The sequence below is a fragment of the Streptomyces sp. NPDC093984 genome (assembly GCF_044764595.1).
GTDB lineage: Bacteria > Actinomycetota > Actinomycetes > Streptomycetales > Streptomycetaceae > Streptomyces > Streptomyces cynarae.
In genome coordinates this window covers 56,059-110,451 of the sequence record NZ_JBIWIM010000007.1, presented here as the reverse complement: position 1 = coordinate 110,451, position 54,393 = coordinate 56,059, and the positions used below count along the sequence as shown (strand labels likewise).

Sequence of the window (54,393 nt, the reverse complement as noted above, 5' to 3'; positions counted from 1 at the left end):
TGGACCAGGCCGCTGAGGGTGGAGCCGTGGCTGGTGCGGGCGAGGTAGAAGTCGACGGTGCGCCTCAAGATGTCCTCGTCCAGCCGGTGGCCCAGACGGCGGAAGAGGGCCCGCAGGCTCCGAGGGTGCGAACAGGTAGCCGAGCATGAGCACGTCGGCCTGCTTGGACGCCCGGTAGCCGTTGCCCAGCGTGCACAGGGACTCCCGCAGGCGTTCCCCGGCGGGGTCGTAGCCCTCGTACTGCCAGGTCCAGCCCGTCACTGCGACGCTCCTCCCGCCGGCGGCCCGATCGGCGGTTTCCTCCCGGGTCAGGCCGAGTTCCTCGCGCCGGAGGGCGATTCGGCGTCCGAGGTCACCGGTCGGGTGGCCTCCCGCCGCGTTCGGCGATGTTCGTGCGGTCGCGGTCGGTCACCTTCTCTCGGAGGTCGCGCGGTCGGTCCGGGGCGAGTCGTGCCGTGAGCGCTCGCCGGACGACAGGCGGGAGTCGTCGAACCGGGAGGTGAGCTGGTCGATCACCGTGACCACGCCGTCGATCTGCCGGGTCACGGAGACGGCGATCTCCGTCTCGCTCTTGCGTTCCAACTGGCCGGTGAGGGTGACCACGCCTTCGACCACGTAGACGTCGATGGTCATGGGTGGCAGCCGCAGTGTGCGAACCAGCACTTCCTCGATCACTTCGTCGCGGATCTCGGTGTCGGGCCGCAGGAAGACCTGGAGGAGGTCGCGGCGGGTGACGATGCCGACGAGCCGGTCTTCTTCGTCCAGTACGGGCAGCCGCTCCACGTGACGCTGCACCATGGTCCGCGCGGCTTCGGCGATGGTCTCCTCGGCGTGGACGGTGACGGGTGGGGTGGTCATGAGCTGCCCCGCGGTGAAGGCCCTGGACTTGGCGGCCTGCCTGCAGGCCCCGCGCGTCCGCCCGGCGAACCGGAAGCGATGCCTGGTCCCGTCCGTCGCGAGGGCTTCCGACTGCCGGGTCACCAGGTCGGTTTCGGAGATGACGCCGATGACCTTGTCGTCGTCGTCCACGACGGGCAGTCCGCTGATGTGGCGGTCCGCGAGGAGCCGCGCCACCTCCTTGAACGGAGTGCGGTATTCGGCGCGGACGACGTCCGTGGTCATCACGGAGCCGACCTTGTTGTGTTTCATGTCCGTTCCCTCCTCAGCGGAGCCGGCGCAGATAGGGATGCTGAGGCGGGCGGGGCAGCAGGCGCACGCGCGGTGTCGTACTCCGCCAGGCCCAGCACCCGGCCCTTGGCCTCGGCAAGCAGCGCCCGGTAGCCGGGGTGCGGCGCCGCACACGCACGGTCGGCGGCCGCGGCGCCCGAAGTCGGGCTCGCCGCGAAGAACCGCAGCCGGAGGTTCTCCGGGGACATCTCTTCGTAGAAGCCCCGCAACCGCTCGTGATCGTCCGGCTCCACGGGGCGGACACAGACGGTGGTGCCGTCCGCGAGCAGGGCATGGAGCTGCGGGCGGCCGAGTGTGTCGTCCGTCATCGCGGCTTCCTCCCGCCTTTCGATATTTCGAGCATCCGCGGCTCTGCCGGCGATCACATGGGCTGTACGGGGGTGGAACGAGGGCCGGTCGGCCCTGAAATCGAATCAGCTCTCCCCGCGGTCTCTCGTCGGGCGAGGTGGCGGCGCGGCAGGCCCGGTACGGTGCCAACGAGCTGCCGATCAGCCGAGCTGACGGGCCGCCTTGCGCATCGCAGCCCTGATCAGTTCCACCCCACCCAGGCCTGCGGCTTCCTCATCGTCCAGGTTCACCTGGTACGAACCGCCGTAGCCGGCGGCGCCGTCGGGACAGGCACGGCGCAGCAACGGGACGAGGGCCTCGGCCATGGCGATGCAGCGCGGGTCCTTCGCGTAGGAAGCCATCCGCGCATCGCAGAGCTGCGCCCGTGCATCCGTCCGTCGTACGGGAGGCTGCTCACTCAAAGAGGGACACTCCGACGGTGTCTCCCGAGCCTCACGGGTTCGAGGAGGTCGACCACGCAGAGCCCGGTTTCGCCGTTGACGAGTTGGAGGGCGACTTCGGCCCGGGCCGCGAGGTCGAGCGGGTCGAGGTCTTCGGCGTAGGCGGCGTGCACGATGCGTTCCAGGCCCGCACCGACCAGCGGCGCAGCGGTACGCAGCGAGGCCTCCAAGGCCACGCCCTGGGTGGCGCCGCCGTGCAGGATGATGTCCCGCTGAGCACGTGCGGGAAGACGGCCGTCAGTACGGGGTGGACAGGCCGGTGCCCGAGCCGAGTTCGAGGCACGTCCCTTGGCGTATCGGGCCGCCGCGGGTGAGGGCGTCGCGTAGGGGGTCGTCGCGGCCGGTAGCGCGGGTGGTGTCCCAGTCGGCGGCGAGCTGGTCGAACAGGTCGGCGATGAAGTGCGCTGCTTCGGCGGTCCACGGCCGCTGGCCGGTGGCCAGGTCGTGGGCGAAGGCGCGGAACGTGTCGGTGGTGCCGGGCGGCGGAACCGGTTTGCCGTCCGGGCTGGGCAGGGCGCGCGGCAAGGTGGCAGTCACAGCAGTAGCCCGCCATGGGCGCGTTTCGCGTGGATCGGTCCGGGGCGGAAACGGGCCCTCCACCAGGGGCGGAGGACCGTGCTCGGTCGCGGTGCCCGCTGTGCGCGTCCCGTCCTTGGTGTCCGTGGCGCCGGCGCCGGCCACGCGGAAATTCACCCGGCGCGGGTGGTTTCATGCCCCCGGAAGGCTCGCTGACCGTCGAAGACGCCCTACTCGCCCGGGCATACCCCGACGATGCCGTCACCGCGACCCTGGGCGGCGACTTCCGCCGTATCGCCGCGCTGGTGTGGCAGTAGCTCTGAATGGGCCCGGGCCGCCTCGCCGCGCCTGTCTCGGTCGTCGTGATGGGGTCACTCGGCGCGATGGGGCTTGTGGCGGGCGACGCGCAGGCGTACTTCCGTGGGGAACTGGTCCGCGCCGATGGAGCGGCGGGCGTTGTGCAGCGGTCCGTCGCAGAACTCGTGGAGTACCCGGCTGGGCGCACCGTGCGGGGTGAGGGTGAGATCGACGCGGTTGTGGGGGTGCTGTGGTCTGCCGGTCAATCGGGCTTGTGCCTTCTCGACGCCGGGCAGGCTGTGCGTCTCAGCGGTGATCACGTCGCTGAGGGCACGGTTGCGCAGCTCCACTCCCTCCGCTGGGGGTGTGCCTCCGACGGGTATGGCGCCGGGGCGTGGACGGCGCAGCTGGGCGATGAGCCACGACAGGGCGAGCGCGGTGGCGATCGTCAGGGCGGCGATGGCCGTGGGCCACCACCAGCCTTGGCTGCTCCAGCGGGTCCGGTCGGCGGCACTGAGCAGCACGCTGCCGGGCGATGTCAGGGGCCAGCCGGTGGGTGGGGTGAGGTGCCAGTGCCGGTAGAGGTCGAGACCGGCGAAGAGAACCAGCAGCCCTCCGCCCAGCAAGGCCAGGCCCACCGCAGCCAGCAGGGTTCGGTTGAGACGAGTGAGCGCGGATTGCGGTTTCATGGCTTGTGCTCCCGACGCCGGGAGGGTCAGGTGGTGCGTTGCCGCACGCGTACGGCAAGTCGCGGGGGAGGGACCAGGCCGAGCCGGTCGCGTTCCTCCTGAAGCAGGGTGACGAGGTCGTCGTGGACCTGGTGTGGATCCCGGAAGCGGACGTCGGCCAGGGCCGTGATGCGATGGCGGCGCACACGCACCCACGCCCTGCTGACTCCGGGCACCCGCATCGCTGCGTCACGCAGGAGAACAGCGGCGCCTGCCCGGTCCAAAGTGGCCCACAGTTGCCCAGGGGGACAGTTTGCCGGCGGTCGTAGGGGCAGCGCATGGCGCAGTCCGGGGGTGAGTGCCAGGATGACCAGCCACAGCCCGAGGGCGGCGGCTACGGCGGCTCCGGTGAGCATCCACACGTCGTCGAGGGGGCGGGAGGCGAGTTCGCGTGCCAGCGTGCTGCGCCAGACTGCCGCGTGGTGTCCCGCACGCACTGCGATGGCGTCGACCAGAGCGGTGCCCGTGGCGGCCGCTATGACCAGGGCGGTCAGCGCGGCCGGAATGCGCCGCACCGCCCAGGGGCGGTGTGTTCCACGGCGGCCCCCCGGCGCGGGCTCCGTCGACATCCCGGGGGTGGGCGGGCCGGCCTCGGTCTGCTCGGTGAGGGCCACCGCGTCGTCCTGGGTGTGCGCCGCCGGGTCGGCACCGGAGTCGCGTCCCGGGTCGGATGTCATTGCGGTCTCCCTTCCGGTATGAGCCCGAGCCGGGTCACTGGACCCTGCCTCGCTCAAAGCCGGCTTTGGGCACCAGACGCCGGATGGTCACAGTGACCTCGGTGACCGGCAGGCCGGTCAGTTCGGTCACCCGGTCGGCGACAGCACGCTGGATGTCCCGTGACACGCCCGGAATGTCGGCGGGATAGGGCAGATCCAAAGTCAGGTGCAGACGCGTCGTGCCGCCGCGCGTGGCCGCTGACGCGTCGGGCGGAGCGACGGCCTCCTGGTGGCCTCTTCGTGGCGGGGCGGCCCGCCGTGCCACGGCCGTACGCGCCACCCGGGTGGCGATGCGGGCCACCACCCGGTCGGGGATGACGGTCGCGCCCCGTTCCGCCGGCGGCGGAAGACGCTCGGCTTGTCCCGGAGAGCCCGGAGCGGCGCCGGTGGGATGTGCGTTCACCGCTGCCGTCGCAGGTCGATGTCGCCCCGCAGGACGAGACCGACCACCAGCCCGACTCCGCCCAGGACGGCGACCAGGAGAAACGCCCAGAAGCCGCCGAAGTAGCCGGCGAAGCCGAGCGCTATCCCGGCTGCCAGTCCCGCAATCGCTGTGTCCATCGCTCATTCACCTGTCTCGCGCCTGATCTGTTCTGCACTCCGCGCCGCCGCACTGGGCGCGGCGGCGACCGTCGGCGCTCATGTGACGCGGCCCTCTTCGGCCTCGGACTCTTCCTCGGGCAGGTGGACGTCGTCGATCGTGAGGTTCACCTCGACGACCTCGAGCCCCGTCATCCGTTCGACGGCGGCGATGACGTTGCTGCGTACGTCGCCGGCGACGTCGACGATGGGGACGCCGTACTCGACGACGACGTCCAGGTCCGCAGCGGCCTGACGCTCACCGACCTCGACCTTGACCCCGCGGGTCACTCCGGTGCCGCCGCCCGGGACGCGCTCCCGTACGGCCCCCAGCGCCCGCGCCACGCCTGCGCCGAGGTTGTGGACGCCGGGTACCTCGCGGGCAGCCATGCCGACGATCTTCGCCACGACGGTGTCCGAGATGGTGGTCTTCCCCCGGCTCTCGGCAGGAACGTCGACGCCGCTGCGGCCCTGCAATGTCGTACCGGTCCCTCCGGACGACCTGTCCTGGCCAGCACTGCTGCTTCGGTTGGTGGTGTCCGTCATGACAGTCGCCTCGATCGTCCTGGGGACATCAGGGTGATGCCCGTCACCTAGTTGGACACGTCAGTGAGCAGTCCTCTCACATCCCTTTTGTGTGATCTGCATCACATATGCCCGATATGGGCAGAAGAGGAGCGGGAGTGGACACGGCGTCCCAGTGCGCCAAGACGCCTCCCAACCGGCACTCAGGCCGGGAGCCGACGATGACACCACAGGGCAGACCGGTGACACCGGAGCCTGGGCTCCCCGACACACTCCTGGCGGTGCGAGCCGGCGAAGGCGACGAGGATGCCTTCGCGGAACTCGTGCGCCGCCACAGCCCCGATCTCCTCATGCTCGCCACTCACATGCTCGGCGACACACGAGACGCCGAAGAAGCCGTCCAGGACGCTTTCGTCAGCGCATGGCGACGACTTCCGGAATTCCGCCACAGGGCGGCGTTCAGCACCTGGATGTACCGGATCACCGTCAACCGCTGCCGCAACGCCCGGCGCCGTCGGCTGCCTCCGCTCTCGCTGGACGTGGTGCCCGACCCGGCCACGGAGGAACCGCGCAGTTCACCGAGCCGGGCCGTTGAACAGAACTCCGCTGTGGCTGCCCTCGCCACTGCACTCGGCGATCTCAACGCCGATCAGCGGGCGTGTTGGATCCTCCGGGAGGTGCACGGACTGCCTTATGCGGAAATCGCCTATGTGACAGGCACCAGTGAGGAGACCGTGCGCGGCAGACTGTTCCGTGCACGCCGGTCCCTGAAGGAGGCGATGGCCCCGTGGCGATAGAGGACCAGCACCCGCAAAGTCACGACAGCCTCCCACCCGACCTGGCACTGCTGGCCGGGGACGAGCGGCTGCCCTGCGGCCGCCCGCTCAGCCACGCCTGGGAACAGGCGCGGGACACCGTGTCCGGGCCGGATCGGCACAGCGCCACCTGCCCGCACTGCCGCGAAGCCGCGGACGGGCTGGCCGCGCTGGACGAAGCCACGCAGGTACTGCGCGCTCAGCACTCCACCCGGTTCGGCGTGCTCGCGAACCGTGTCATGGACATCGTCCGATCCGAGGTCCGGCTCGGGCACCTCTTGCCGCTGGACGACCCGGCGCTGGATCTGTGCATCGGCGAGCACGCCGCGGCCAAAGTGCTGCGGTGGGCCGCCGACACAGTGCCCGGTACGAGGGCTGCAAGCTGCCGTCTGTCTCCTGAGCAAGACGGCACCGGCGTGCGCGTGGCCATGACCCTCGCCGTGGCCCTCGACCAACCACTGCCCACCCGCGCCCAGGAGGTCCGCCGATCGGTCATCGACGCGGCCGACCGGGTCCTGGGGCTGGCCGTGACAGACGTTGACCTCGCTGCGGTCGACGTACTGCTTCCGGAGCCCGGCGGTGCACGATGACCTCCCCCGCCACCCCCACCCTTCGCAGTGCCGCAGCTCAAGCCGCTCTAACGGTCCCGGGCGTGGTCGGCCTGCAGCCGGGACTGGCCCACCGACTCGCACGAGCCGCCACTCTCGCCTGGCCGCAGACAGCGGCCAGGACCACCCCGCCCGAGGCCGGCGTCCGAGCGGCCCGGACGCCCGACAGCTCCGGCTGGCGCGTAGACGTTCGCTGCGTCCTGTCCGAAGGTCACCGAGCACTTGACGTGGCCCGCGAAGTCCGCTCCCGAGTCCACAGCGCCGTCCAGGCCCACCTCAGAGAGCACCACGCGACGGATGCCGTCACCGTTGCCGTCACCGTCACCGGGATCATCGCCAAAGCTTCGGACCACCCGGGCGCACGTTGAGACTCCGCTCCCTGCCGACTGCCGAAGAGCGCAGGGAGCGGCGTGGACATCGCAGATGTGCTCGCCACCCCGGCAATCGGAAACTGCGCTCGACGCGATCGACGGCCAGCCGATTCTCCCAGGCGGTCGCCGAGTGCCTGGCGTGGTGACCGTCCCGCACGGATCACCCGAATGCAGTAACAGCCGCGTGCGGCCGCCCGTGGAACGAGCGCGCTGTCGTTGCACGTCGGTGGGTGGATGGCCCGCTTGCTCGAGCAAGCAGCTCGCGGGGCGATCTTCGACAGCCTTCCGCAGGATGGGTTCCGGTTGCCCGGCCCGGCAAGGGAGGGCGGGTGGCTCTTCCTCGTGTGCGTGGATGGCGCACCGATTCCCCCAGGAGCAGTTGATGGCAGAGATGACGGATGTACTGATACCGGCGTTGGAGGACGCGCGTGAAGCTCACGCCGCGGTTGTCGACCGGTTCCGGACGGATGTGGCCATCACACCGCCCGGCGCCCGGCGGCAAAGACTCGAGCGTCAGGTCGCCGATGCGGAGGACCACCTCGAGCGCATTGAGGACCGGGTACGCGAGATGCGCCCTGCCCGCGGACTGCTGTCCGCTGCGGCCCAGTTTGTGCGGTTCGCGGCGCGCGGCGCCGTGCGGGTGACCATGATGCCCGTGGAGGTGGCGGTGGCCGCCATGACGGAGATGGCGGACGGCGAGAAGCTGGCCCGTGAGCGCCGTCTGCTGAAGAACGCCGAGGACGAGTACGCGGCGGCAGCGCGGGCTCTGGCGGCGTGCCGGGCGGGGGAGAGGATCGCCGAACAGCTCCATGACCGGGAGACTGCCGACCTGCTCCGTCTGCTGCGGCGGCAGGACGAGGAGCTGCTGGAGAGCCTCGAGGAGAACGTCGCCGAGCGGGCCACGGCCGTGACGGTGGCCACCAACGGCCACCGTCCCCTCGAGGCGGAAGCCGCCGAGGGCGGCGGCCTGCTGGATGCGGTCATGCGCACGGTGCGCGCGGCCATGGCACGGCTGCGGCAGGCATTCCGACGCAGCACCCGGCGAGTGAGAGGCACGGCTGAGGGCGCCTGGCGGGAGATGCCCGATGCGACCCGCATGGCTGAGGAGGTCCAGGGCGCGGTCACCCGCGAGGAGGACCTGCCGATCCCCGGCTTCAGCCAGCTCGGTGTGACGGAGATCCACCAGCGGCTGCGCGGTCTGTCCCAGTCGGAGCTGACGGTGATCGAAGGCTACGAACGCGCACACGCGGGCCGTCCCGGGGTGCTGAACGCCATCGAGCACCTTCGTGAGGACGAGCCGTGGGCCGGCTATGACGAGATGGACCCGGAACGCATCAAGATGCACCTGCCCAACGTCTCCGACCCCATCGTCCGGCAGGTACTCGAGTACGAGCGGCACCACCGGCAGCGCGACACGGTGATCAACGCGGCCGACACCAGGCTGCGGGCGCCGTCTGACGCCGTCCTCAGCCCTGGACAGGAGGTCCGGGGTGTGGTCACCCGCGAGGAGGACCTGCCGATCCCCGGCTTCAGCCAGCTCGGTGTGACGGAGATCCAGCAGCGTCTGCGCGGCCTGACCCCGTCGCAGCTCACGGTGATCGAGGGCTGGGAGCGCGCGCATTCCAACCGGCAGGCGGTCCTGAACACCATCGATCAAGCCCGCCGCAGTAACAGACCCTGAGCCAGAGCGCTGGCCGGGCTGCTGCAGGAGCGAGCGCGTGGGGTCGGATGTGGCGGAACCCGCTGAGCCGAACGGCGCAGCCGGCAGTGGCAGACGGTGATCGATGCGGCTGCGGAGTCATGCCTCTGCGACCACGGCCGCCGGATCTCCAGCGCACGGAGACGACCGACGAGTCCCCTTTCGGGTCCGCCTTCACCTGCTTCAGCAGGGGACTCGCGGCGCACCGTAGGAGGTGCGGCCTGGGGCCTGTCCGCCCTCGGGCCGATGAGCGATGAGCCTTCGGCCTGAAGCGCGTTCCTGTCCCGACCGCTTCAAGAATTCCGTGCGTCCTGACACGGGTGTGGCGCTCGGACTGGGGCGCACGCTCAGATCCGCCTCACGTGTCCGGTCGCGCCTCCACACAGAGCGACATACGCAACCGGCCGCGCCGTCCGCTTCCAGGCGTGCGGCATCCCCGTCCGGCCCCCGCCGAGTTCTGGACCGTCGATGCGTCACAGCTTCGATCACTTGTCCCTCAGGGAGGCCCCGTGATCGTGATTGCTCTGCTTGTCCCGGTGCTGCTCATGCTGCTGATGCTCGCGCTGGGCGCCCTCGAGGATCTTTTGTTCCCCCCACCTGAGCCGCCACCGTCGGAAGGAACCATCCCCGAGCAGTCGGCAACCAGGCCTGAGAGGCAGAAGCCTCTCCGGACGGCGTCACGGCCGTCCTTGTCAGTGAATCCCGGTGCGAAGCGCCACCGGAGCACAGGAGGGCGGGACTTCATTCCGCCGATCGAAGACAGCCCGCCCCGGTTGTCGACCTCTCATGATCAGGCCGGCTTCGGGTGGCCGAAGAGGAGATCGTAGCCGGGCGGGAGCTGGAGCAGCATGCGATCGAGGAGGTCGTCCCCGGCGATCTCGGCGACCACACTGAGCACGGCACTGATGTCCCATGTCGCGGTCTGCTCGGTGGCTCCTTCGATCCAGGCTGCAGTCGCCCGGACGAACCGCTCCGGCGGGAGCGGCTCGTGGGCTTGCAGCGGGTTCAGCAGCACCCGGGCCAGCGTTTCCGGAAGCCGGTCGGCCAGATCGTCCCGCACCTCGCCGACCAGGTGGGCGCCCAGGAGTGCGAGCACGACGCGGGCGGACCGTTCGGCCTCCCGCGGTGAGGAGTATTCGCCGCGCTCCTGGACCGCGGCCAGAAAGGCGTCCCAGTCCATCGTCAATGCCCTCACCTCCCGATCGCTCCCACTTGGAGGTTCGCCATGCCGGTGACGCGGGGCCCCGGCAGGGCGTGCCTCTCTTCATTGCGGACCGAACGTTCTCCTGCCGCAAGTGGGTCTCCGCGCCAGGGCGTACACCAAGTGGTCTCTGCGCCACGAGCCGGCTATGTTGCAGACCACCCTGGTGATGGTGACGGCGGCCGCCGCCGGGCGATCTTCAGCCCCGTACACGCTGAGCAAAAGACGTCGTCCTCGCCACTCGCGAGGTGAGCTGGTTCGACCTGTTCGGGTACCCGGTGGTGCGGGGCTGGGGTGCCGTGACCGACCCGCAAGCTCGGACAGTTGGCGCGAGCCGAGGACCTTTCTGTCACAGGGCTGTCGAAAACGGTGCGCATGCTGGTGGTCAACGCGGCGCCCACCGGCGCCGATCATGTGATGGGGGAAGTACACATGCGCCTGCTCCACGCCGCCACCGCACTCGCCGCCACTTCCGCGCTGGCCGTGACGCTCACCGCCTGCGGAGGCGACAGCGTCGCTTCGGGCGGCCAGTCGTCCGCACCCGCCTCCTCGCCGTCGGCCTCCGTGTCCAGCGGCACCCCGGCCGACCATGCTGCCGCCACCCAGGACCCTGGCAGCAGCGCGGGCGCCGGCAGCCCGGGGACCGGCGGTACGGCTGTCAGCACCGGCAGGAACGGCGCGGGCCGCTGCCACACCGCCGGGCTGGGCTTCTCGTTCGGCTCCGGTGACGGCAAGGTCAGCAGTTCGGACGACCAGCAACGGCTGGCCGTGGTGCTGAAGAACAAGACGTCCGCCGCGTGCACCCTTCAGGGCTTCCCCGGGGTCGATCTGAAGTCCTCCAGTGGCAGTTGGTCGCTGGCCCGCAGCAGTGTGACGCCCAAGAAGGTCACCCTGGCCGCCGGCAGCAGCACGACGTTCACCATCACCTTCCTGCCGTGGACTCAGGGCAGCGGCACCGAGTTCAAGGCCACCTCGGTCGTCATCACCCCGCCGAATGAGACCACTTCAACCACCCTGACCTGGCCCGGCGGCAGTGTCCTGCTTCAGGACGGCGCCACGCACCCGGGCACCTATACCGGGCCTGTCGGCGGCTGACGGCCGGCACCGGCCCGGGAGCCCCGTCCGCACCGAGGATGCTGCCGGAGATTCCGGGGCGTGCGTGGCAGCGGCCTGTACGACCCCGTTGGGGTTGTGCGGGCCGTTCATCGTGTCCGGGGAAGTTTTCCCGCCACCCCAACAGTGGTGTCGGATGCCTGACCCACCTGCCCGACCTCCACGCCGGACTTGGGATCGGCCAGTTCTTCGGAGAGGTTCGAGACCGGCGCGGAGGACTCCGTCGGTGATGGTGGTGCCGGTGGCGGCGTGGGGGGTGACGCGGTCGGGCCGGCCGGAGGTGTTGGTGGCCTCGGGATCGCTGTCGGCCAGGACGAGGTGCTCGGCCAGGGTGTGGGCGTCGACGCCACGCAGGTCGATTTCCAGGGGCAGGGTGTCGGTCTGGCTGCGATTGACGGCGAATACGGTGACGGCGCCGGTGTCGTCGTCGGTCACGGCGGTGGCGTGCAGCAGGGGCACATCGCCGAACCGGGCCGTGGGGTACGTGGGGCTGTCCACCTCGACGCGCAGCACCCGGCCGCGGCCGTACCGCGACGCCTGGGCGAAGGGGAAGAAGGTGGTCTGCCGCCAGGCGGGCCCGCCCGGCTCGGTCATGATCGGCGCGATGACGTTGACGAGCTGGGCGAGCGAGGCGGCGGTGACCCGGTCGGCGTGCCGCAGCAGGGCGATCAGCAGCGAGCCGAAGACCACGGCGTCGGTGACGGCGTAGACGTCCTCCAGCAGGCGCGGCGCCTGCTGCCAGTCCTCCACGGTGTGCGGGTTGGGCCGACTCTGGTACCAGACGTTCCACTCGTCGAAGGAGAGGTTGATGCGCTTGGTCGCCTTCAGCCTGGCGCGGACGTGGTCACAGGTGGCCACCACCGACTCGATGAAGTGCTCCATGTCGACCGCGGAGGCGAGGAAGGAGTCCCGGTCGCCGTCGGTCTCCTGGTAGTAGGCGTGCAGCGAGACGTGGTCGACCAGGTCGTACGCGGCCTGAAGGACGGTGGCCTCCCACAAGGCCATCGCGGCGCCCGGCACGGCCATCTCGCCTCCAGCGGGCGCCCGACCTGATCTCCTTCGACTACACCCCCGCCCGGCCCACGCTCAACTACAGTCCAGCGCATGCACTCGTTGAGCTCCGGCGACACGGCGCCGGCCGCACGGTGACCGGAGCCCCCGAGGCGCCGGCGCCCGCGGCCGCCGTCCGGCACGGGGTCCACTTCGGCACCACCGCCGGCACGCGAGCGGAGTTCAGGGACGTCCGCCTCGGTTTCCCGGTGCGGAGGCGGCCCGTCCCGCCCTGCTCCTTCACCGTTCTGCGCACCCGCACGGAAAGCGTCGTGCGCGCCCGCATCGAAAGCGATCTGCGATGACTCTGCAGCCACGCCCGATCCCCGCACACCAGGCGCGTCCCCCGATGGGGTGGAACAGCTGGGACTGCTACGGCACCACCGTCACCGAGGACGAGGTGCTCGCCAACGCGGAGTTCATGCGGGACCACCTGCTCGCGCACGGCTGGGACACCGTCGTGGTGGACATCCAGTGGTACGAGCCGACGGCCCGCGCCCACGGCTACAACCCGGACGCGCCCGTGGTCCTGGACGCGCACGGCCGCCAGCTCCCGGCCCCGAACCGGTTCCCCTCCGCCGCGGCGGGAGCGGGCTTCGCACCGCTGGCCCAGCGGGTGCACGACCTCGGTCTGCGTTTCGGCCTGCACATCATGCGCGGCATCCCCCGCCGCGCCGTCGCCGCCGGGCTGCCCGTCGCGGGAACCGGCTTCACGGCCGACGAGGTCGCCGACACCGACTCGGTCTGCCCCTGGAACTCCGACAACTACGGCCTGAACCACGACCACCCGGGTGCCCAGGCGTACTACGACTCTCAGGTCGCCCAGTTCGCCGACTGGGGAGTGGACTTCATCAAGGCCGACGACATGCTCTTCCCGTACCACGAACGGGAGATCGCCGCCTACGCCCGTGCCATCGCCCGCACCGGCCGGCCCATAGAGCTGAGCCTGTCCCCCGGTACGGAGGTTTCCGTCGCCCGCCTCGACCACTTGCGGGAGCACGCCACCATGTGGCGGATCTGCGACGACCTGTGGGACCGCTGGGAGGACGTCGAGGCCCAGTTCGCCCGCATGGCCCGCTGGGCCCCCTGGCAGGGAGAACGCGGCTGGGCGGACGCCGACATGCTGCCCCTCGGTCACATCGGCATCAGAGCCGAACGGGGCGACGACCGGCTCTGCGCCCTCACCCACCCCGAGCAGGTCAGCCTGCTGACGCTGTGGCTGATCTCCCGCTCCCCGCTGATGATGGGCGGCGACCTGCCCACCACCCCGCCGAAGACGATCGAGCTGCTCACCAACGACGAAGCGCTCGCCGTCCTGTGGCACAGCACAGGCAACCGGGAGGTCCTCCGAGAGCGTGACCTCGTCCTGTGGACCGCGGACGACACCGACGGGCGCACCCGCTACGCCGCCGTGTTCTCCCTGTCCGACAGCCCTGAGCGTGTCACCGTCCCCCTCGGCTCCGTCGGCGCCCGCCCCGGCGACCATGTCCGGGAACTGTGGACCCGTACCGACGTCCCGCACGACGGCCACCATTTGAACGTCGACCTCCCCACCCATGGCGCGGCCCTCTATCGCCTCACCCCGTGCCCGGAACCACCGGTCGAGTAGCGCAGGGGCCCTGCCTCGCAAGAGCCGGACCGGCACCATCGGTCTCGCCGGTCCGGCGGTGAACAGCCTGCACTCCGGCCAGTTGGCCGCCGCCATCCTCGCCGCCGCGGCCTCGGACGCCTGAGAGGACCACTCCCTGACGTGTGCGTGGTCGAGGGCTGAGGCTTGGAACAAAAGCATTCGGCGTTGAGCAACGGCTCGCGTAGGGTGCCCGATTGTCGAGCTGGAAGGTGGGCGGTGGACGTGGCACCCCGGAAGGTGACGCCAGACCAGTTGGCTGGAGCGGCGCGGGCAGCGCTGGGCGGCGGGCGGCAGCTGGAGGCGGTCGAGCGGCTCGCGGGCGGCAGCAGGAAGGGCGTGTACCGCCTGACGATGGACGACGCCACGACGGCGATCGCCTATCTCTGGGAGGAGTCGGAGAACTACTGGCCGGCGGCCGAGGGCGACGACGACCTCACCGACCCGTTCTCGCCCGGTGTCGGCCTCGACCTGTTCGAGGCCGCCCACGCGCGTCTGGACTCGCTCGGCTTGCGGGTTCCTCAGGTCCACCTCGTCGACCGCGACCGCACCCACTACCCGGCCGACCTCGCGATCGTGGAGGACTTTCCCGGCGAGGACCTTATGGACCTGCTCAACCGCGACCCGCGCGCGGCGGAGCGGACGATGGTGCGTCTCGCCGACGCCCTGGCGGCGATGCGAAGTCATCGGGCGCCGTCTTTCGGCAAGGTAGCCCTGATCGACGGCGGAGGAACGTCGCGGGCGGCGTCGTGCGAGAAGGCCGCACTCGACTTCGGCCTGCGCTGCCTCGCCGAGGCGGCTTCGCGTGACCGGAGGATCGCAGACGCCCGTGACCGGCTGGAGGAGCGGTTGCGAGAGCTGGCCGCGGCGGTGCGGCCGCGTGCCGAATACTCGGTCGTCCACGGCGAGTTGGGGATGGACCACGTGCTGGTGGACCGGGACGGCGACCCCGTTCTGATCGACATCGAGGATCTCATGTACTTCGATGTCGAGTGGGAGCACGTGTTCCTGCAACTCCGCCATCCCGAGGGCCACTACCGGCGGTTGGCGGTGGAGGGCCTCGACGTGGACCGGCTCGCGCTCTACACGCTCACCCAGCGGATGTCATTGACGGCGGGTCCGCTGCGGCTGCTCGACGGAGACTTCCCCGGCCGGGACTTCATGCGCGGGATCGCCGAGCACCACTTGAAAGAGGCGCTGGCGTCGGTCGCGCTGGTTTAGAGCGTGGCGTTGCGGATCAGCCCGAGGCTGCTGGCCTGGTGAGGCTGGTGCCTGCCGGGTGACTCCGAGGATGGTCCAGCCGGGCCAGGCGCCCGTCAGGCGCGCCAGTGCAGCTCAGTACACATCACATGAGTCCTTCACCAGCTGCGGACCCGTATCGCCGCCGTCAGCAGGTGGGCGGGCTCTGACCGCCGGCGCAGCCAGAGACAGGGCGCACGGCGCACGAGCCAGGCGCTGGCCAGGCCGATGGCGGCACCGGCGGCGACGTCGCTGGGGTAGTGGGCGCCGCTTTGCACCCGTTCGACGACCACCATCACCGCAGGCCCCGCACACAAGCCACCGGCCAGCGGCCACGACGGCGCCACAGACGCGGTAAAGGCCACCGCCGCGGCGGTGTGCCCGGATGGAAACGACGACGATTGCGGCCGGTCATCGACCTCGTCGTGCGGGATCCACTCACGGGGCGGCCGGGGACGGTCGGCCAGCTGCTTGCACAGGCCGTTCGATACCAGCTGTGCCACCGCCACAGCCGCCACGCCCACGGCTGCGGCCTTCCGGCCGCGCCATCCACCGAGCCAGGCCATCATCGTTGCCGCACCGAGCCAGAGCTTGCTGCCCTCCGCCGCTTCCTCCACCGCCGACAGTGCTCTGCCCACACCGGCTGGAATGCGGGAGGCCGCTCGTTTCGTCACCGTCCGATCGGTTTCACGCAACCCCGCCAGCAGCCTCATGACCAGTGGGTATCCCGCGGATCACCATCTCACACACAAGATCGGCCTTCTGGCCTCGGAAGCTCTGTGGCTCTGCACCCGCAAGCCCCTCACCTGAAGGCCCAGGCGACAGCGGCGCGACTCGACAGGGAGGGGCCGGTGTTTCATGGGTGGTGACATGTGTGGTCCCACAGACACTCGGTCCAGGACCCGCGCATGCTGCATAAGCGCGAGCCGATCGTGCCGCCGACTGCGCCGGGCTCCGGCCGGCGGGGAATGGGAGGCGGTGAGGCACGCGAGACCGTACGCCGTACCCTCATGGACATGTCGATCGTCGCCACCCTCATGGTGCTGGCCATAGCCGCGCTGCACCTCTACATCCTGGTCCTGGAGATGTTCCTGTGGACCACGCCCCGGGCCAGGGCCTCCTTCGGCACCACGGAGGAGTTCGCCGCCTCGACCAAGACTTTGGCCGCCAACCAGGGCCTGTACAACGGCTTCCTAGCCGCCGGCCTGGTGTGGGGCGCAGTCGCCGCCGATCCGGCCGGCTTCCAGGTCAAGGTGTTCTTCCTGGTGTGCGTCGCGGTCGCCGGGGCCTACGGGGCGGCCACCTCCAGCCGCCGGATCCTGTTCGTCCAGACGGTGCCTGCGCTCGTCGCACTGGCACTGGTGGTCGCCGCCCGCTGAGTCCCTCACGGGCTCAGGACCGGCGTGGAGGGAATGTCCCTGGTCAGCCGACGATGGGTTCGTCGGCAAGGTAGGGCGGCGCGGGCTCGTACTGGATGTACCGGCGCACCGCGCGGGCGTGCTCGCGCCCGTGCAACCGGCCCACCAGCCACAGGGCGCTGTCGATCCCGGCGGACACACCCTGGCTGGTGATCAGGTTGCCGTCCACGACGTAGCGGGCGTCGCGGACGACGCTGACGTCGCCACGCGCCTCGAGCGTGTCCTCGTAGCTCCAGTGCGTAGCGACGCTTCGCCCGCGCGCGGGCCCGGCGGCGTGCAGGAGCACCGCGCCGGTACACACGCTGCTCACCCAGGAGACCTGTGCCGCGGTCTTGGCTATCCAGTCGGTGACGACCGGGTTGTGCGGCTGGGTCTCGCGTGCCCCGCGTCCACCGGGGACCAGCAGCACATCCAGGGGCGGGTGGTCGTCGAGTGTGTGGTCGGGCAGGACGCGCATGCCCTTGGCGCAGCGCACGGGCCCGGACTGTTCGGAGATCAGGACGACGGTGTCGGCGCCGTCACGCAGCATCGAGGAGACGGTGAACACCTCCCAGGGACCGACGAAGTCCAGTTCCTCGGCATCATTGAAGATCAGCAATCCGTAGCTGGTCACGCATACTCCTGTTCCTGTTGTTCTTGCTGCGGTTCCGCAGAGGCGGTGGTGGACCGGAACCGTGCCCGGTAATCAGAGGGCGCGATGCCGAGGTGGCGGTGGAAGGTGCGGCGCAGCGTCTCGGCGGTGCCGAACCCGCAGTGCCGCGCGATGGCCTCGACCGGGTCGTCGCCCTCGGCGAGCGCGCGCTGGGCGGCCTCGACCCGTACCCGCTCCACGTAGGAGGCGGGCGGCGCACCCAGTTCGGCGGTGAACCGGCGCTGCAGATGACGCGGGCTCAGCCCCGCGTGCTGCGCCAGGTCCGCGATTGCGTGCCGGGCGCCGGGCTCGGCGTGTACGGCCGACACCGCGGCCCGGATCGGGTCGGTCGCGGGCTGCTTGGACCACAGCGCCACGCTGAACTGGGATTGACCACCGGGCCTGCGCAGGAACATCACCATCTCGCGGGCGACGGCATGGGCGACCTCCCGCCCCAGATCGTCCTCGACGAGCGCCAGGGCGAGATCCATCCCGGCGGTGACCCCCGCCGATGTCCACACGTGCCCGTCTCGAATGAAGATGGGCTCGCAGTCGACTTCGACACCCGGATGCTCCGCGACCAGCTGCTGTTCGCGGGCCCAGTGGGTGGTGACCCGGCGGCCGTCCAAGAGACCGGCGGCGGCCAGCAAGAACACCCCACTGCACACCGAGGCGACGCGACGGGCACTCGCCCCGACGTCACGGATCCACCCGGTCAGCCCCGGATCGAAGCGGGCCTGGTCGACACCCCTGCCCCCGGCCACAACCAGGGTGTCGACGCTCTCAGGATCCACCTCGTCCACCCCGTAGCCGGCGTGGACCGCAAGCCCACTCGCCGTCGGAATCGGTCCGGGACGAGGCGCCACCACCAGACGGCGATAGCCGCCGGCCAGCTGCCCGGCGTACTGGAACACCTCGTGCGGGCCGACGAGGTCGAGAGGCTGAAACCCCTCGTAGATCACGAAAACGATGCTGCGCTCCTTCACGCCTCCACCCTCGGGGAGTCGGCGCGATGGCGTCTACGACACACACCCAACAGATCGCGCCAAGAGGCTCAGCTGAAGATCAGGGGCGCTCACTGGCAACGATCACGGGAAACCTCAGATCCCTCGCCCAGGTAAGCGTCGCAGCACGGCCGCGTTGACGAAGCTAGACGTAAGCCGCTGACAGACGATCTACTCCGCAGACTGCCGCCCACGACCAGTGCGAGCACTCCGCAAGATCGTCACACCAGCCCTATCGCCATGGGGCTGAAGTTCTCAGCAGCTGCCGGCGTCGTGCCGACGGAACGTCCGTGTTCCGTAAGAGTTCGATGGTTCCGTGGCGGCCGGGCGCCGAGTGGGATGGGGGGCATGAAACTGGGTCTCTTTCCACCGGTGTTCAAGGGCAGACTGCACGATGCCCGCACGGCGACCTCCATCGGTCGATGGCTGGGGGTGGCGTTCGCCGTCTGCTTCGTCACCGGACTGGTCAGTCACTTCATGCAACACCCGCCGGGCTGGCTGGCCGACAGGGTCCCGAGCCGCCCGGTGTGGGGCTACCGGTTCACTCAGGGACTGCATGTCGCCTCCGGCATCGCGGCGATCCCGTTGCTGCTGGCGAAGCTGTGGACCGTGTATCCCCGGTTGTACGAATGGCCGCTGGTGCGATCGGTCAAGCACGCCATGGAGCGGCTGTCCGTCGGCGTGCTGGTGGCCGGCGCCGTCTTCGAGCTGGCGACCGGGCTGTTGAACACGGCCCAGTGGTATCCGTGGCCGTTCTCGTTCGTGCCCGTGCACTACGCGGTGGCGTGGCTGGTCATCGGGGCGCTGCTGCTGCACATCGCGGTCAAGGCGCCGGAGATCAAGGCGCACTGGGCCCGCCGGTCACCCGGGACGCTCGCCCTGCCCGCGCAGGACGGTCCCGACCGGCGTTCGCTGCTGGCAGCGGTGGGTGCTGCCGTCGGGGCCGTCACACTGACCACCGTGGGCCAGTCCTTCACCCCGCTGAAGGACTTCCTTCTGTTCGCGCCCCGCCACCCGGACAAAGGCCCGCAGGCGCTGCCGGTCAACCGGACCGCCGACGCTGCGGGGGTCGGCGGGATCACTGCCGTGGAGTACCGCCTGGTGGTGGCCGGCCCGCAGTCGTACACCCTGACCCTTGACGAGCTGCGCGCCCTGCCACAGCACGAGGTTGAGCTGCCGATCGCCTGTGTGGAGGGCTGGAGCAAGTCGGCGCGCTGGACCGGCGTACGGGTCAGGGATCTGCTGGAGCGTGCGGGGGCGCCGGAGCATGCGCGGGTGCTGGTGGTGTCGTTGCAGTCGAGGGGCAGTTACCGGGTGTCGGAGATGGGGCCCGAGCACGCCCGCGACCCGCTGACCCTGCTGGCCCTGCGCCTGAACGGCGAGGAACTCGACCCGGACCACGGTTACCCGGCGCGGCTCATCGCTCCCGATCGGCCGGGCGTGCTGCAGACCAAGTGGGTCGGCCGACTTGAGGTGCAGGCATGAAGTCGCTGCGCATGATCGCGGGTACGGCGGGTGTGGCACTCATGGGGGTGGGGGCGTTCCTGCTGATGGGCGTCCGCGACTTGGCGGATGTGCTGGTGTGGCTGGGTGGGGCGGTCGTCCTGCACGATGTGGTGATCGCCCCGGCCGTGCTGCTGGTCGGGCTGCTGCTGGTGCGCGGCGCCGCGCGCGGACCGGTCCGCGGGGCCCTGCTGGTCGCGGGTGCGTTGACGACGGTGGCGTTGCCCGTGCTGCTGAGGCCGGGCAAGACGGCCAACTCGTCGGTGCTGCCGTTGGACTATCCGCGCAACTGGCTGATCGCACTGGTGGCCGTGGCCACAGTCACGGCGCTCTGGCTGGCCGTGCGTGGGATCGGGCGCGGTCGCCGGCGGCCTGGTGGGTGAGTTACCCGGTCCGGCCGACGGACGAGCGGTCTTACGGGTGTCTTACGCGTTGCGGGCGGGCGCGGCGGAGCACGGGGCGGCGGCCTGGCGTGACCCTGACGGTGGCGGTGTCGCGGCCCGCCGACGACGCGCGGGAGCCGGGGAGGGCTTACGAACCCCTGACATTCTTGCAGCGAACGACCCGCCGCCAGGCGCACCGCATTACGGTCGGTGACATGTTGATCCTGGTCACCGGCGGTGCGGGTTTCATCGGCTCGCACATCGTCACAGCCCTCCTCGATCAGGGGCATGAGGTGCGCGTCCTCGACGCGCTGCTGCCCGCCGCCCACCGCACGGTCCCACCGATCCCCGACGGGGTGGACTGGCGGCATGCCGACGTCCGTGACGGAGAGGCGGTGGCCGACGCCCTGCGGGGCGTCGACGCCGTCTGTCACCAGGCCGCGATGGTCGGCCTCGGCAAGGACTTCACCGATGCCCCGGACTACGTGGGCTGCAACGACCTCGGCACCGCCGTGCTCCTTGCCGGTATGGCCGAAACCGGCGTGCCCCGCCTGGTGTTGGCCAGTTCCATGGTTGTCTACGGCGAGGGACGGTACGAGTGCTCGCGCCACGGCGTCGTACGGCCCGGGCCGCGCATTGTGGCGGACCTGGAAGCGGGAGGCTTCGAGCCCCCGTGTCCGCACTGCGGTGAGCCGCTGGCCGCGGGCCTGGTGGGGGAGGACGCCCCGGCCGATCCCCGCAACGTGTACGCGGCCACCAAGCTGGCGCAGGAACACCTGGCCGCCGCGTGGGCGCGGGCGACCGGCGGGCGCGTCGCCGCACTTCGCTACCACAACGTGTACGGCCCGGGCATGCCGCGGGACACTCCCTACGCGGGTGTCGCCTCCCTGTTCCGGTCAGCGCTCGCGCGCGGCGAGGCCCCACGCGTCTTCGAGGACGGCGGGCAACGGCGGGACTTCGTCCATGTCCGGGACGTCGCGGGTGCCAACCTCGCGGCGCTGGACGGTGCGGACGGTCTGCCGGAGGGCGGCTTGCGGGCGTACAACGTCGGCAGTGGAGAGCCGCACACCGTGGGTGAGATGGCCGCAGCGCTGGCCGAGGCGTACGGCGGACCGACACCGGTCGTCACGGGGGAGTACCGGCTCGGCGACGTCCGCCACATCACCGCCTCCTCGCAGCGTCTGCGCGACGAGCTGGGCTGGAAGCCGCGGGTCGTCTTCGGGCAAGGCATGGCGGAGTTCGCGGCGGCGCCCCTGCGGGCCGGGTGAGCTCGTCCGGTTCTCGGGTGACCGCCCCAGGACGGCCCGGGCTTCTCCCGCCGGGCCGTCCTGCTTCCTCGTCCTTCCTCGTCGTCCTCAGACCGCTGCGGGCAGGTGCACCTCGAACCGGCAGCCGCCCGGAACGTTGAGCACCGCCGCGCGTCCCTGGTGGGCCTCCACGATGCCGCGCACGATGGCCAGTCCGAGCCCCGCGCCGGCCGGCGGGGTGCGGGCGTCGGTGCCGCGCCAGCCGGTGTCGAAGACGCGGGGCAGGTCCTCCGGCGGGATGCCGCCGCACCCGTCGGTCACCGACAGCACGACCCTGTCGGCCTCACGGCGGGCCGAGACGGCGACCGTGCCGTCGGCGGGCGTCCGGCGGATCGCGTTGACCAGCAGGTTGGCAAGGACGCGGGACATCTCGCGGCCGTCGACCTCCACCGGCACGGGTTCTACTCCGTCGCCCACGAGCCGTACCCCGTGTTCCCTGGCCACCGCGGCGACGCCGGCGATGGCGTCGCCGACGAGGTCGTAGACCGACATCCGGGCGGGGGACAGAGCGAGCACACCGGCCTGGATGCGGGAGAGTTCGAACAGGTCGCTGACCATGGCGCTCATCCGGCCGACCTCCGCGCGGATGCGGGTGTGGTAGTCGCGGGGATCGTCGACCATGCCGTCCTCGAGGGCCTCGGTCATCGCCTGCAGACCGGCCAGCGGGGTGCGCAGGTCGTGGGAGATCCAGGCCACGAGTTCGCGCCGGGAGGCTTCCAGGGTCCGTTCCCGTTCCCGGGAGGCGGCGAGCTTGGCGCTGGTGGCGGCCAACTCGCGACTGAGGTGGGCGAGTTCGGCGGTGGGCGCGAGGGTGGGCGGGGTGAAACTGCCGTCCTCTCCGAGCGCGCGGGTGGCCTCCGCCAACTCCCGACTGCCCTTCACGACGCTGCGGCCCAGGATGAGCGTCACGACGAGCGAGACGACCGCTGCCATGGCGCACACCATCGTCACCACCCACAGGTCGTGGTCGGACAGGAACATCGCCCAGGACACCAGCATGGTTCCGGCGAGCATCGCCGCCACGGTGACGGCGGCGACCACGGCCAGGGAGACGGCGACCGACCGGTCGCGCAGCGCCCGCAGGGCCGCCGCTCCCAGCAGTCCGGAACCCCCCGCGCCGATCGCCGCGTACAGCGCGATGAGGAGTGTGTCACCGACCATGGCCGACCTCGGCTTCCTGCGACCGGGGAGGGTCGAAGCGGTAGCCGACACCCCACACCGTGCTGATCAGGCGAGGGTGGGCCGGGTCGTCCTCGATCTTCTCGCGCAGTCGCCGCACGTGCACGGTGACGGTCGACAGGTCGCCGAACTCCCAGCCCCAGACCCGCTGCATCAGCTGCTCCCGGCTCGTGGCCTGCCCGGGGTGCCGGATGAAGAACTCCAGCAGGTCGAACTCGCGGATGGTCAGGGCCAGTTCGGATCCGCTACGGGTGGCGCGCCGGGCCGTGGGGTCCAGGGCGAGCGGGCCGGCCCGCAGCCAAGGCTCCGCCGCCTCGGACCGCCGGGCCGTCGACGCGCCGGCCCGGCGGAGCACGGACTCCACCCGCAACACCAGTTCGCGGGGGCTGAACGGTTTGGTCACGTAGTCGTCCGCGCCGACCTCCAGGCCGAGGATGCGGTCCTCCTCGTCACCGCGCGCGGTCAGCATGATCACCGGGAGGGGGCCGGCCGTACGGATGCGGCGGCAGACCTCCAGCCCGTCCATGCCGGGCAGCATCAGGTCCAGCACCACCAGGTCGGGCTGCCGGGAGGCGGCCTGGGCCACGGCGGTCGGCCCGTCGGCGGCCACGTCGACGGCGAAGCCGGCCCGGTCCAGATATCCGGCGACGACCTCGGAGACGGTCGGGTCGTCGTCCACGACAAGTACGCGTTTCACCCGACCGAGTCTCGCACCAGGCTTCCGCCGCGAACCGACGCACCGAACGACGTCAGCGATCCGTAAGGAGACGACATCCCTTATGTCTGTTTCGTGTCCGTAGGGTGAGTGAGGTGATCGAGACACCCCCTTCTTCTGTGGACGTCGTGCTGCCCTGCCTCGACGAAGCCGAGGCCCTGCCGTGGGTGCTGGAGCGGATCCCGTCCGGCTGGCGCGCGATCGTCGTCGACAACGGCTCCACCGACGGGTCCCCGGACATCGCCCACGACCTGGGTGCGCACGTGGTCAGCGAGCCGCGGCGCGGCTTCGGCGCCGCCTGCCACGCGGGCCTCACCGCCGCCACGGCCGACGTGGTCTGCTTCTGCGACTGCGACGCCTCCCTCGACCCCGGCCTGCTGCCGACCGTCGTCGGCCCCGTTCTCGACGGCGCAGCGGATCTGGTCCTGGGCCGTCGCCGCCCCACCGCCCGCGGTGCCTGGCCCGTACACGCCCGGCTGGCCAACCTGCAGCTGGCACGTCTCGTCCGCCGCCGCACCGGCATACGCCTGCACGACCTGGGCCCGATGCGTGCCGCCCGCCGGGAGGCGCTACTGGCCCTGGGCCTGACCGACCGGCGCTCCGGCTATCCGTTGCAGATGGTCGTCCGAGCCGCCGACGCCGGCTGGCGGGTGGCGGAGACCGACGTGCCCTACCGACCTCGTACGGGCCGTTCGAAGGTCACCGGCACCTGGCGCGGCACCTGGCAGGCCGTGCGCGACATGCGTGCCGTCCTGGCCGAGCGGCCATCCGCGGCCCCGGTCGTCGGCGCCGGCATCGCGGGAGGCGTCCGATGAACGCCCGGACCACGACCGCGGATTCGGACACCCTGCTGGTCATTGCGAAGGAGCCGGTGCCCGGGCGTGTGAAGACCCGCCTCACCCCGCCCTACACCCCGGGGGAGGCGGCTGCCCTGGCCGAGGCCGCTCTGACCGACACGCTCGACATGATGCTCCAACTCCCTGCCCGGCGCCGGGTTCTGGTCCTCGACGGAGTCCCTGGTCCGTGGCTGCCACCCGGCTTCGAGGTCGTGCCCCAGGCGTCCGGCGGCCTCGACGAGCGGATCGCCGCCGCCTTCGCCCTCTGCGACGGGCCCTCGCTGCTGGTCGGCATGGACACTCCGCAACTCACCCCGCACCTGCTGACCGACGTCGGCCGCGACGGACACGACGCCTGGTTCGGCCCAGCCGCCGACGGCGGATTCTGGGCTCTGGGCTTCGCCGATCCCGTCCGCGACGGCGTCCTCGTACGGGGCGTCCCCATGTCCACCGACCGCACCGGGGTCATCCAGCGTCGCAGGCTCACCGAGGCGGGACTGACGGTCGGTGAACTCCCGCTGCTGCGCGATGTGGACACCGCCGCCGATGCCGCCTCGGTGGCCGCCTGCTGCCCGCCCGGATCCCGGTTCGCCGCCACCCTGGCCTCGCTCGCGGAGAGCGTCCGGTGAGCGGTACCTCCCACGGAACGCGCACTTCCGGCACCGCAGGGACGGAACTGGTGGAGCGAAGCGCGTCAGAAGAGAACGTCCTGCACGTCACGCTGCCTTCCCAGCCCCAAGCCCCCCTGCTGCGCGCTGATCGGCCGGCGTCCGTCGAGCCGGGCGAGCCCTGGACGGACGACCCCTACGGCCGTGCCCTGCGCGTCGGCCGCGGCCCGCTGTATCTGCGCCGCCTGACACCGCCCACCGAGGGGATGGCCGAGCTGCTGCCACTGGACGTGGAGCGCTTCTGCGGCGCGCCGGACGCCGCTGACACAGGCGTACTGCACCGTTGCACCGGACCCGTCCTGGACGTCGGCTGCGGGCCGGGACGTCTCGTGGCCGCCCTGGCCGCCCGGGGCGTACCCGTGCTCGGAGTGGACATCAGTCCGGCCGCCGTCGCCCGGACCCGCCGCCGAGGCGGAACCGCCCTGCAACGGTCCGTCTTCGACCGACTGCCGAGCGAGGGCCGCTGGGGGACGGCCTTGTTGATGGACGGCAACGTCGGCATCGGCGGCGACCCTGCGGCGCTCCTCGCCCGCCTGCGCCGACTGCTTCGCCCCGGCGGGCGCCTGCTGGCCGAAGTCGCCCCGCAGGACGTGGACGAACGTCTCACCGTCCGCGTCGAGGACGCCCACGGCCGACACGGACGCCCCTTTCCCTGGGCCCGACTCGGCGCCACCGCCCTGCTGCACGCCGCCGACGTCACCGCGTGGATCCTCACCAGCCGGTGGACAACCGGCGACCGCACCTTCCTGGAACTCCATCGCCCCCACCCGGGGCCCGACGCCCCCCACGTCATGCCGCATAAAGGGCCGGACCGCCCATGACCGACACCGCCGCTCAGCACTGCCACGACCCCGGGCGCTCCGTTGCGCCTTCCCCCTCGCGTCCCACCGCACGAGCGACCCCACAGAGGACCCGGTTCCGAATCGCCGCCACCGCGATCCTGCTTGCCGCCCTGACCGCCATTGTCGTCAACGCCCTCAGCGCAGGCGGCAATCACAGCGCCCCTGGCCGCCTGCTCGGCGGATACGCCGTCGCCTGGGCCCTGTTCACGGCGGCCGTATGGACCGTGCGCAAGGTCCCGGCCCGCGCCGCGACCGTCCTCGTCCTGACGGGTTCGGCCGCACTCGCCCTGGCCGGGCTCACCGCGCAGCCGCGCACCAGCGACGACATGTACCGCTACGCCTGGGACGGCCGCGTCCAGGCAGCCGGAATCTCCCCGTATGCCTACCCGCCCGCCGCACCTGAACTCGCTCGCCTGCGCGACCAGTGGCTGTTCCCCACACAAGAAGCCTGCAAGGGATGGGGGCTCACCCACACCAGCAGCGGCCTCTGCGTCCGCATCAACCGGCCCACCGTCCCCACCATCTACCCGCCCGTCGCCGAGGGCTGGTACCTCGCCGTGCACGCGCTGTCCCCACCGGACAGCCGCCACAAGCCGCTGCAGGCGTCAGGCGCCGTCCTGGCCTTCGGCACGACCCTCGCCCTGCTCCGAGTCCTGCGCCGCCGCGCCGACCCGCAGCGTGCCCCGGCCCGGACCGCGCTGTGGGCCTGGTGTCCGGCCATCGCCCTGGAAGCGGTCAACAACGCCCACATCGACACCCTCGGCGCTCTCTTCGTCGTGCTGGCGCTCGGCACCGCCACCACCGGATCCCGCCGTGGCGCGTTGCTCGGCGCGGCGATCGCCGTCAAACTCCTCCCCGTGCTCGCCCTGCCCGGCGCGTTGTCCGGGCAACGCAGCCCCGCCAGGGTCCTGCGCGTCGTCGCGGCCGCCGTCGCAGCCATCGCCCTCGCCTACCTGCCCTACGTCACGGCCTCCGGCGCGGACGTCCTGGGCTACCTGCCCGGCTACCTCCACGAGGAGGGTTACGAGCCCGGCCACGTACGCCGTTTCGCCCTGCTGCGTCTGCTGCTGCCGGACGCCGCCGCAGGATTGACCGCAGCCCTGTTTCTGGCGCTCATCGGCCTGTACGTGTGGTGGCGCGGGGACCCTGCCCGCCCGTGGCGCGGCGCGCTGCTGCTCACCGGCACCGCCCTGCTCCTCTTCTCCCCGGGCTATCCCTGGTACTCCCTGCTCGTGATCGCTCTCGTGGCCATGGACGGCCGCTGGGAGTGGCTGACGGTGACCCTCGCCGGCACCGCCCTCTACCTCGCCGGCCGGCTCCTGCCCGGATTCCCCCTCCAGGCGTGGGCCTACGGCACCGCAGCGACCGTGATCGCCGCCGGCGCGTGCCTGCGCTCCGGCCATGCACGCCGAATCCTGGGGCCCCACGTCAGCAACGGGCGCTTCGGCGGCGAGTGGATGTGACGGTGCGACCACGGCCGACGCTCTCGTCCGGGGCCTCCTGACGGCAACCGGTGAGGGCGGCGATAGGCACGCATGCGGTGGCGGTCCGAGCACCCGGATGGCGGCACAAGCTGTGACCCGGGCATTCCGCCTGCGTTGTCCAGCCGTGCCGGGTCCCCGCTCCACTCCACCTGCCTCGGCCGCCCCCCGGGACGATGGCATGGCGAGCGTTCACGCCATCGGCACCGCCGAGATCCGAACCACCCACCGACCGAGATGCCGCGGAGGGAAGCCAGCATGACGACGGAGCCTTTGACCGACTGGTCGCAGGACCACCGAGAGCAGCACTTCCACAGTGTGATCGGCGGCGGCTGGCTTCGCATGCCCCCGCCCATGCTGGGGCTGCTGCTGGCGGCCCTCACCGGTAGGGGGAAGCCCTTGACGCGGGAGGAACTGCGCCCATTCGTACGCAGCAGCGTCAACCCCTCCGGTGACTGGCAGGCCTCCTGCTGGGAGGACGGAGACGAGCGTGACGGTAAGGACCTGGCGGATCTACGGGCAGCTCAGGCGGCCACTTCGGCCCGCTTTGCAGCTCACTACGGGTTGCCGCCGCTGTCCACGCTCAACGACATGCTGACCCTCATGATCGCCGCCGGGCTCGTTCACGAAATCCCCGACGCGGACGGTCAGATGCGCCTGTACCCCACGTTTCCGCTGCCAGCCCCTCGCGAGGTGTTCCCCTTGAACGACGAGGAGTTGAGCGCGCAGCAAGTGCTGCGCCGCCACCTCGCCTATGGGGGCGACTCCTCCCGGATCATCGCCATGTTCGATCCAACCGGCCTGCGACACCAGGAGATCACTACAAATCTCGACCGCCTGGCACACGTCATCGACGGCCATTCGCACGATGCCCGCCAAGCGGTCCTTCTCCTCCTGGAGGGACCAGACTTCACGGCCACCACGGACATCTCTGAGATCCCCCCGCACAAGGTCTTCCAGCTGCGCTGCGACTGGGACACGTTCCACACGCACCGCATCCGACGCGGGCGGCAGGGACGGATCGCGGCCACTGTCCCCGCCGACGGGGATGACAGCACCTGAGAGAGGACGCCGCCGGGACCGGCTGTAAAGGCCGAGGAGGGCGCGCTGCCCCCAGCGTTGGACCCGCCGAGTGGAGCAGCAGATGCGAAGAGGTCCGGAGCACTCACTCGGCCGCGCGCTTGACAGAGATCGGCTCCGCGGAGGGGATGTAGAGCGTGTCCCCGGCGTCTGGAGCGCGGCCGGCGCCGTTGTTCCCCGTGACTTCCCGCTGCGTCTCGCCGGAATGGGCACGCAGCGGGTCGTGGACCGGGATGTCGCGAAGCCAGAGGCTCGCGAAGCGGATGCGCAGCGGGCTGCCGTGCAGGCAGGCGACGGTGAGCGATTCAGAAAGGATCAAAAGGGGGGCACCTTGGGTTCGCACCTGCCGGGGCGTGCGAACCCCGAACCCCGTGATGGTGCGGGCAGGGCGCACAGCCCCGCCTACCGGGTGGTTAGGCGCGGTGGTACTGGAGGGGGGGAACCTGGCCGCCGGGCTCCTCGGCGGCGCGGCGCGCCCAGTACGGGTTGCGCAGCAGTTCACGGGCCAGGAGGACGGCGTCCGCCTTTCCCGAGGTGAGGATGTCCTGGGCCTGGGCCGGCTCGGTGATCACGCCGCCGTACTCGTCGGTGCGGTGGTTGCTGTAGGGGGAGGAACTGGTGGATCACGTAGCCGTGGGCGCCGTGGAATGGCGGTGGGCCACCATGAGGGCGTCCTGCCTGCACGCTCCTGTACCGGCAGGGGTCGTGGCGGGTGCGGAGGCGGAGAGTTTCGTCGTAGAAGGCGTGGAGGCGGGGAAGCCGCGCGGCGAGCAGCACGTCGTTCTCGCTCGGCGCTCCGCATCGGTCATCAGGCGCATCCGGTGAGGTGGGGCGGTGGCGTCGATGGGCTGAGCACCCAGTACAGCCGGCTCCGGCCTCGCCGACCGGGCGATGCGGCTGCCAGAGCCGTACCGCTGCGTCGCGGGCCCGTATACGTGGTCGACCACGGGATCCTGCGGCCGGGGTCCGGGGAGAGGGGGGCTGTATGGTGAGAAAAGCGGATGTAAAGGACTTCCAGGGTGTCAGGGTGTGAAGCGGCGGTGCGTACGGCTCGTGCACCGGCCGGCGAGGCCGCCGGCGTTCCGCGATGCGCCGGGGCCCGTCCTCGCGAGGCACGGGACCGGTGACGCGCATCCGAGCCCGCAGCCCGGCGGCGCACCGCGGTGACGGAGAGACGCGGGGCCGTCCCGGGCGGAGGCTGTCGCAGGCTCTGCTCGACCTCGTCGACCAGGCGGTCGTGGTCTGCGACGCCTCCGGCGTGGTGCGCTGGTGCAACGGCATGACCCGCGTCTACTTCCCGGGCCTGCGGCCGGGGAAAGTGCCGGATCCCGCGGTAGCCGGGCCCCTCGGGCAGGCGGTCGTCGCCTCCGCGGCGCGCTTCGACGCCGAGTTCCTCGGCCGGCGGCTGACCGGACGCAGGAGCACTGTGGAGGATTGCTCGGTGTGGCTCGTCCGTGACGAGACCGAGGTCCGCCGCTGCGAGGTCGAGCTGCGCGCCGAACGGTCACGGACGGCGTTCCTGAACGAGGCGGGCCGACGGCTGGGGGCGTCCTTGCACCACGGCCGCACGGCCCGGGGCGTGGTGGAGCTCGCCGTGCCGACCTTGGCGGACGCGGCGCTGCTCGTACTGCCGCCGCGTGCAGGCCACGCGGACTGGTACCGCTGTGACGCGCCGGGGGCGACGGAGTCGGGCGCGTTGCCGGCGTCCTCCCTCGAGCGTGTGCCGCACCTGAGGCGGGCCCTGTCGGGCGTGTGGCCGCGGCCCGCCGCCTGCCCACCGGGGGAGTTCGCCGCCCTCGGTGGGGCGCCGCCGGACCCGGGCAAGGGGGGAGGGGAGTCACTCGTGACGGCACTGCCGGGCAGCGGGGCCCCGGCGGGGGCCCTGGTTCTCTTCCGCTCGGCCGAAGCCGGGGGCTGGAACGCCGAGGACACCGCCGTGGTGGGCGACTTCGCCTTCCGGGCCGGTACGGCGCTGTCGACCGCCGCCCTCTACGCCCAGCAGGCCCACACTGCGGCCGTGCTCCAGTCGGGCCTCGATCCGGCGCCGCTACCCGACGTACCGGGGGTGCGGCTGGGCGCCGCCTACCGCCCCGCCCCGGAGGAACTGGGCTTCGGGGGCGACTTCTACCAGGTGGAACCCGCGCGGGACGGCGGCGGGGGTGTGGAGTTCACCCTGGGGGACGTCTGCGGCAAGGGCGTCGAGGCGGCCGTGCTCACCGGCCACGTCCGCCAGAGCCTGCGAACCCTGGCCCTTGTCGAGTCCCGGCCGCTCCGTGTGCTCGACGTGCTCAACCAGTCGCTGCTCGAGGCGGACTCGGGCCGATTCGCCAGTTTGGTCATCGGCACCGCCCGCCCGGGCTCCGGAGGCGCTTTGGACGTCGTCCTCGCCGGCGGCGGGCATCCGCCGCCGCTGGTGCTGCGCCGCGGCGGCGCCGTGGAGGCCGTGGACGTGGGCGGAATGCTGGTCGGGGCCCTGCCCGGCCCGGAATTCGGCCAGGCCGGAGTTCACCTGGCGCCCGAGGAACTGATCCTGCTGTACAGCGACGGGGTCACCGAGGCGCGGGGCGGCCCCGACGGTGCCGAGGAGTACGGAGCCGAGCGGCTGGCACACGATCTGGAAGTCTGCGCGGGGATGCCCGCCGGCGCGGTCGCCGAGCGGGTCGAGATGCGCGTCGCCGACTGGCTGGCCGGACGCGCCCACGACGACATCGCGGTCCTGGTCCTGCAGGCCTCGCCCGGTTCGTCCGGCACCGCCGGGGCCCCGCGGTGACTGGCGCGCGCGCCGTGGCGCCGGGCGTCCGCGCCGCCTTCGACGACCACCTCGCCCACGCCGACGAGACCGGGGCAACCGCCCTCGCCCTGGGCCTGCTGCGGTCCGGTGCCTCGGCGGAGGAGGTTCTGCTCCGTCTGATCGCCCCGGCACAGGCCGCTGTCGGCACCCGGTGGGTGTCCACTCAGTGGAGCGTGGCGCAGGAGCACGCCGCCACCCACGTGAGCGAGCGAGTGGTGAGCGCCGTGGCCGCCAAGGCCTCCGCGTCTCGGCCTCGGAACTCCGCGCCGGGCCGCCGTGTCCTGTGCGCGTGCGTCGAGGGGGAGCACCACACTTTGCCCGCGCGGATCGCCGCCGAGGTGCTGCGGCTGCACGGCTTCGACCCGACGTTCCTGGGCGCCAACCTCCTCGTCCCGCGCCTGGTGTCCCACCTGCACCGGCAGGGGCCCGACCTGGTGGCCCTGTCCTGCATGATCCCGACATGCCTGCCGGCCGCACACCGCCTCATCGAGTGCTCTCGGCGCGCCGGGGTGCCGGTGCTCGCGGGCGGGGCAGGCTTCGGACCCGCAGGCGTCTGGGCCCGCACGCTCGGAGCCGACCTGTACGTGCCCGATCCGGCCGCCGCCGCTGACATGCTCGCCGTACGGTGGCCGGACACCCCACGCGAAACGGCGCCCCTGGAGCACCTGGCCGACGAGGAGTACCCCCGGATCGTCCGGCAGCGGGCCGAGTTGCTGCGGAGGCTGCTCGTCCGGCTGCGCGAGTGGTACCCGCCGCTGGGCGACCCCGGCGCGCAGCATGCCGAGGCCGTGCTGGAGGACCTCGGCCGACTCCCGGACGTCCTGGCCGCGGCGAACTACGTCGACGATCCGCGGGTCCTCACCGACCATCTCTCCTTCGGTGCGGCGTTCCTCCACGCCCGCGGCGTGCCCACCGCCGCTCTGGGCGTGGCCCTGGGAGCGCTGGGCGGCCCGCTCGGCGACCTTCCGCGGGCGTCCGGGCACCTGGATGCCGGGCGGCGCTGGTTGGCGGCAGCGGGCCACGCCGTCCCGCCGGACTGACGGGGGACCGGAGGGCGCCCGGCGTCGCGCCGTCGATCTCGCCGACACGATCGTCACTGTTCGGAGCCCGCTCCGCCGAGCGTGGACGATCCACCGCTGGGACGACCGCCCGGACCGTCGCCCATCAGCGAACGCCTATCCGAGCGCTACCCGGTTGCCGACGCCACTAGCGTGGTGCTCTTGGGCGGCAAGGACCTGATCGGCGTGATCGATCGCCCACCGGCCGAGGGCGGCGAGCGGTCCGTCAGCGAGGCTGCTGCCCAAGTCGGAAAGCTCATACGCCACGGAGCGGTCGGTGGGCATGGTGATCCGTACGATCAAGCCGTTGGCGTGCAGACGGCGAAGCGTCTGAGTCAGGACCTTGTCGCTGACCCCCGAGATGCCGTTCAGAAGGTCGATCCGGCGGCGCCTGCCCGCTCGCAGCGCCATCAGCACCACTGGGTCCCAGGTATGAGCGATCAGGTCGGCGGCCAGGCGCACCGCACAGTCGGCGGCGAAGGGCAAGCAGTGGTCGTTCACGCGTCTCTTCCTACCGGATCCGGGCCTACCGATCGGTAGGCCCGAGGTCCCTACCGTAGCGAGGCATCAAGCCTTCGAGGAATGGGGAGAGCGACGTGCGTATCGGAATTCTGGGCACCGGCGTGATGGCCTCGGCACTGGCCGAGGCGTGGACCCGACGTGGACACCACGTCCTCGTCGGAGGCCGTTCACAGGACAGGGCTCGGGCGATCGCCGAGCGGCTCGGCGACGCGGTTGAGGCTGTTGGCCCCGCGCAGGTGGTCAGGGCGAGCGATGCCGTGGTCGTGGCAGTGGCGTGGGAGGGGCTCGACCAGGTGCTCGCTCTCGCCGGGGCCGGCGAGGGGTCGATGGCGGGCAAGGCCGTGATCGACTGCACCAACGCGGTGGACTACGGTTCCGGTCTGCTCAAGCCATCCACCGGGTCGGCGGTACAGCACATCTCCGAGCGGGCGGTAGGCAGCCGCGTGGTCAAGGCGCTGCACCTGTTCGCGGGGACGAGCTGGCTGGAGCCGACGCCGGCGGGACAACCGAAGCGGACCGTGGCGATGTGCGGCGATGACGACGCGGCGCTCGGCATCGCCGCCGAGCTGGTTCGCGACCTCGGTGGCGTGCCCGCCGTGATAGGCGGACTGGAGCACGCCCGGCAGCTTGAAGAAGTGGCGGGTTTCGTCATGCAGCTGGTCGCCGGGGGCCACAACCCCGTCACCGCCGTACCCGTCGTCGACCGGTCACAGGACTGAGGACGTCGCTCATCACATGCGCTCCGAGACGGCCGGCGCTCCCTTGACGGTCCGTGAGCCGGCATCGAGCCACTCATTCCAGTCCGGGGACGCCGCCGGCGTACGGTGCTGGACCACGGCGCGTGCTTCGTCACGGCCAGCTCCGGCTCCGCCTTGAGTGTTCCAAGTCGGCTGGGCGATGTCGGGCTGGGCGGTCAGCGGGATGTGGCTTGGTCCAGGAGTGTCTGCAGGTAGAGGCCGTGCTGGGCGTCGAGTTCGCCCGGTGTGCCGGTGCGGACGGCGGTGGCGAATTCGTTCCGCAGGATGGGCCAGGCCTCCTCGTGGTCGATGGCGGCGGTGTCGTAGGTCAGGGACGGGCCCGTCCCGAAGAGTTCGACGCGTGTGAGCGGCCGGGGGAGATTGACGGAACCGGACAGGGACGCCTGGCTCATGGCACCGTTGGCATGCTCACAGGTGAGCTCGATCCAGCGGCGGGGGTCGCCGCTGGCGCGTATGGCGGTAATGGGTCCGATCGCGGCGTCCAGGAGGTCGAGCAGGTGCGGGCCAAGGTCGAGGAGGGCGCCGTGCTCCAGACGCCACCCGGTGGCGAACTCCCCGCCGAGAAAGGCGCCGTGGAGGTAGCACGAGCGTGCTCCGGCAACGTCAAGGGCGCGGGCCTGGTCGATGAAGGCGCGGGTGAGGGGGTGGTAGCGCTTGGTCAGGACGAGCTGCGAGACGACGCCGGCCTTGGCGATGGCTTCCGCCACGCGCTGTGCCGCGGGCAGGTCCGGGCCGAGCGGCTTCTCCAGCAGAAGGGCTTTACCTTTCTTGGCCGCGAGCGGGGCCAGATGGGCCTGCACGGCGGGCGGCACGGCGAAGGCAACGGCTTCACAGTGGTCCAGCAGTTCGTCGAAGTCGGCAGCCACATGTGCTTCGTAGGGCGTTGCGATCTCTTGTGCGGCTTCCGCGCGGCGTGCCCAGACGGAGGTGAGCCGGGTTTCGGGTCCGGCCGCGAGTATCCGGGCGTGCATGGCCCGGGCCCAGGGTCCGGCTCCCACGAGCCCGACGTCGACCGGGCGGTGGGGCCACGGGGAGGAGTCAGTGGTCACGGTGTTCCTGTCTGTGTGACGCGCTTCGCCGTGTCACAGCGTGAGGAGGTGGAGGCTAGGTGGAGGCGGGCATCCGCGCGGGAGGGGGAGTAGAGGAACTCGACGACCATGGCCGCGGCTCCGATGAGTCCGGCGTGGTCGCCGAGCCGTGAGGTGACGATCTGCAGGTTCGCAGTGGTGCGGGGCATGGCGCGCTGGTAGAGCAGTTCACGCACTCCAGTCATGAACGGCGCCCCGGACAGGTCTCCGGCCAGCATCAGAACGCCGGGGTTGAGGAGGGTGACGACGGTCACCAGCACCTCACCGGCGCGGCGTCCGGCCTGCCTGGCCAGCCGGACCGCGTCGGGGTGGCCTTCGGCGAGGAGACGTCTGACGTCCGATCCGGAAGTGGCCTGCAGCCCGAGGCCGGACAGCTCCCTGGCCAGCGCCCGTCCGCTGGCCACCGCGGCCAGGCAGCCGTGGGAGCCGCACATGCACAGCGCATCGAACCGGTCGTGCAGGCGGATATGGCCGATGTCGCCGGCGCCGCCGTCGATGCCACGGTAGACGCTGTTGCCGATGACCACGCCCGCGCCGATGCCGGTGGACACCTTGACAAGGAGGAAGGCCGAGCAGTCGCGGTGGTTGGCCTGGTGCTCGGCCAGCGCCATGAGATTTGCGTCGTTGTCCACGAAGACGGGAACAGGCCCTTCTTCCATGCTCGCGCCCACGTGCTGGGCGAAGGCCTTCTGCAGGCGTTCACGGATGGGGTACCGGTCCCAGCCGGGCATGATCGGCGGCTCGATGACACGGCCGGATTCCCACTCGACCGGGCCGGGCACGGACAGACCGATGCCGCAGACCTGGGTCTGATCGATGCCGGCGGCGGTGATCAGGTCCGGGAACCAGGTGGCCACGTGGTCCAGGGCGAAGTCGGGCCCCTCGGTGATGTCGAGCGGGCCGGTGTGCTCGGTGAGGATGGTGCCCGCGAGGTCGAGGACGGCGGCGCGGGCATGCCGTGTCTCCAGGTCCACGGCGATGACCGAGGCGTGCGTCGGATCGAACACGATGGTGTGGGAGGGACGGCCGCCGGTGGAGGTGCCGGTGGTGTGTTGCAGCCATCCGGCGCTGTTCAGGAGATCGAGGCGCTGTCCGACGGTGGAGCGGGACAGGCCGGTGGCGCGCTGCAGGTCGGCGCGGGTGTTGGCGCGGCCGCTGCGGATGAGCTGCAGCAGTTCTCCCGCGCTGACCTGACTCGGCGTCGTCATGACATCCCCCATGGCTCAACTCTTGTCGGCGCCGCTGGTCAGGCCCTCGGTGAGCAGGCGTTCGGCGGCGAAGAACAGAAGTACCACGGGGATCGTCAGGACCACGGATCCGGCCATCAGAATCGTCTTGGGCACTTCGACGCCGTTGGAGAGCTGCGCGAGGCCCAGGGAGACCGTCCACTTGTCGGGGTCTGCGGCCAGGAAGAGCAGCGCGAACAGGAACTCGTTCCAGGCGATCATGAAGACGTACAGCCCGGTCGCCATGAGGGAGGGCAGGGCGAGGGGCAGGATCACCTTGCGGACGGTCTGCAGCCGGCTGCATCCGTCCAGGGCGGCCGCCTCCTCGATGGAGGCGGGGATGGTGACCAGGTAGTTCCTCAGCATGTAGATCGACACCGGCACGGTCTGGGCGACGTACACGATGGCGAGGCCCACCAGGCTGGAGGACAGGTGCACCTTGGCGAAGATGACGAACAGCGGGACGGCCAGCAGAGTCGCGGGGAAGAGGTAGACGGCCAGGAACAGGGCGCTGATCTGTCGGTGGCCGAAGAACTTCAGGCGGCTGATGGCGTAGGCGCCGGGCACGGCGGCCAGCAGTGTCAGGACGACTGTACCGAGGGAGACCAGGGCGGAGTTGAGCAGGAATTTCACAAAGCCCTGGCCGCCGCTGTCGGTGGACGCGAGCACGTCGTGGTAGGTCGACAGCGTGAAGTCCTTGGCGGAGATCCACAGGGAGCCGGGGTCGAGCAGCAGTGCGTCGATGGGTTTCACCGACAGCAGCAGCATGTAGTAGAAGGGCAGGACGGTGATCACCGTGAGGAACGCGATGACGACCCAGCGCAGGACGCCGAAGAACCTCTCCTCGAACTGAGCCCGCGTCAGTGCGGCTTTGCCGGTCACGACTCCTCCTGGACCTTGTTGGCGAAGAACTTGAAGTACAGGCCCAGCAGGGCCGCCAGCACGGCGGCCAGCACGAGCGCCTGGGCGGACGCGGCTCCGACGTCGTAACGGGCGGTGAGGAAGTCGTAGACCCGTACGGCGGCCACGTCGGTGCCCGCGCCGCCTCCTGTGAGCAGGTAGACGTCGTCGAACTTGTTGAACGTCATGATGAACCGCAGGACGCACAGCAGAGCGATGACGGGCATCAGCTGCGGCAGCAGGATGTGGCGGAACCGCTGGGTGAGAGTGGCCCCGTCCACCTCGGCTGCCTCCTCCAGGCCGTGGGGTACGGCCTGCAGCCGGGCCAGGATGAACAGGAAGGCGAAGGGGAAGTAGCGCCAGCACTCGAAGGCGATGACGGTCAGCAGTGCCAGCGGCACGCTGACGTGCACACCGAGGATGTCCAGGTCGTACTGGCGGGTGGACAGGAACGCGACGGGGTTGTCCCAGCCGAACAGGCGCCGGCCCCAGTCGTTGACGATGCCGTACTGCGGGCTGAGGGCCACCTCCCAGACGAAGGTCATGGCCACCACGGGTGCCACGTAGGGCAGCAGCATCGCCGCGCGCAGCACTCCGCGGCCCTTGAAGGGCCTGCGCAGAGCGAGTGCGGCGATCAGGCCGAGGACGATGGAACCGAGCGTGCTGCCCACGCTGTAGACCAGGGTCGTGGTCAGACTCGACCAGAAGCCCGGGGAGGTGAAGACCTGGGTGAAGTTGTCCAGGGACCAGCGGCCGAACAGGCCCATGCCCTGGATGTCGACGAGCTTGGCGTGCTGGAACGCCAGGAGCACGGTCCAGAGGATGGGCAGCACGACCACCACGAGGACCACGATGAAGGTGGGGGAGACGAACGCGAGACCGGCTCGGTTGGCACGGCGGCTCGCGGTCATGGGGCGTCGGCGCCGGGGTGCCGAAGGCTCGACGGGCCGGATGTCGGGTGCCCGGCGCTGCGCCGCGCCGGAGGGTGCTGTGGTCATGGGGTGACTTTCGTTGCGTGCGGGCCGACGGCTACTGCAGGGACGTCTTGAGGGCGGCGACGTCGCCCTGGGCCTCGTGTGCCGCCTCGGAGGCGGACATCTGGCCGCTCGTCATGGCGCCGATGGCCTTGGGTACGGGCAGTTCGCCGTTCATGGCGCCGACCAGGGCTCCTTCGCCCTGGGTGATGCCCCAGCGGCGCATGTTGCTGACTCCGGCGGCAAGTTGGTTGAGCAGGCCGGCGGGATACACCTCGTCGAACGGCTTCTTGGTGTCGACGCCGATGTCGCTGTGCCGCCAGGCGTCGAGGTAGCGCTCGGGCTGTGCCGCCGTACCGTGCCGGACGGGGATCTTGCCCTCGGGCGACATGCCGAACCAGGACTCGTAGCCGGCGCCCATCATGTACTCGATGAACTCGCGGGAGGCGGCCGTCTCCGCCGTCTTGGTCGTCACCCATGAGGTGATCTCGCCGAACTGGGCGGCCGTGGCGGCGTCGGGCCCCTTGAGCGCGGTGACCACGCCGCTGTTGTCGGACAGGTACCGGGAGTCCTTCTTGCACTGGGGACAGCTGGGCAGTGCGTCCTTGCGCAGGCCGGCGAGTTCGTCCAGCAGGAACGAGGACCAGATCACCATGGACGACTGGCCCGCGAAGTAGGTGGCACGCGTGGAGTCGACGGTCTGGGTGCCGGGTGCGCCGTCGTCGCGGGCGAGCCTGTCGTAGGTACTGAAGGCGGTCCTGCACTGCGGGGAGTCGAGGGTGACGTCGTGGTGGCCGTCGACGAGCTGGCAGTTGTTGGCGAGGGCGAGGCTTTCGAAGCTCTGCGAGGTGAAGACGTCGCTCGGGTCCGTGGCCGCGGAGATGCCGTAGGCGCCCTTGGTGGTGAGGGCCTTGCCCGCGGCCAGGGCGCGGGCGTAGGTGTCGGGCGGTGCCAGGTGCTTCTGGGCGAACTCGTCCTTGCGGTAGACGAGCAGCTGCAGCCAGGCGTCGGAGGGCACGCCGAGGCTGGTCCTCCCGTCGGAGGTCAGGGCGAGCGCGTTGGCGTTGAAGGTCCTGGGGCCGAGCTCGTCGATGATCTGCTTCGGGATGGCGGTATTGAGCAGGCCGTTGGTGTACATCTGCCAGACCTGGCCCATGGGGGCGGCGCCGATGACGTCGGGCAGTGAGCCGGAGGCCGCGGCGGACATGATCAGCTGGGGCATCTGCCCTTCGTCGACCCCGACGAGATGGACCTCGATCCCGGTCTTCTTCTCGAATCCGTCGATGATCTTCTGCGTCGCCGCGATGCGGTCCGGCAGGTTCTCCTGTGACCAGACCGTGATCTCACGGTCCGGTCTACCGGGCCCGGTGCTGCCGGCGCAGCCCGTGAGCAGCCCCAGTCCCAGGGCTGCCGTGATGCCCACCGCGGTCATTCGCGACCGCCGGCTCTTGGTGCGCATTGCGTGTCCTCGCTTCGGCTTATGTCTACCGAGCACGCATCTCAGCATCAGTTTTGCTTGTTGACAAGACATAAGTTGAGGTTATTGTCGACGCAACCGAAGACCCGCACCCCTTCCGGAGTCATCCGTGGAACGCGTCGTTCAATTCACCGGCCCGCGTCAGGTGGAGGTGGCCGAGCACACCCGTGCCGAGCTGCCGCCCGGACACCTCAGGGTCCGCACCCGCTATTCGGGCATCTCCGCCGGTACGGAGCTCACCGCGTACCGCGGCACCAACCCCTACCTGACGCGCACCTGGGACCCGGAATCACGGCTGTTCCGCGAGGGCACGGCCGGAATCCAGTACCCCGTGGCCGGGTGGGGCTACTCCGAGGTCGGCGAGGTCGTCGACCTCTCCCCGGAACTCGTCGGCACCCCGGGCCTGCCAAAGCCCGGCGACCTCGTGTGGGGCATCTGGGGACACCGCAGCGAGGGCATCGTCCCCGCCGAGCGCATGATCGGCCACACTTTGCCCGCCGGTCTGGAGCCGCTGGCCGGCGCCTTCGCCCGCGTGGGCGCCATCGCCTACAACGCCGTGCTGGCCGGCGACGTCCACCTCGGCGAGGACGTCGCCGTGTTCGGCCAAGGCGTCATCGGGCTGCTCACCACTCGCCTGGCCCAGCTCAACGGCGCCCGCGTCACGGCCGTCGACGCCCTGGACGGCCGACTGGAGACCGCCAAACGCTATGGCGCGCATCACACCCTGAACGCCCGCACCGACGCCGTGGCCGAACGCATCCGCGAAACGACCGCCGGCCTCGGCGCCGACCTCGCGATCGAGATCAGCGGCGCCTACCCCGCCCTGCACGAGGCCCTGCGCTCCGTCGCCGTCGGCGGCCGCGTCGTCGCCTCCGGCTTCTACCAGGGTGACGGCATCGGCCTGCGTCTGGGCGACGAGTTCCACCACAACCGAGTGCAGCTCATCTGCTCCCAGATCGGCGGCGTTCCCCCGCAACTGTCCGGCCGCTGGACCGTCGAGCGGCTCCAGCAGACGTTCCTTCGCCTGGTCGCCGAGGGTCAGGTCGACGTCGCTTCCCTGGTCAGCCACCTGATCCCGGCCGCCGACGCCGCTGACGCCTACGTACTGCTGGACGAGCGCCCCGCCGAGGCGCTGCAGGTCGTCCTGGAATTCTGAAAGGCCCGTTCATGCTCAAGATCGCCGCTCAGGAACAACTCCTGCCCGGAGACACCCTTCAGGCCAAGTGGGACTTCGCGCAGGAGGCGGGCTACAGCGCCATCGAACTGCGGGCCAAGGGCGACTTCCACTTCGCCTCCCGGCTCGACGAACTCAAGCAGGCCGAGAAGGACGGCGTGGTCATGCCGACCGTGTGCGTGGAGATGCTCCACTTCTTCGGCGCCTTCGACGAAGACCTGCGACGCGACGCCATCGCCCAGATGAAGTCCCAGCTGACCGTGATCGCCGAGATCGGTGGTGTCGGTGCCCAGACACCGGCGTCCTACGGAATGTTCTCCCGCCGCCTTCCCCCCTTCGAGCCCCCGCGCACCGAGGAGGAGGACCGGGAGGTCCTGCTGGCCGGCCTCACGGAACTGGGCGAGCATGCCCGCAGGGAAGGCGTCACCCTCTTCCTTGAGCCGCTCAACCGGTACGAGGACCACATGGTCAACCGGCTCGAGCAGGCCGCGGACCTGATCCGCGCGGCCGGACTCGACTCGATCAGGATCGGCATAGACAGCTACCACATGAACATCGAGGAGAGCGATCCGGCGGCCGCGATCCTCGCCCACGCCGACGTCATCGGCCACGCCCAGGTCTCCGACTCCAACCGCTTCCAGCCCGGCGCCGGCCACCTCGACTGGCCCGCCTGGCTCGGCGCCCTGCACACCATCGGCTACGACGGCCACCTCGCCGCGGAATGCCGTCTCACCGGGGACCCCGTCGAAGCCGTCCGCTCCATCCCCGCCTTCCTGCAGAGGTGCGGCGCGTGACCGCACTCCTGAGCCGGCCCGCGCCCACCGCGACCGCAGCCCTGACACTGCGCCGGGGTGCGGCGCGGGTCCTGATCGACAACTGGACCGGCACCTCCACCGTCCCTTCCCGCACCCTCTACCCGCACCAGTGGAGCTGGGACTCCGCCTTCATCGCCATCGGACTGCGCCACCTCTCCGCGCGCCGCGCCCAACAGGAACTCGAATCCCTGCTGGCGGGGCAGTGGGCCGACGGACGCATCCCCCACATAGTCTTCAACTCCGCCCTGCCACCGGACGCCTACTTCCCGAGCCCGGACTTCTGGCAGTCGGCGCGCGCCGGCCACGCGGTCGGCGCACCGGCGGCCCCCCAGACGTCCGGCATCGTCCAGCCACCGGTGCACGCGCTGGCAGCCTGGCTCGTCCACCGTGCCGAGCCGGAGGAGTCCGGCCGGCGCGGCTTCCTCGCCCGCGTGTATCCACGCCTGGTCGCCTGGCATGACTACCTCGTCAGCCGCCGCGACCTCGACGGCGGAGGGCTGGCCGCGACCGTGCACCCGTGGGAGCCGGGCATGGACAACAGCCCCTGCTGGGACCAGGCACTGCGGCGCATCCAGCCCGCGGCCCCGGACGCCTTCCAGCGCGCCGACCTCAACCACGGGAACCCCGCCGACCGCCCCACCGACCTGGACTACGGCCGCTACGTCCGACTCGCGGCCGACTACCGCGAAAGCGGCTACGACGACCGCCGGGCGCAACACCGCTTCGCGGTGGAGGACCCCAGCTTCAATGCCCTGCTGATCACCAGTGAATGGGCGCTGGCCGCCATGGCACGCGCCCTGGGCACCCCGGACGCCCCCCACACGGAGCGTGCCAAGCGGCTCACCGGGCAGCTGATCAGTCGGCTCTGGGACGACACCGCCGGGCTGTTCCGGGTCCGCGACCTGGTCGGCGGCGGCCTGGTCGACGAGCGCAGCGTGGCCGGACTGGTCCCGCTGGTCGTTCCGCACCTTCCGCAGTCCATCGCCGCCCGTCTGACCGACACGCTCGGCGGACCGCACTTCAAGGCACCGGCCACCGGGCTGGTTCCCAGCTATGACCTGACCGGCCATGCCTTCGACCCGCAGCGGTACTGGCGCGGGCCGGCCTGGTTCAACACCGCCTGGCTGATCCATCGCGGGCTGTGCACCCACGGCTATACGGCGGGCGCCGGACGCCTGCGCCGCGACTTCCTCGAGGCAGCGGGCTGGTCCCGTTTCGCCGAGTACATCGACCCCGTCACCGGTGCCGCTCGCGGGGCGCGGAACTTCTCCTGGACCGCGGCCCTGACCCTGGACCTGCTGTGCGCCGACGACACCGACGACAAGGAGCCCCTGTCATGACCGCGGCCGGTCACCGTGTCCAACTGGTCCGCGACGCCACCTTCGCCCATCTGGACGCAGGCGGCGGCATCAGCGGCACCCGCGGCACCACACCCGACGGGCTGTTCCTGCGTGACGCCCGCCACCTCAGCCAATGGAAGCTCACCGTCGACGGCACCAGCCCCGTCACTCTGGTGCCCGCCGAACACGAAGGGGACGACACCGCCGCATGCGTCCTCACGCCGCAGGGCACCCGGGACAATCCGCCTGCCTACACCGTCTTCCGCCGACAGAGCATCACAGCCGGCGCTCTCGTGGAACACCTGCGTCTGGTCAACAACCGTCCCGACCCGGTGACCGCACGGGTCGAACTCACCGTCGACTGTGATTTCGCCGACCTGTTCGAACTACGGGCCGACGACCGGCACTACCCCAAGCCCGACGGCCACCGCGAGACGCACACCGTCCCCGAAGGACTCCTCTTCGACTACCGGCGGGCCGACTGGCACGCGCAGACCACCCTCACCTGCCGCCCCGCCCCCGACGAAGCCGGCCCGGCGCCCAGCACGCAGCACTCCACCGCACGCACCCTGCTGTGGAAACTGCACCTGGAGGCGCACGGAGAGGCGGACCTCCATCTGACCGCACGTGCCCACCCCCACGGCCTGCCGGCCCACACCCCCACCGTGCCGCACCTCCGGCGCCGGGCGGCCACGTCGAACGACGACCTGACCCGCACCTGCGAGCGTGGCCTCGCCGACCTGGACCTGCTGACCATCCCGGCCACCGGCCTGGACGGCGAGACCGTGTACGTCCCCGCGGCGGGCATCCCCTGGTTCCTCACCCTGTTCGGCCGAGACTCCCTGCTCACGTCGTATTTCCTGCTGCCCTACCGTCCCGAGACGGCAGCCGCCACACTCAACGCCCTGGCAGCCATCCAAGGCGAGCGCTACGACGCCTTCAGCGGCGAACAGCCCGGCCGCATCGTGCACGAGACCCGCCACGGCGAACTGGCACACTTCCGCCAGGTCCCCTACGGCCGCTACTACGGGACCGTCGATGCCACTCCACTCTTCCTCGTCCTGCTGCACGCCCACTGCGAGACGACGGGTGACTCCCGGCTCGCCGCCCGGCTGGAGAAACACGCCCGGAGGGCCGTCGACTGGATGCTCACGGACGGAGGGCTCAATACACGGGGTTACCTGGTCTACAGCCCCGACCCGGGTGGGCTGGTCAACCAGAACTGGAAGGACTCCGCGGACGCCATCTGCTTCACCGACGGCACCCGGGCCCAGGGCCCGATCGCCGTGGCGGAAGTGCAGGGCTACGCCTACGACGCGCTCCTGCGCACCGCCCAGCTCGCCGAGGACGTCTGGCGGGACGGAGCGTACGCCGACCGGCTGCGGGCCACGGCGGGCGAGTTGCGCAGCCGCTTTCTGCGCGACTTCTGGATGCCGCAGGCCGACTTCCCCGCTCTCGCCCTGGACGGTGACGGACGCCAGGTCGATGCCCTGGCGTCGGACGCCGGCCATCTGCTGTGGTCGGGGATCCTGGATGGCGACCGCGCGCGCCGTGTGGGACGGCGGCTGCTGGAACCGGACTTCTTCTCCGGCTGGGCGATCCGCACCCTGGCCGCCGGGCAGAAGCCGTACCACCCGCTGTCGTACCACCGCGGCAGCGCCTGGCCGCACGACAACGCCGTCATCGTCCTCGGCCTCGCCCGCTACGGACTCGCCGAGCAGGTCGACGTCGTCAGCGAGGGCCTGATCTCGGCGGCGGTGCACCACGGTTACCGTCTGCCCGAGGTGCTCGCAGGCTATGACCGCTCCACCACGACAGCGCCTGTTCCCTACCCGCACTCGTGCTCGCCACAGGCATGGGCGGCAGCAGCACCGCTGGCCGTGCAAACGGCCCGGAACCAGTTGGCGGCGGCTCGGGGCGACTCGGTTGCGACCTGAGCACGGGACGGCAGGACCACCGCGCGCGGACGCTTGCTCCGGCTGCACCCGGGCGATGAGCGTCTACCCCGTCGGCTCCAGGCACGGGCGCGTTGTCCCAGCACATTGCTTCGGTTCAGGTCTGTTCCGTTTGAGAAATAGCCCACGCGGCATTGACGAGGCCGATGTGGCTGAAGGCCTGCGGATAGTTGCCCCTCAGCTCTCCCGAGCGGGCGTCGGCCTCCTCCGCCAGGAGCCCGACGTCGTTGGCGCATGCGATGGCACGCTCGTACGCTTCGCGTGCGGCTTGGCTCTTGCCTGCCAGGGCCAGGGCCTGGGCCAGCCAGAAGGTACACAACAAGAACGTGCCTTCGGTTCCGGGCAGACCGTCTTCGGCGAACTGGTAGCGGTAGACCAGGCCGTTGGCGTTGGTCAGGCGGGTCTGGATGCTGTGGAGCGTGGCGGACATGCGGGGGCTGTCGGCGGCGGTGAAGCCGACAATGGGCATCATCAAGACCGAGGCATCCAGGACGTCGGAGCCGAAGGCCTGGGTGTACGCGCTCTGTTCGGCGTTCCAGCCACGCTCTTCGATGGCGAGGCGGATGTCGCGCCGCGCGGCCGTCCAGTCGGCGATGCGGTCGGTGGCCTTGAGTTCCTCCGCCAGGTCCAGGGCGCTGTCCAGCGCGACCCAGCACATCAGTTTGCTGTAGAGGAAGTGTTGGGGGCCGCTGCGGACTTCCCAGATGCCTTGGTCCGGTTCGGTCCACCGGGCTGCGGCGGCGTCGGCCAGACTGGCCAGGAACCGCCGCGTGTACGGGTCGAGTCCGTGAAGCTGGTCGCGCAGGCGGCGTGCGGCGGAGAGGAGTTCGCCGTAGACGTCGAGTTGCCGCTGGGCCCACGCCGCGTTGCCGATTCTGACGGGCCGGCTGTTGTGCCATCCGGACAGGTGATCCAGCGTGCGTTCGGTCAGGTCGCGTTCGCCGCGAATGCCGAACATGATCTGCAGGTCGGGATGGTATTCGGCTGACTGGGCGGCGGCCTGGGCCATCCACCGGAAGAAGGCTTCGGCCTCGTCGGGGCAGGCGGCGACCCACAGGGCGTCGAGGGTGAAGGAGGCATCGCGTACCCAGGCGTAGCGGTAGTCCCAGTTACGCACTCCGCCGACCTCCTCAGGCAGGGAGGTGGTGGGGGCGGCGACGATGGCCCCGGTGGGCTGGAAGGTCAGGCCTTGCAGCACGCGGCCGCTGTGGTGGACGAGGTCGGCCCAGGGACCTTGGTAGGCCTGGTGCAGTTCGGACCAGCGGCGCCAGCTGGTGATGGTGATGTCGAGTTGTTCGAGGATGTCCTGGTCCCGCCACACCGTGGGGTTGCCTCCGGCCGCGGTGTGCTGCAGGGCGAATGCGACGTGCTCTCCGGCTTGGAGGGGGAAGGCGGCGCGTGAGGTGGGGCCCACGGTGAAGGCGGCAGGGGTGGACAGCCCAAGGGTGTCGGGTCCGCCGTGGCAGCGGATGAGGCCGTCGTCGCTGATGAGCAATGGCTTGATCAGGCCGTATTCGGGGCGGGGGGCGAATTCGACGTCGATGTCGACACTGCCGTGGGTGCAGTGCAGGAGGCGTAGCAGCAGGTGCGGGGCATGGGCGCCCAGCTCGTGGCCGTCCCGGTTCGGGCCGGTGGCGAGGGCGTCGGTGAGGGTGACCGTCCCGGTGGAGGTGCGGAACTCGGTGCGCAGGACGAGGGTCCGCTCGAGGTAGCTGCGGGTGGCAGTGAAGTCGCCGGCCGGGCGGATGGACCAGTGGCCGGCTTCGTGGTCCAGGATCCGGCCCAGGACCGCCCGGGAGTCGAAGTGCGGCAGGCATAGCCAGTCGATGGAGCCGTGCGAGCTGACGAGAGCGGCTGTCTGGCAGTCGGCCAGCAGCGCGTAGTCGGCGATGGCCCGATCACTCATGACCGTTCTCCTGGACCCCGGCCGATTCCCAGGCGTACGGGGACGGGAGGCCGCGCGACGGGGGACCCGCGCGGCCTCGGCTTCCATTCGAGCTCGCACCAGCGGGTCCGTCCACTCGGTGACCGCGTTCAAGGGTGCTCTGGCCAGGAAGCGGCCGCACCCTGGTTGCTCAGCCGGGGGTGCTGGCTCGCCGGCGTCGACGCAACAGTGGCTGTCGTGACTCGGGGATCGTCCTTGATCTGCTGCAGATAGGCCGGGGAGATGCCGACGGGGGAGATGATCACCGGTCGGCCCGCAGGGCGGCATCCATCTGCAGCTCGGCCTGCTCAAGGCCAGTGGTCTGCGCGAAGACGACCGTGGACGCAAACGAGGCGGGCAGCCGCCGGCACGGCGGGAAACGAGGGCCACCTGTCCGGTCAGGCCAGGCCGTCGTTCCGCGTACCGATGTGGAATGAGACCCGGGAGCCGGCTGGGGTCCGAAGGCAGCCCGGAAGCCCGCTGGGGCCCAGGGGCAGCCGGCTCCCGTCCGCACCAGCAATGGACTGCCACGGCACCTGGCACGTCGGCCTACGGTTGCCGGTCACGCGCAAAGAGCCGCGCTTCCGCTTTCACTGCAGCCGACGCCCGCGGATGGTCACAAACGCCCACGCTTCCGCACCGTCACAGGGCGATCGGCGGCTCAGGCGGATGAGACAGACACGGGGCCCGCTGTCCGTCCGCCTGTCCCGCTGCGGGCGGTAGGTCGATCACGTCGTGCAGCTCGTCGCCGTCGCGACTCCCTCGAGCGCCCCTGCAACGGCCACGACAGCGGTAGCCAAGAACCTGTAGGCGACCGGTGCCTCCGGCGGGCCGGCCTCTCTATGACCGCGTGGGTCCAGGTGTCCTGTACCGGAATGCCGACCGGGGCCTGGTGATCCACGCGACGCACTTCGTGATCCGTAGCCTCCGCATGCCCCGCAGGGGGTGTGGCGAGGATGTCCCGATTCGAGGGAGGCATGTCCCGATGGACGGTCACGGATGGCGTGCCCTGCGCGGTTGAGTCGGGAGTCCGCATTCGCACCGACGCGGACCGGCTGCCGCGGCAGGAGCGGCGCCGACGCGGTACGACCTTGAGGAAGACACATGGACACGTTGGGTACGGGCACGACCCGCCCGCGGTCGGAGTATCTGACGGCACTGGGACTGGCCGCAGGCCCTGTCGTGGCGCTGGGGTTCACCCGCTTCGCCTACGCACTGCTCCTCCCTTCGATGCGCACCGAACTCGGCTGGTCGTACGCCGCTGCGGGCGGCCTGAACACCGCCAACGCGCTCGGGTACATCATCGGTGCCGCAAGCGGCGCCTGGTGGGCCAAGCGCTACGGCGGAGGCAAGGCGTTCGTGTGGGGCATGGTGATCAGCGCGCTCGCGCTGCTCGGCTCGGGGGTCACCAGTGACTTCGCCGCTCTGGCGGTGCTGCGGTTCATCGGGGGCCTGGCCACCGCTGTCACGTTCGTGGTCGGCTCCGCACTGGCCTCCCGGGTCCACACCGGCGGTCGGCAGCAGCGCTCAGCCGCGCTGGTGGCCGTCTACATGACAGGCGTCGGCATCGGCGTGGTGCTCTCCGGCATCGCCGTTCCCGCTGCACTGAGCGAGTGGGGTGCCTCCGGCTGGCAGGCCGGCTGGCTGCTGATGGGCATCCTGGCGCTGATCGCGGTGGGCCCTGCCGCGCGGGCCGCCAAGGCCGTGCCCGCTGCTCCCACGGCCGCCGCAGGCCAGGGCCGTACCGGACTGGGCCGGATGACCTGGTCCTTCGTCTGGTACGTGCTATTCGGCGCGGGCTACGTCTCCTACATGACCTTCGTGATCGCGCTCCTGCACGATCAGGGCCTGAGCACCTGGAGCACGGCCGCGTTCTTCATCGTGCTCGGCGCCGCCAGCGCACTGGCCACCCTGCTGGTGTGGGGCCGCATCATCGGCCGACTGCGCGGCGGCACCGCACCGGCCCTGGTCTCCCTGGTCGTCCTGCTCGGCGTGCTGCCGGTCCTGCTCGGTGACGGCCTGGCCGCCGCTATCGTCTCCGCGGTCGTGTTCGGCTCGGCCTTCATGGCCGGTCCCACCTCCGTTACCGTGCTCGCCCGCCGCATGCTGCCCCAGCACGCCTGGACCTCCGGCATCGCCTGGCTGACCGTCGCCTTCAGCGTCGGACAGGCCGTCGGCCCACTGGTCTCGGGCATCCTGTCCGACTCCAGCGGTGGCATCACCAAGGGCCTGTGGCTGTCGGTCATCCTGCTCGCCCTGTCCGCTGTGGCCGCCTTCATCCAGCGTGAACACCCCACCGCTCCAGCCGTCACGGTGGCGCCCCAGGACGCCCAGCCTGCCGCTCAGAACCAGAAGAGGTGACCCGCGATGCCTGCCCGCGTCACAGCCCGCGAGAACCCGGCGTTTCGATTCTGCCCACGGCCCGCGTGGCTGCATCGTCAAAGACGTCCGCCTGTCCGGCGACCTCACCGGTGAGCAGGTGGAATGGCTGACGGCCATCGCCGACCGCTGCCCCGTCAACCGCAACGTCAGCAATCCGCTACCCATCACATCTCAGACCACCCTGGGCGCCCCAGCCCGTGATTGATCTGCGCTGTGCCGCCCCCTTGTGGTGCCGCTGGTGACAGCGGCACCACCCCTTCTCCCGCCCCGACCTCTGTGAGGAGTCAGCTCATGACCACGCCACCGTCCACGACAGCCGGAATCGGCATACCCGACAGCAAGCTTGTGCGCGAAGCCACAGAACTCGTCCGCGACACGGCTTCCGACACCGTCTACCACCACTCCCGCCGCGTCTACTTCTTCGGCACCCTGCGCGGCCTGTCGCGCGGACTGCACGCCGACCCCGAACTCCTCTACGTCGGAGCGATGTTCCATGACCTGGGCCTCACCGACCGACACCGCCACAGTCAGCAGCGATTCGAACTCGACGGTGCCGACGACGCCCGCAGCTTTCTGCACCGCCACGGCGTCTCCGCCCAGGACGCCCAACTGGTGTGGGAGGGCATCGCGCTGCACACAACCCCGGAAATCCCCTGGCACATGGCACCCGAGGTCGCCCTGGTCACCGCCGGCGTGGAGGTGGATGTCCTGGGTATCGGCCGGGAAGAAATCGCCGCCCGGGATCTCGCCGAGGTCGTAGAACTGCATCCCCGCCCAGAGTTCAAGCAGCGCATTCTCCACGAATTCACACACGGGATCGCGCACCGGCCCCACACCACCTTCGGCAACGTCAAAGCGGACGTGCTAGAGCGTTACCTGCCGGGCTACGTGCGACAGAACTTCGTCGACACCATCCTGAATTCCGACTGGCCCGAGTAACCGCCCCTGCCAGCCTCCGAGGTACCCCAATGTTGTCCTCTTCATCCCCGCCCGACAGCCTTCCGCAGGCGGCCACGGACTCCAGCGCGCGAGCAGCCGCAAACCGACCGAACGGACGCTGCACACAACCGCGCACAGGTCACCTGGTGACGGTTCTGCTGTACGACGGCGTGCAACTGCTGGATGTCGCCGGCCCGGTGGACGCCTTCACCATCGCCAACGAGCACGGAGGCCGCTACGTCCTCAAGACGGCCTCACTGACCGGTGACGCCGTCCATACCTGCGCGGGCATAGTGCTGGAGCCTGACTGCGCCGTGGCCGAGCTGCCCCGGGACATCGGCACCCTGATCGTGCCAGGTTCGCCCGACTGGAGACCGGCGATCCTGGACCGGAGCCTGCGGGAGGCCCTTACCGAACTCGCCACGGGCGCCCGGCGCACCGCAGCCGTCTGCGCCGGGGCGTTTCCGCTGGCGGCGACCGGCCTGCTCAACGGTCGCAGGGCCGCCACGCACTGGGAACTGGTCCCTCACCTGGCCCACCGCTTCCCGAAGATCAACGTCGACGCGGATTCGATCTTCGTCCGTGACGGAACCTTCTACACCTCTGCCGGAGTCACCTCGGGCATCGATCTCGCCTTGGCCCTGATCGAAGAGGATGTCGGCGCGGAGGTGGCCCGTGCTGTGGCCCGGCAACTAGTCGTCTTCCTCGCCCGGCCGGGGGGACAGTCCCAGTTCAGCGTCCGCGCCCAGGTCCGCCACCCGCGCACCCCGGCCCTGCGCACCTTGCTCGACCATGTCACCGAGAACCCGGCAGCCGACCACACCCTGGACTCCCTTGCCCGGTATGTCGGCATCAGCCAGCGTCACCTCACCCGGCTCTTCCGCGCCGAGACCGGCACCTCACCGGCCCGTTTCGTGGAGCAGGTACGGCTAGAGGCCGCCTGCACCCTGCTCGTCAGCGGGACGGATTCACTGGATACCGTCGCGCGTCATGCAGGGTTCGGCAGCCCGGAGACCATGCGCCGGGTCTTTCAGCGCGAACTCGGTGTCACCCCAGGCGCTTACCGGGCCCGCTTCAGCACAACGGCGGCCTCACCTCACCAGCATTCGGCCACACCACACGATGACCTCCTGCCTGTCCACGCAGCGACATCACACCAGAACCACCCACGCAGACCAGCGCAACCCGACCAACAGACGTCCTCCCATTCCGGCCGCAGCAAAACCGCGCGGCATACCTGAAGGGCTCGGCACGTCCACCCGGCGCATGCCGCTGCTCGTCGCCGACGGGCTCTTGGCCGTGGCGGCGGGGAAGGCTGTGCAAGGCGCAGGGACGCAACAGCGCGACCAGGCCGAAGCAGCAACCGCCCAGGCCGAAATGCCAACGAACGGGCACCACATGAGACGGCAGGACATCGTTGCCCATGACGTCGGCCTCAGACGGACCTGCGGCCATGCCGGACGCTCCCACTGCTCCTCAATCGGGCACAGCACGACTCCCAGAGTCGGTCGCAGCGGTCCACAACGCCGGGCTCGCCGTGTCCAACACCACCACCGGCACCTGCCCGCCGGGGCATCGTGCTCACCTACCGCGTCATCCAGGAAGCAGTGACGAACCCTGGGCAAGTCCTGACCGCCTTGCCCAGGATTGGCGGCAGGCGGAGGATTTCCTCATGGACAGGCGGAGCGATCGGCGCCGGCCTCACCTCGTGGTGATGGCGCTTTTCGACTGCGTACAGTTGCTGGACGTCACGGGGCCACTGGAAGTTTTCGCAGCCGCCAACGACCACGGCGCCTGCTACCGGCTGCTGACCGCCTCGCTCGGCGGACGGGAGGTCCTCACTACCGCGGGCGCACGGCTGGCGGCGGACGTGGCCTTGGAGGACATCACCGGCAGGGTGGGCACCCTGATCGTTCCAGGCCGCCCTGACTGGCGGGCTGCCGTCTCCGACGCCTCCCTCATTACCGGGATCCGCCGCCTGGCCGGTCTCTCGCGCAGGGTGGCCTCGGTATGCGCCGGCGCGTTCCCCCTGGCGGCCACAGGGCTGCTGGACGGGCACCGGGCTGCCACCCACTGGCGCCTGGCCCAGGAACTGGCCGATAACTTCCCTCGCGTCCAGGTAGACCCTGACTCCATCTTCGTGCGAGACGGGAAGGTCATCAGCTCCGCTGGAGTCACATCCGGTATCGATCTCGCACTGTCACTGGTCGAGGAGGACTTCGGTCCACAGGTGGCGCGCGCGGCGGCGAAGTATTTGGTGGTCTTCATGGCTCGGCCGGGCGGTCAGTCACAGTTCAGCGTTCGCCAGGCCGCCCAGCAGCCCCGTCACCAGCTGGTGCGGCAGGTGCTGGACGCAGTGACCGCGGACCCCGCCGCCGACCACAGCCTGGAGGCCGTGGCCGGGCGGGTCGGCGTGAGCGTACGCCAGCTGACCCGGCTCTTTCGCGCGGAGGTCGGGATGACCGTGACCCGCTTCGTAGAGCAGATCCGTATCGAAGCCGCCCAAGGCCTGCTCGAGTCGGGCACCGACTCGATGGACGTGGTCGCCCGCCGGTCGGGCTTCGGTTCTGAGGAGACCCTCCGACGCGCCTTCCGACGAGAACTCGGTATCACTCCCGGGACCTACCGGGCGCGCTTCCGCACCACTCGCACCGGAGAGCCAACTCTTGCGGCCATCCCCTGACCGAGCGTCCTTCAATAATTACTGCACGCTTATTCTGCGAGATTCTACCGGGCGCGGCATGGACGCGGTCAGTATCGCCCTGGCTCTCTTGGTGGGCCTCCCTCCTTGGCGATGCACCGCCGATTGCCGGTACTCGCGCTGCTGAGCATCGCGCGACCGCCCCCGCGCTCCAGGCCCGGGACTCTATCCCTCAGCCGCTCGGCCGTGCCGTGCTCCGCCCTTCATCGGACACGGTCGCGGACGGCGTCGTCATTGCCGCACAGCCGGTAGGTGGACGGGGCGCGGGAGCCCAGGCGGCGCTGGAGCAGGCAGTGGACCGCCGCCCCAAGCGACGCGCCGATCAACGGGGCAACCAGGTAGACCCACAGCAGTTGGGTACCACCGGAGAGCAGTGCGGGGCCCAACTGGCGTGCCGGGTTCGCCGAGCCTCCGCTGAGTCCTCCCAGCATGGTGATGATCAGGGCCGTCGCGACGCCGACGGCGTAGGGCAGCCAGCGGCTGACAGAGGGATGGGCCAGGAAGAACCCGACCATCAGAACCATCAGGACCAGGCAGCCGCCTTCCGCGCACACAAGCGCGGCCGTATTCCATGCCGGGTTCGGGTGCACGGCGGCGTAGCGCATCGAGGAGCGGGCAACGATCGGCCCCCAGCACCACCGTGCCAGTGCGGTGCCTGCCAGGGAGCCTGCGAGCTGCGCGGTGGCGTAGGCCGGCAGGTAGCGTCCGGGCAAGGCCCCCATCAGCCACAGGGCGACGCTGATCGCGGGATTCATGTGGGCGCCTGAGCGGCGCCCGGGGGGCGAGGTGATCAGCAGCACCAGGACGATCCCGACCGCCACGCCGACGGTTGCCGTGGCCGCCCGGAGGTTGTCCAGGGCAACCGGTGAGTCCGGTGACGTCAGCCAGCGGGCGGCGGTGACGACGCAATACAGCAGGGCCGTTGTCAGCACAAACTCCCGGGCTGCGTCGGGCAGCCCGTACAGCGAGCGGTGGTCCGGACAGGCGGGAGAGGATTGCGACCTGCCGGTAGCCTCTTCCGGGAGCACCCTTCCGACGGTACGTCGCATTCGGGTACCACACAGGCCGAGAAGCCCTCAGCGGCCGGCGGACGGGCCTGTCCAGGGCCATACGGAAGGCGCTGTGCTTGCCTCGGCTCCCTTTGGCGTCATGCACGGCGCGGAGAACGTGCGCTACACGGTGGCAGGCTTGGGCGGCCGCGCATGGCGCGTCGGCCATCAGGCGCCAGGGGCGGGCCAGCGCCACATCGTCGGGCGTGATGACCAGTACCTGGCTGTGTGTGCGCGGGTAGTGAGTCCCTTCGATGCGGGGTTGAGGCCGGGGCCGGTGTCGGGCGCGAGGACGACCACCACGTCGTGCCCCTCGGCGAGGTCGGCGTTGGTGGCGGAGCGGACGCTGCCGTCGATGTAGCGCCGTCCTGCGACGGTGGCGGGCGGCCACACTCCGGGCACAGCGCAACTGGCCGCGACGGCGGATGTCAGCGGAATGCCGAGGTGCGATCACACATGACGGGCTCCCCCGTCTGTGCGTCCACCGCCGTGATGAGCAGCCGGCGGGCGGGCCAGGTGTCAACCGGCAGCCGTGCCCGGATGATCCGCATCCGCTCGGTCTCCGAGGCGGTAGGCGCGGCCATAGCCATGGCACCCAGCCGCGCCCGGATCTCCCGATCGTCGCGGGCACCCTCGATCAGTTCGGCGAAGGTCGTCGTCGCGGCCCGGGGGCCCAAGTCCGCCCTGACCTCTTGCGTCGTGCCGGCGGGTTCCAGCTGGTTGGCGACGAGCCGATCAAGGCCGATGGTGGCAGAGACGACGATCGACACCAACTTGGTCGGCACCATCCGGGTCATAGACGCCTTCACCCCGCACCTGGTTCGGCGGGGCGCCGGCACCTTCATCACCGTCACCTCCGGCATCGCCTTCCTGCCGTTGCCGCCCATGCCCAGCTACGCCGCCTCGAAGGCTGCGGTGCACGCCTACTCCGAGGCACTGCGCGCGCAGGGAGGGCGCGGCGCTCATCCATGGCCTTGTAGCCCTCGGCCACCTCGGAGAGGGGAAGCTCCAGGTCGAAGACCTTGCCCGGGTTGATCCGGCCCGAAAGGACGCGGTCGATCAGGTCGGGCAGTACTCACGCACCGGGGCGGGGCCGCCGCGGACGCCGACGTGGGAGTAGAACAGCTGCTCGCCGTCGAGGGAGACGCCGTGGGGGACGCCGACGAAGCCGACGTTGCCGCCTGGCCGGGTGGAGTTCAGGGCCTGCTGCATC

Annotated in this window: 54 protein-coding genes and 6 pseudogenes (2 of these 60 cut by a window edge); 30 read left to right on the top strand and 30 right to left on the bottom strand. The window is 70.7% G+C overall.

Going from position 1 to position 54,393, the window contains the following annotated elements; genetic code table 11:
- The 3 genes and pseudogenes from ACIRC0_RS24840 to ACIRC0_RS24830 all read right to left on the bottom strand — a co-directional run.
- Positions 1-183 (bottom strand): annotated as a pseudogene (locus tag ACIRC0_RS24840) (glycosyl hydrolase family 65 protein); its annotated part reaches 397 nt to the left of the window's first position; the annotation flags it as partial.
- 225 nt (positions 184-408) lie between these two features.
- Positions 409-1,149, bottom strand: coding sequence for a CBS domain-containing protein (locus tag ACIRC0_RS24835; protein WP_403619389.1), 741 nt, complete (start codon positions 1,147-1,149; stop codon positions 409-411).
- Entirely contained in the window at positions 1,146-1,496 is a 351-nt protein-coding gene (locus tag ACIRC0_RS24830) for a hypothetical protein (protein ID WP_403619386.1), read from the bottom strand. The genes ACIRC0_RS24835 and ACIRC0_RS24830 overlap by 4 nt, the downstream gene beginning before the upstream one ends.
- Before the next feature lie 104 nt (positions 1,497-1,600).
- Here ACIRC0_RS24830 and ACIRC0_RS24825 point away from each other — a divergent pair, with 104 nt between their 5' ends.
- Positions 1,601-1,717 (top strand): cation-transporting P-type ATPase, encoded by a 117-nt coding sequence (locus ACIRC0_RS24825; RefSeq protein ID WP_403620288.1) that lies wholly within the window; start codon positions 1,601-1,603, stop codon positions 1,715-1,717.
- On the opposite strand, the gene ACIRC0_RS24820 is transcribed toward ACIRC0_RS24825, so the two are convergent.
- From ACIRC0_RS24820 to ACIRC0_RS24810, 3 genes are all read right to left on the bottom strand, one after another.
- Positions 1,677-1,877 (bottom strand): hypothetical protein, encoded by a 201-nt coding sequence (locus ACIRC0_RS24820; RefSeq protein WP_403619383.1) that lies wholly within the window; start codon positions 1,875-1,877, stop codon positions 1,677-1,679. The two genes, ACIRC0_RS24825 and ACIRC0_RS24820, sit on opposite strands and share 41 nt — an antisense overlap.
- A gap of 56 nt (positions 1,878-1,933) precedes the next feature.
- Entirely contained in the window at positions 1,934-2,152 is a 219-nt protein-coding gene (locus tag ACIRC0_RS24815) for a hypothetical protein (RefSeq protein ID WP_403619380.1), read from the bottom strand.
- 61 nt (positions 2,153-2,213) lie between these two features.
- Positions 2,214-2,513, bottom strand: coding sequence for a hypothetical protein (locus ACIRC0_RS24810; RefSeq protein WP_403619377.1), 300 nt, complete (start codon positions 2,511-2,513; stop codon positions 2,214-2,216).
- 173 nt (positions 2,514-2,686) lie between these two features.
- On the opposite strand from ACIRC0_RS24810, the gene ACIRC0_RS24805 reads away from it, so the two are divergent.
- Complete coding sequence (locus tag ACIRC0_RS24805) at positions 2,687-2,809, top strand: hypothetical protein (protein ID WP_403619374.1); 123 nt, start codon at positions 2,687-2,689, stop codon at positions 2,807-2,809.
- Between the two features lie 54 nt (positions 2,810-2,863).
- Here ACIRC0_RS24805 and ACIRC0_RS24800 read toward each other — a convergent pair whose 3' ends face one another.
- The 5 genes from ACIRC0_RS24800 to ACIRC0_RS24780 form a co-directional block, all read right to left on the bottom strand.
- Positions 2,864-3,478: an alkaline shock response membrane anchor protein AmaP gene (locus tag ACIRC0_RS24800; RefSeq protein WP_403619371.1), complete on the bottom strand. Its 615-nt coding sequence runs from the start codon at positions 3,476-3,478 to the stop codon at positions 2,864-2,866.
- A 26-nt stretch (positions 3,479-3,504) separates the two neighbouring features.
- Positions 3,505-4,194 carry a DUF6286 domain-containing protein gene (locus ACIRC0_RS24795; protein ID WP_403619368.1) on the bottom strand — a complete coding sequence of 230 codons (690 nt, stop codon included), beginning with the start codon at positions 4,192-4,194 and terminating at the stop codon, positions 3,505-3,507.
- 34 nt (positions 4,195-4,228) lie between these two features.
- The gene (locus tag ACIRC0_RS24790; protein WP_403619365.1) at positions 4,229-4,636 is read right to left on the bottom strand and encodes an Asp23/Gls24 family envelope stress response protein; all 408 of its coding nucleotides are present in this window, start codon (positions 4,634-4,636) and stop codon (positions 4,229-4,231) included.
- Positions 4,633-4,794: a hypothetical protein gene (locus ACIRC0_RS24785; RefSeq protein WP_366028699.1), complete on the bottom strand. Its 162-nt coding sequence runs from the start codon at positions 4,792-4,794 to the stop codon at positions 4,633-4,635. Before ACIRC0_RS24785 ends, ACIRC0_RS24790 begins: the two co-directional genes overlap by 4 nt.
- 78 nt (positions 4,795-4,872) lie before the next feature.
- A complete protein-coding gene (locus ACIRC0_RS24780; protein ID WP_403619362.1) occupies positions 4,873-5,358 on the bottom strand; it encodes an Asp23/Gls24 family envelope stress response protein in 486 nt (161 codons plus the stop codon).
- 200 nt (positions 5,359-5,558) lie between these two features.
- On the opposite strand from ACIRC0_RS24780, the gene ACIRC0_RS24775 reads away from it, so the two are divergent.
- The 3 genes from ACIRC0_RS24775 (at position 5,559) to ACIRC0_RS24765 (ending at position 8,812) form a co-directional block, all read left to right on the top strand.
- Entirely contained in the window at positions 5,559-6,134 is a 576-nt protein-coding gene (locus ACIRC0_RS24775; RefSeq protein ID WP_403619359.1) for an RNA polymerase sigma factor, read from the top strand.
- A complete protein-coding gene (locus ACIRC0_RS24770) occupies positions 6,125-6,742 on the top strand; it encodes a hypothetical protein (RefSeq protein WP_403619356.1) in 618 nt (205 codons plus the stop codon). Before ACIRC0_RS24775 ends, ACIRC0_RS24770 begins: the two co-directional genes overlap by 10 nt.
- A gap of 771 nt (positions 6,743-7,513) precedes the next feature.
- Positions 7,514-8,812 (top strand): hypothetical protein, encoded by a 1,299-nt coding sequence (locus ACIRC0_RS24765; protein WP_403619354.1) that lies wholly within the window; start codon positions 7,514-7,516, stop codon positions 8,810-8,812.
- A gap of 808 nt (positions 8,813-9,620) precedes the next feature.
- Here the strand turns inward: ACIRC0_RS24765 and ACIRC0_RS24760 are convergent.
- Positions 9,621-10,010 carry a DUF2267 domain-containing protein gene (locus tag ACIRC0_RS24760; RefSeq protein ID WP_403620285.1) on the bottom strand — a complete coding sequence of 130 codons (390 nt, stop codon included), beginning with the start codon at positions 10,008-10,010 and terminating at the stop codon, positions 9,621-9,623.
- A 453-nt stretch (positions 10,011-10,463) separates the two neighbouring features.
- Here ACIRC0_RS24760 and ACIRC0_RS24755 point away from each other — a divergent pair, with 453 nt between their 5' ends.
- On the top strand, positions 10,464-11,126 hold the full coding sequence (locus ACIRC0_RS24755) for a DUF4232 domain-containing protein (RefSeq protein ID WP_403619351.1): 663 nt from the start codon (positions 10,464-10,466) through the stop codon (positions 11,124-11,126).
- Between the two features lie 210 nt (positions 11,127-11,336).
- Here ACIRC0_RS24755 and ACIRC0_RS24750 read toward each other — a convergent pair.
- Positions 11,337-12,146 (bottom strand): annotated as a pseudogene (locus ACIRC0_RS24750) (alpha-L-arabinofuranosidase C-terminal domain-containing protein); the annotation flags it as partial.
- A 397-nt stretch (positions 12,147-12,543) separates the two neighbouring features.
- Here ACIRC0_RS24750 and ACIRC0_RS24745 point away from each other — a divergent pair.
- The gene (locus tag ACIRC0_RS24745; protein ID WP_403619348.1) at positions 12,544-13,803 is read left to right on the top strand and encodes a glycoside hydrolase family 27 protein; all 1,260 of its coding nucleotides are present in this window, start codon (positions 12,544-12,546) and stop codon (positions 13,801-13,803) included.
- A gap of 258 nt (positions 13,804-14,061) precedes the next feature.
- On the top strand, positions 14,062-15,042 hold the full coding sequence (locus tag ACIRC0_RS24740; RefSeq protein WP_403620282.1) for a phosphotransferase family protein: 981 nt from the start codon (positions 14,062-14,064) through the stop codon (positions 15,040-15,042).
- 137 nt (positions 15,043-15,179) lie between these two features.
- On the opposite strand, the gene ACIRC0_RS24735 is transcribed toward ACIRC0_RS24740, so the two are convergent.
- Entirely contained in the window at positions 15,180-15,773 is a 594-nt protein-coding gene (locus tag ACIRC0_RS24735) for a phosphatase PAP2 family protein (RefSeq protein WP_403619345.1), read from the bottom strand.
- Positions 15,774-16,076: 303 nt separating this feature from the next.
- Here ACIRC0_RS24735 and ACIRC0_RS24730 point away from each other — a divergent pair, with 303 nt between their 5' ends.
- The gene (locus tag ACIRC0_RS24730) at positions 16,077-16,439 is read left to right on the top strand and encodes a DUF1304 domain-containing protein (RefSeq protein ID WP_403619342.1); all 363 of its coding nucleotides are present in this window, start codon (positions 16,077-16,079) and stop codon (positions 16,437-16,439) included.
- A 43-nt stretch (positions 16,440-16,482) separates the two neighbouring features.
- Here the strand turns inward: ACIRC0_RS24730 and ACIRC0_RS24725 are convergent, their stop codons facing one another.
- Both ACIRC0_RS24725 and ACIRC0_RS24720 read right to left on the bottom strand, forming a co-directional pair.
- A complete protein-coding gene (locus ACIRC0_RS24725) occupies positions 16,483-17,091 on the bottom strand; it encodes a DJ-1/PfpI family protein (protein ID WP_403619339.1) in 609 nt (202 codons plus the stop codon).
- Complete coding sequence (locus ACIRC0_RS24720) at positions 17,088-18,095, bottom strand: GlxA family transcriptional regulator (protein ID WP_403619337.1); 1,008 nt, start codon at positions 18,093-18,095, stop codon at positions 17,088-17,090. Before ACIRC0_RS24720 ends, ACIRC0_RS24725 begins: the two co-directional genes overlap by 4 nt.
- A 357-nt stretch (positions 18,096-18,452) precedes the next feature.
- Between ACIRC0_RS24720 and ACIRC0_RS24715 the strand changes: the two genes are divergently transcribed.
- From ACIRC0_RS24715 to ACIRC0_RS24705, 3 genes are all read left to right on the top strand, one after another.
- Positions 18,453-19,598 carry a molybdopterin-dependent oxidoreductase gene (locus ACIRC0_RS24715; protein WP_403619334.1) on the top strand — a complete coding sequence of 382 codons (1,146 nt, stop codon included), beginning with the start codon at positions 18,453-18,455 and terminating at the stop codon, positions 19,596-19,598.
- The gene (locus tag ACIRC0_RS24710) at positions 19,595-19,999 is read left to right on the top strand and encodes a hypothetical protein (RefSeq protein WP_403619331.1); all 405 of its coding nucleotides are present in this window, start codon (positions 19,595-19,597) and stop codon (positions 19,997-19,999) included. The genes ACIRC0_RS24715 and ACIRC0_RS24710 overlap by 4 nt, the downstream gene beginning before the upstream one ends.
- A 215-nt stretch (positions 20,000-20,214) precedes the next feature.
- Positions 20,215-21,267 carry an NAD-dependent epimerase/dehydratase family protein gene (locus ACIRC0_RS24705; protein WP_403619328.1) on the top strand — a complete coding sequence of 351 codons (1,053 nt, stop codon included), beginning with the start codon at positions 20,215-20,217 and terminating at the stop codon, positions 21,265-21,267.
- Positions 21,268-21,354: 87 nt separating this feature from the next.
- On the opposite strand, the gene ACIRC0_RS24700 is transcribed toward ACIRC0_RS24705, so the two are convergent.
- Both ACIRC0_RS24700 and ACIRC0_RS24695 read right to left on the bottom strand, forming a co-directional pair.
- Positions 21,355-22,467, bottom strand: coding sequence for a sensor histidine kinase (locus ACIRC0_RS24700; protein WP_403619325.1), 1,113 nt, complete (start codon positions 22,465-22,467; stop codon positions 21,355-21,357).
- On the bottom strand, positions 22,457-23,182 hold the full coding sequence (locus ACIRC0_RS24695) for a response regulator transcription factor (protein ID WP_403619322.1): 726 nt from the start codon (positions 23,180-23,182) through the stop codon (positions 22,457-22,459). The genes ACIRC0_RS24700 and ACIRC0_RS24695 overlap by 11 nt, the downstream gene beginning before the upstream one ends.
- Before the next feature lie 113 nt (positions 23,183-23,295).
- Here ACIRC0_RS24695 and ACIRC0_RS24690 point away from each other — a divergent pair, with 113 nt between their 5' ends.
- The 5 genes from ACIRC0_RS24690 (at position 23,296) to ACIRC0_RS24670 (ending at position 28,089) form a co-directional block, all read left to right on the top strand.
- On the top strand, positions 23,296-24,015 hold the full coding sequence (locus tag ACIRC0_RS24690) for a glycosyltransferase family 2 protein (RefSeq protein WP_403619319.1): 720 nt from the start codon (positions 23,296-23,298) through the stop codon (positions 24,013-24,015).
- Positions 24,012-24,665 carry a DUF2064 domain-containing protein gene (locus ACIRC0_RS24685; RefSeq protein WP_403619316.1) on the top strand — a complete coding sequence of 218 codons (654 nt, stop codon included), beginning with the start codon at positions 24,012-24,014 and terminating at the stop codon, positions 24,663-24,665. Before ACIRC0_RS24690 ends, ACIRC0_RS24685 begins: the two co-directional genes overlap by 4 nt.
- A 116-nt stretch (positions 24,666-24,781) precedes the next feature.
- The gene (locus ACIRC0_RS24680; RefSeq protein ID WP_403620279.1) at positions 24,782-25,525 is read left to right on the top strand and encodes a class I SAM-dependent methyltransferase; all 744 of its coding nucleotides are present in this window, start codon (positions 24,782-24,784) and stop codon (positions 25,523-25,525) included.
- On the top strand, positions 25,522-27,009 hold the full coding sequence (locus ACIRC0_RS24675) for a glycosyltransferase 87 family protein (protein ID WP_403619313.1): 1,488 nt from the start codon (positions 25,522-25,524) through the stop codon (positions 27,007-27,009). The genes ACIRC0_RS24680 and ACIRC0_RS24675 overlap by 4 nt, the downstream gene beginning before the upstream one ends.
- Positions 27,010-27,285: 276 nt before the next feature.
- Positions 27,286-28,089 carry a DUF6042 family protein gene (locus ACIRC0_RS24670; protein ID WP_403619309.1) on the top strand — a complete coding sequence of 268 codons (804 nt, stop codon included), beginning with the start codon at positions 27,286-27,288 and terminating at the stop codon, positions 28,087-28,089.
- Positions 28,090-28,192: 103 nt separating this feature from the next.
- On the opposite strand, the gene ACIRC0_RS24665 is transcribed toward ACIRC0_RS24670, so the two are convergent.
- Positions 28,193-28,426, bottom strand: a complete 234-nt coding sequence (locus ACIRC0_RS24665) for a hypothetical protein (RefSeq protein WP_403619306.1) — start codon at positions 28,424-28,426, stop codon at positions 28,193-28,195.
- A 94-nt stretch (positions 28,427-28,520) separates the two neighbouring features.
- A pseudogene (locus ACIRC0_RS24660) lies at positions 28,521-28,682 on the bottom strand (NADH:flavin oxidoreductase/NADH oxidase); the annotation flags it as partial.
- 548 nt (positions 28,683-29,230) lie between these two features.
- Here ACIRC0_RS24660 and ACIRC0_RS24655 point away from each other — a divergent pair.
- The 3 genes and pseudogenes from ACIRC0_RS24655 to ACIRC0_RS24645 form a co-directional block, all read left to right on the top strand.
- Positions 29,231-30,877 (top strand): SpoIIE family protein phosphatase, encoded by a 1,647-nt coding sequence (locus ACIRC0_RS24655; protein ID WP_403619303.1) that lies wholly within the window; start codon positions 29,231-29,233, stop codon positions 30,875-30,877.
- Complete coding sequence (locus ACIRC0_RS24650; RefSeq protein WP_403619300.1) at positions 30,874-31,938, top strand: B12-binding domain-containing protein; 1,065 nt, start codon at positions 30,874-30,876, stop codon at positions 31,936-31,938. Before ACIRC0_RS24655 ends, ACIRC0_RS24650 begins: the two co-directional genes overlap by 4 nt.
- A gap of 34 nt (positions 31,939-31,972) precedes the next feature.
- A pseudogene (locus ACIRC0_RS24645) lies at positions 31,973-32,062 on the top strand (IS5/IS1182 family transposase); the annotation flags it as partial.
- Positions 32,063-32,073: 11 nt separating this feature from the next.
- Here ACIRC0_RS24645 and ACIRC0_RS24640 read toward each other — a convergent pair.
- Positions 32,074-32,457: a winged helix-turn-helix transcriptional regulator gene (locus ACIRC0_RS24640; protein WP_403619298.1), complete on the bottom strand. Its 384-nt coding sequence runs from the start codon at positions 32,455-32,457 to the stop codon at positions 32,074-32,076.
- A gap of 95 nt (positions 32,458-32,552) precedes the next feature.
- Here ACIRC0_RS24640 and ACIRC0_RS24635 point away from each other — a divergent pair, with 95 nt between their 5' ends.
- Complete coding sequence (locus ACIRC0_RS24635; RefSeq protein WP_403619295.1) at positions 32,553-33,197, top strand: NADPH-dependent F420 reductase; 645 nt, start codon at positions 32,553-32,555, stop codon at positions 33,195-33,197.
- Between the two features lie 194 nt (positions 33,198-33,391).
- On the opposite strand, the gene ACIRC0_RS24630 is transcribed toward ACIRC0_RS24635, so the two are convergent.
- From ACIRC0_RS24630 to ACIRC0_RS24610, 5 genes are read right to left on the bottom strand one after another with little or no spacing between them, the layout of a single operon-like run.
- Positions 33,392-34,285 carry a Gfo/Idh/MocA family protein gene (locus tag ACIRC0_RS24630; protein ID WP_403619292.1) on the bottom strand — a complete coding sequence of 298 codons (894 nt, stop codon included), beginning with the start codon at positions 34,283-34,285 and terminating at the stop codon, positions 33,392-33,394.
- Positions 34,282-35,544 carry an ROK family protein gene (locus ACIRC0_RS24625; RefSeq protein WP_403619289.1) on the bottom strand — a complete coding sequence of 421 codons (1,263 nt, stop codon included), beginning with the start codon at positions 35,542-35,544 and terminating at the stop codon, positions 34,282-34,284. The genes ACIRC0_RS24630 and ACIRC0_RS24625 overlap by 4 nt, the downstream gene beginning before the upstream one ends.
- A 3-nt stretch (positions 35,545-35,547) precedes the next feature.
- Complete coding sequence (locus ACIRC0_RS24620; RefSeq protein WP_403619286.1) at positions 35,548-36,432, bottom strand: carbohydrate ABC transporter permease; 885 nt, start codon at positions 36,430-36,432, stop codon at positions 35,548-35,550.
- Positions 36,429-37,448, bottom strand: a complete 1,020-nt coding sequence (locus ACIRC0_RS24615; protein WP_403619283.1) for a carbohydrate ABC transporter permease — start codon at positions 37,446-37,448, stop codon at positions 36,429-36,431. Before ACIRC0_RS24615 ends, ACIRC0_RS24620 begins: the two co-directional genes overlap by 4 nt.
- A 31-nt stretch (positions 37,449-37,479) precedes the next feature.
- The gene (locus ACIRC0_RS24610; RefSeq protein ID WP_403619280.1) at positions 37,480-38,883 is read right to left on the bottom strand and encodes an ABC transporter substrate-binding protein; all 1,404 of its coding nucleotides are present in this window, start codon (positions 38,881-38,883) and stop codon (positions 37,480-37,482) included.
- A 127-nt stretch (positions 38,884-39,010) separates the two neighbouring features.
- Here ACIRC0_RS24610 and ACIRC0_RS24605 point away from each other — a divergent pair, with 127 nt between their 5' ends.
- The 4 genes from ACIRC0_RS24605 to ACIRC0_RS24590 are packed head-to-tail and all read left to right on the top strand — an operon-like array spanning position 39,011 to position 44,167.
- Positions 39,011-40,057 carry a zinc-binding alcohol dehydrogenase gene (locus ACIRC0_RS24605; RefSeq protein WP_403619277.1) on the top strand — a complete coding sequence of 349 codons (1,047 nt, stop codon included), beginning with the start codon at positions 39,011-39,013 and terminating at the stop codon, positions 40,055-40,057.
- A gap of 11 nt (positions 40,058-40,068) precedes the next feature.
- Positions 40,069-40,869: a sugar phosphate isomerase/epimerase family protein gene (locus ACIRC0_RS24600; protein WP_403619275.1), complete on the top strand. Its 801-nt coding sequence runs from the start codon at positions 40,069-40,071 to the stop codon at positions 40,867-40,869.
- The gene (locus ACIRC0_RS24595; protein WP_403619273.1) at positions 40,797-42,230 is read left to right on the top strand and encodes an MGH1-like glycoside hydrolase domain-containing protein; all 1,434 of its coding nucleotides are present in this window, start codon (positions 40,797-40,799) and stop codon (positions 42,228-42,230) included. Before ACIRC0_RS24600 ends, ACIRC0_RS24595 begins: the two co-directional genes overlap by 73 nt.
- Positions 42,227-44,167 carry a glycogen debranching N-terminal domain-containing protein gene (locus ACIRC0_RS24590; RefSeq protein WP_403619271.1) on the top strand — a complete coding sequence of 647 codons (1,941 nt, stop codon included), beginning with the start codon at positions 42,227-42,229 and terminating at the stop codon, positions 44,165-44,167. The genes ACIRC0_RS24595 and ACIRC0_RS24590 overlap by 4 nt, the downstream gene beginning before the upstream one ends.
- Before the next feature lie 115 nt (positions 44,168-44,282).
- Here the strand turns inward: ACIRC0_RS24590 and ACIRC0_RS24585 are convergent, their stop codons facing one another.
- Positions 44,283-46,091, bottom strand: coding sequence for a glycoside hydrolase family 15 protein (locus ACIRC0_RS24585; RefSeq protein WP_403619270.1), 1,809 nt, complete (start codon positions 46,089-46,091; stop codon positions 44,283-44,285).
- 1,122 nt (positions 46,092-47,213) lie between these two features.
- Between ACIRC0_RS24585 and ACIRC0_RS24580 the strand changes: the two genes are divergently transcribed.
- The 4 genes from ACIRC0_RS24580 to ACIRC0_RS24565 all read left to right on the top strand — a co-directional run bounded on the left by ACIRC0_RS24580 (position 47,214) and on the right by ACIRC0_RS24565 (position 52,113).
- Complete coding sequence (locus ACIRC0_RS24580) at positions 47,214-48,470, top strand: YbfB/YjiJ family MFS transporter (RefSeq protein WP_403619268.1); 1,257 nt, start codon at positions 47,214-47,216, stop codon at positions 48,468-48,470.
- A 312-nt stretch (positions 48,471-48,782) separates the two neighbouring features.
- Positions 48,783-49,430: an HD domain-containing protein gene (locus ACIRC0_RS24575; protein WP_403619265.1), complete on the top strand. Its 648-nt coding sequence runs from the start codon at positions 48,783-48,785 to the stop codon at positions 49,428-49,430.
- A 146-nt stretch (positions 49,431-49,576) separates the two neighbouring features.
- Complete coding sequence (locus ACIRC0_RS24570; protein WP_403619262.1) at positions 49,577-50,671, top strand: GlxA family transcriptional regulator; 1,095 nt, start codon at positions 49,577-49,579, stop codon at positions 50,669-50,671.
- Between the two features lie 296 nt (positions 50,672-50,967).
- A complete protein-coding gene (locus tag ACIRC0_RS24565) occupies positions 50,968-52,113 on the top strand; it encodes a GlxA family transcriptional regulator (protein WP_403619259.1) in 1,146 nt (381 codons plus the stop codon).
- Between the two features lie 221 nt (positions 52,114-52,334).
- On the opposite strand, the gene ACIRC0_RS24560 is transcribed toward ACIRC0_RS24565, so the two are convergent.
- Positions 52,335-53,159, bottom strand: a complete 825-nt coding sequence (locus ACIRC0_RS24560; protein WP_403619256.1) for an MIP/aquaporin family protein — start codon at positions 53,157-53,159, stop codon at positions 52,335-52,337.
- Between the two features lie 189 nt (positions 53,160-53,348).
- Complete coding sequence (locus ACIRC0_RS24555) at positions 53,349-53,582, bottom strand: hypothetical protein (protein WP_403619253.1); 234 nt, start codon at positions 53,580-53,582, stop codon at positions 53,349-53,351.
- Between the two features lie 348 nt (positions 53,583-53,930).
- Here ACIRC0_RS24555 and ACIRC0_RS24550 point away from each other — a divergent pair.
- Positions 53,931-54,128 (top strand): annotated as a pseudogene (locus ACIRC0_RS24550) (SDR family NAD(P)-dependent oxidoreductase); the annotation flags it as partial.
- On the opposite strand, the pseudogene ACIRC0_RS24545 reads toward ACIRC0_RS24550, so the two are convergent.
- Positions 54,031-54,393 (bottom strand): annotated as a pseudogene (locus tag ACIRC0_RS24545) (zinc-binding dehydrogenase); its annotated part runs 260 nt beyond the window's last position; the annotation flags it as partial. The pseudogenes ACIRC0_RS24550 and ACIRC0_RS24545 sit on opposite strands and share 98 nt — an antisense overlap.

What these genes read in the sequence shown, in the direction of transcription:
- ACIRC0_RS24835 (WP_403619389.1), bottom strand. Translation starts at nt 1,149, where the DNA reads ATGAAACACAACAAGGTCGGCTCCGTGATGACCACGGACGTCGTCCGC.
- ACIRC0_RS24830 (WP_403619386.1), bottom strand. Translation starts at nt 1,496, where the DNA reads ATGACGGACGACACACTCGGCCGCCCGCAGCTCCATGCCCTGCTCGCG.
- ACIRC0_RS24820 (WP_403619383.1), bottom strand. Translation starts at nt 1,877, where the DNA reads ATGGCTTCCTACGCGAAGGACCCGCGCTGCATCGCCATGGCCGAGGCC.
- ACIRC0_RS24805 (WP_403619374.1), top strand. Translation starts at nt 2,687, where the DNA reads ATGCCCCCGGAAGGCTCGCTGACCGTCGAAGACGCCCTACTCGCCCGG.
- ACIRC0_RS24800 (WP_403619371.1), bottom strand. Translation starts at nt 3,478, where the DNA reads ATGAAACCGCAATCCGCGCTCACTCGTCTCAACCGAACCCTGCTGGCT.
- ACIRC0_RS24795 (WP_403619368.1), bottom strand. Translation starts at nt 4,194, where the DNA reads ATGACATCCGACCCGGGACGCGACTCCGGTGCCGACCCGGCGGCGCAC.
- ACIRC0_RS24785 (WP_366028699.1), bottom strand. Translation starts at nt 4,794, where the DNA reads ATGGACACAGCGATTGCGGGACTGGCAGCCGGGATAGCGCTCGGCTTC.
- ACIRC0_RS24780 (WP_403619362.1), bottom strand. Translation starts at nt 5,358, where the DNA reads ATGACGGACACCACCAACCGAAGCAGCAGTGCTGGCCAGGACAGGTCG.
- ACIRC0_RS24775 (WP_403619359.1), top strand. Translation starts at nt 5,559, where the DNA reads ATGACACCACAGGGCAGACCGGTGACACCGGAGCCTGGGCTCCCCGAC.
- ACIRC0_RS24765 (WP_403619354.1), top strand. Translation starts at nt 7,514, where the DNA reads ATGGCAGAGATGACGGATGTACTGATACCGGCGTTGGAGGACGCGCGT.
- ACIRC0_RS24760 (WP_403620285.1), bottom strand. Translation starts at nt 10,010, where the DNA reads ATGGACTGGGACGCCTTTCTGGCCGCGGTCCAGGAGCGCGGCGAATAC.
- ACIRC0_RS24755 (WP_403619351.1), top strand. Translation starts at nt 10,464, where the DNA reads ATGCGCCTGCTCCACGCCGCCACCGCACTCGCCGCCACTTCCGCGCTG.
- ACIRC0_RS24745 (WP_403619348.1), top strand. Translation starts at nt 12,544, where the DNA reads ATGGGGTGGAACAGCTGGGACTGCTACGGCACCACCGTCACCGAGGAC.
- ACIRC0_RS24735 (WP_403619345.1), bottom strand. Translation starts at nt 15,773, where the DNA reads ATGAGGCTGCTGGCGGGGTTGCGTGAAACCGATCGGACGGTGACGAAA.
- ACIRC0_RS24730 (WP_403619342.1), top strand. Translation starts at nt 16,077, where the DNA reads ATGTCGATCGTCGCCACCCTCATGGTGCTGGCCATAGCCGCGCTGCAC.
- ACIRC0_RS24715 (WP_403619334.1), top strand. Translation starts at nt 18,453, where the DNA reads ATGGGGGGCATGAAACTGGGTCTCTTTCCACCGGTGTTCAAGGGCAGA.
- ACIRC0_RS24710 (WP_403619331.1), top strand. Translation starts at nt 19,595, where the DNA reads ATGAAGTCGCTGCGCATGATCGCGGGTACGGCGGGTGTGGCACTCATG.
- ACIRC0_RS24705 (WP_403619328.1), top strand. Translation starts at nt 20,215, where the DNA reads ATGTTGATCCTGGTCACCGGCGGTGCGGGTTTCATCGGCTCGCACATC.
- ACIRC0_RS24700 (WP_403619325.1), bottom strand. Translation starts at nt 22,467, where the DNA reads ATGGTCGGTGACACACTCCTCATCGCGCTGTACGCGGCGATCGGCGCG.
- ACIRC0_RS24685 (WP_403619316.1), top strand. Translation starts at nt 24,012, where the DNA reads ATGAACGCCCGGACCACGACCGCGGATTCGGACACCCTGCTGGTCATT.
- ACIRC0_RS24675 (WP_403619313.1), top strand. Translation starts at nt 25,522, where the DNA reads ATGACCGACACCGCCGCTCAGCACTGCCACGACCCCGGGCGCTCCGTT.
- ACIRC0_RS24670 (WP_403619309.1), top strand. Translation starts at nt 27,286, where the DNA reads ATGACGACGGAGCCTTTGACCGACTGGTCGCAGGACCACCGAGAGCAG.
- ACIRC0_RS24625 (WP_403619289.1), bottom strand. Translation starts at nt 35,544, where the DNA reads ATGGGGGATGTCATGACGACGCCGAGTCAGGTCAGCGCGGGAGAACTG.
- ACIRC0_RS24615 (WP_403619283.1), bottom strand. Translation starts at nt 37,448, where the DNA reads ATGACCACAGCACCCTCCGGCGCGGCGCAGCGCCGGGCACCCGACATC.
- ACIRC0_RS24610 (WP_403619280.1), bottom strand. Translation starts at nt 38,883, where the DNA reads ATGCGCACCAAGAGCCGGCGGTCGCGAATGACCGCGGTGGGCATCACG.
- ACIRC0_RS24600 (WP_403619275.1), top strand. Translation starts at nt 40,069, where the DNA reads ATGCTCAAGATCGCCGCTCAGGAACAACTCCTGCCCGGAGACACCCTT.
- ACIRC0_RS24595 (WP_403619273.1), top strand. Translation starts at nt 40,797, where the DNA reads ATGCCGTCTCACCGGGGACCCCGTCGAAGCCGTCCGCTCCATCCCCGC.
- ACIRC0_RS24590 (WP_403619271.1), top strand. Translation starts at nt 42,227, where the DNA reads ATGACCGCGGCCGGTCACCGTGTCCAACTGGTCCGCGACGCCACCTTC.
- ACIRC0_RS24585 (WP_403619270.1), bottom strand. Translation starts at nt 46,091, where the DNA reads ATGAGTGATCGGGCCATCGCCGACTACGCGCTGCTGGCCGACTGCCAG.
- ACIRC0_RS24580 (WP_403619268.1), top strand. Translation starts at nt 47,214, where the DNA reads ATGGACACGTTGGGTACGGGCACGACCCGCCCGCGGTCGGAGTATCTG.
- ACIRC0_RS24575 (WP_403619265.1), top strand. Translation starts at nt 48,783, where the DNA reads ATGACCACGCCACCGTCCACGACAGCCGGAATCGGCATACCCGACAGC.